The sequence below is a fragment of the Rhizobium bangladeshense genome (assembly GCF_001662075.1).
Lineage (GTDB): Bacteria > Pseudomonadota > Alphaproteobacteria > Rhizobiales > Rhizobiaceae > Rhizobium > Rhizobium bangladeshense_B.
In genome coordinates this window covers 1-55530 of sequence record NZ_LYPL01000009.1, presented here as the reverse complement: position 1 = coordinate 55530, position 55530 = coordinate 1, and the positions used below count along the sequence as shown (strand labels likewise).

59 protein-coding genes, 1 tRNA gene and 1 pseudogene are annotated in these 55530 nt (G+C 60.8%); 44 read left to right on the top strand and 17 right to left on the bottom strand.

Annotated elements, in window-relative coordinates; translation table 11 throughout:
• Positions 1 to 37 precede the first annotated feature (37 nt).
• Entirely contained in the window at positions 38 to 1075 is a 1038-nt protein-coding gene (gene tdh, locus A7X77_RS18410; RefSeq protein ID WP_064684474.1) for an L-threonine 3-dehydrogenase, read from the top strand.
• Between the two features lie 91 nt (positions 1076 to 1166).
• Here tdh and A7X77_RS18405 read toward each other — a convergent pair whose 3' ends face one another.
• On the bottom strand, positions 1167 to 2201 hold the full coding sequence (locus A7X77_RS18405; RefSeq protein WP_064684292.1) for a LacI family DNA-binding transcriptional regulator: 1035 nt from the start codon (positions 2199 to 2201) through the stop codon (positions 1167 to 1169).
• A 160-nt stretch (positions 2202 to 2361) separates the two neighbouring features.
• Between A7X77_RS18405 and A7X77_RS18400 the strand changes: the two genes are divergently transcribed.
• The 16 genes from A7X77_RS18400 to A7X77_RS18335 all read left to right on the top strand — a co-directional run bounded on the left by A7X77_RS18400 (position 2362) and on the right by A7X77_RS18335 (position 17420).
• Positions 2362 to 3933 carry a sugar ABC transporter ATP-binding protein gene (locus A7X77_RS18400; protein ID WP_064684291.1) on the top strand — a complete coding sequence of 524 codons (1572 nt, stop codon included), beginning with the start codon at positions 2362 to 2364 and terminating at the stop codon, positions 3931 to 3933.
• Positions 3933 to 4943, top strand: coding sequence for an ABC transporter permease (locus A7X77_RS18395; RefSeq protein WP_064684290.1), 1011 nt, complete (start codon positions 3933 to 3935; stop codon positions 4941 to 4943). Before A7X77_RS18400 ends, A7X77_RS18395 begins: the two co-directional genes overlap by 1 nt.
• 96 nt (positions 4944 to 5039) lie before the next feature.
• Complete coding sequence (locus A7X77_RS18390) at positions 5040 to 5963, top strand: sugar ABC transporter substrate-binding protein (RefSeq protein WP_064684289.1); 924 nt, start codon at positions 5040 to 5042, stop codon at positions 5961 to 5963.
• Between the two features lie 109 nt (positions 5964 to 6072).
• Positions 6073 to 7077 (top strand): Gfo/Idh/MocA family oxidoreductase, encoded by a 1005-nt coding sequence (locus A7X77_RS18385; RefSeq protein ID WP_064684288.1) that lies wholly within the window; start codon positions 6073 to 6075, stop codon positions 7075 to 7077.
• Positions 7074 to 8033 (top strand): sugar phosphate isomerase/epimerase family protein, encoded by a 960-nt coding sequence (locus A7X77_RS18380; RefSeq protein WP_064684287.1) that lies wholly within the window; start codon positions 7074 to 7076, stop codon positions 8031 to 8033. Before A7X77_RS18385 ends, A7X77_RS18380 begins: the two co-directional genes overlap by 4 nt.
• 114 nt (positions 8034 to 8147) lie before the next feature.
• Positions 8148 to 8447, top strand: a complete 300-nt coding sequence (locus tag A7X77_RS18375; protein ID WP_064684286.1) for a MurR/RpiR family transcriptional regulator — start codon at positions 8148 to 8150, stop codon at positions 8445 to 8447.
• Between the two features lie 231 nt (positions 8448 to 8678).
• Positions 8679 to 8885: a hypothetical protein gene (locus A7X77_RS33125; protein ID WP_156668129.1), complete on the top strand. Its 207-nt coding sequence runs from the start codon at positions 8679 to 8681 to the stop codon at positions 8883 to 8885.
• Between the two features lie 89 nt (positions 8886 to 8974).
• Positions 8975 to 11029: an RNA polymerase sigma factor RpoD gene (gene rpoD, locus A7X77_RS18370; RefSeq protein ID WP_064684285.1), complete on the top strand. Its 2055-nt coding sequence runs from the start codon at positions 8975 to 8977 to the stop codon at positions 11027 to 11029.
• A gap of 367 nt (positions 11030 to 11396) precedes the next feature.
• Complete coding sequence (locus A7X77_RS18365) at positions 11397 to 11690, top strand: GYD domain-containing protein (protein WP_064684284.1); 294 nt, start codon at positions 11397 to 11399, stop codon at positions 11688 to 11690.
• Positions 11691 to 11804: 114 nt separating this feature from the next.
• Positions 11805 to 12923 (top strand): DUF930 domain-containing protein, encoded by a 1119-nt coding sequence (locus A7X77_RS18360; protein WP_064684473.1) that lies wholly within the window; start codon positions 11805 to 11807, stop codon positions 12921 to 12923.
• A 103-nt stretch (positions 12924 to 13026) separates the two neighbouring features.
• Entirely contained in the window at positions 13027 to 13188 is a 162-nt protein-coding gene (locus A7X77_RS33550; RefSeq protein ID WP_197486857.1) for a hypothetical protein, read from the top strand.
• Positions 13185 to 13970 (top strand): APH(3')-II family aminoglycoside O-phosphotransferase, encoded by a 786-nt coding sequence (locus A7X77_RS18355; protein ID WP_064684283.1) that lies wholly within the window; start codon positions 13185 to 13187, stop codon positions 13968 to 13970. Before A7X77_RS33550 ends, A7X77_RS18355 begins: the two co-directional genes overlap by 4 nt.
• An 87-nt stretch (positions 13971 to 14057) precedes the next feature.
• On the top strand, positions 14058 to 14861 hold the full coding sequence (locus A7X77_RS18350; RefSeq protein WP_064684472.1) for an AraC family transcriptional regulator: 804 nt from the start codon (positions 14058 to 14060) through the stop codon (positions 14859 to 14861).
• Between the two features lie 469 nt (positions 14862 to 15330).
• Positions 15331 to 16230: a DMT family transporter gene (locus A7X77_RS18345; protein ID WP_064684282.1), complete on the top strand. Its 900-nt coding sequence runs from the start codon at positions 15331 to 15333 to the stop codon at positions 16228 to 16230.
• A gap of 3 nt (positions 16231 to 16233) precedes the next feature.
• Positions 16234 to 16926: a B3/B4 domain-containing protein gene (locus A7X77_RS18340; protein WP_064684281.1), complete on the top strand. Its 693-nt coding sequence runs from the start codon at positions 16234 to 16236 to the stop codon at positions 16924 to 16926.
• A gap of 95 nt (positions 16927 to 17021) precedes the next feature.
• Complete coding sequence (locus tag A7X77_RS18335) at positions 17022 to 17420, top strand: DUF427 domain-containing protein (RefSeq protein ID WP_064684280.1); 399 nt, start codon at positions 17022 to 17024, stop codon at positions 17418 to 17420.
• An 18-nt stretch (positions 17421 to 17438) separates the two neighbouring features.
• Here the strand turns inward: A7X77_RS18335 and A7X77_RS18330 are convergent, their stop codons facing one another.
• The gene (locus tag A7X77_RS18330; RefSeq protein ID WP_064684279.1) at positions 17439 to 17684 is read right to left on the bottom strand and encodes a DUF6894 family protein; all 246 of its coding nucleotides are present in this window, start codon (positions 17682 to 17684) and stop codon (positions 17439 to 17441) included.
• Positions 17685 to 17869: 185 nt separating this feature from the next.
• On the opposite strand from A7X77_RS18330, the gene A7X77_RS18325 reads away from it, so the two are divergent.
• The 5 genes from A7X77_RS18325 (at position 17870) to A7X77_RS18305 (ending at position 20599) form a co-directional block, all read left to right on the top strand.
• On the top strand, positions 17870 to 18472 hold the full coding sequence (locus tag A7X77_RS18325; protein WP_156668128.1) for a DUF922 domain-containing Zn-dependent protease: 603 nt from the start codon (positions 17870 to 17872) through the stop codon (positions 18470 to 18472).
• A 201-nt stretch (positions 18473 to 18673) separates the two neighbouring features.
• Complete coding sequence (locus A7X77_RS18320; protein WP_064684277.1) at positions 18674 to 19027, top strand: DUF1428 domain-containing protein; 354 nt, start codon at positions 18674 to 18676, stop codon at positions 19025 to 19027.
• Positions 19028 to 19120: 93 nt separating this feature from the next.
• Entirely contained in the window at positions 19121 to 19543 is a 423-nt protein-coding gene (locus A7X77_RS18315; protein ID WP_064684276.1) for a secondary thiamine-phosphate synthase enzyme YjbQ, read from the top strand.
• A 178-nt stretch (positions 19544 to 19721) separates the two neighbouring features.
• Positions 19722 to 20027: a hypothetical protein gene (locus tag A7X77_RS18310; RefSeq protein ID WP_038690266.1), complete on the top strand. Its 306-nt coding sequence runs from the start codon at positions 19722 to 19724 to the stop codon at positions 20025 to 20027.
• Between the two features lie 230 nt (positions 20028 to 20257).
• Positions 20258 to 20599: a hypothetical protein gene (locus A7X77_RS18305; RefSeq protein WP_064684471.1), complete on the top strand. Its 342-nt coding sequence runs from the start codon at positions 20258 to 20260 to the stop codon at positions 20597 to 20599.
• Between the two features lie 491 nt (positions 20600 to 21090).
• Here A7X77_RS18305 and A7X77_RS18300 read toward each other — a convergent pair whose 3' ends face one another.
• Positions 21091 to 21828, bottom strand: coding sequence for an SIMPL domain-containing protein (locus tag A7X77_RS18300; protein WP_064684275.1), 738 nt, complete (start codon positions 21826 to 21828; stop codon positions 21091 to 21093).
• A 901-nt stretch (positions 21829 to 22729) separates the two neighbouring features.
• The gene (locus tag A7X77_RS33545; protein WP_004677729.1) at positions 22730 to 22876 is read right to left on the bottom strand and encodes a hypothetical protein; all 147 of its coding nucleotides are present in this window, start codon (positions 22874 to 22876) and stop codon (positions 22730 to 22732) included.
• A 228-nt stretch (positions 22877 to 23104) separates the two neighbouring features.
• Here A7X77_RS33545 and A7X77_RS32460 point away from each other — a divergent pair, with 228 nt between their 5' ends.
• On the top strand, positions 23105 to 23299 hold the full coding sequence (locus tag A7X77_RS32460; RefSeq protein ID WP_082928833.1) for a hypothetical protein: 195 nt from the start codon (positions 23105 to 23107) through the stop codon (positions 23297 to 23299).
• Positions 23300 to 23429: 130 nt separating this feature from the next.
• The gene (locus A7X77_RS18295; RefSeq protein ID WP_064684274.1) at positions 23430 to 24056 is read left to right on the top strand and encodes an outer membrane protein; all 627 of its coding nucleotides are present in this window, start codon (positions 23430 to 23432) and stop codon (positions 24054 to 24056) included.
• Positions 24057 to 24684: 628 nt separating this feature from the next.
• Here the strand turns inward: A7X77_RS18295 and A7X77_RS18290 are convergent.
• A complete protein-coding gene (locus tag A7X77_RS18290) occupies positions 24685 to 25449 on the bottom strand; it encodes an SDR family oxidoreductase (protein ID WP_064684273.1) in 765 nt (254 codons plus the stop codon).
• A 221-nt stretch (positions 25450 to 25670) separates the two neighbouring features.
• Here A7X77_RS18290 and A7X77_RS18285 point away from each other — a divergent pair, with 221 nt between their 5' ends.
• Both A7X77_RS18285 and A7X77_RS34430 read left to right on the top strand, forming a co-directional pair.
• Entirely contained in the window at positions 25671 to 26057 is a 387-nt protein-coding gene (locus A7X77_RS18285; protein WP_082928839.1) for a winged helix-turn-helix transcriptional regulator, read from the top strand.
• A gap of 284 nt (positions 26058 to 26341) precedes the next feature.
• Positions 26342 to 26464 (top strand): annotated as a pseudogene (locus A7X77_RS34430) (helix-turn-helix domain-containing protein); the annotation flags it as partial.
• A 118-nt stretch (positions 26465 to 26582) separates the two neighbouring features.
• On the opposite strand, the gene A7X77_RS18275 reads toward A7X77_RS34430, so the two are convergent.
• Positions 26583 to 27467, bottom strand: coding sequence for an RNA polymerase sigma factor (locus A7X77_RS18275; protein WP_064684270.1), 885 nt, complete (start codon positions 27465 to 27467; stop codon positions 26583 to 26585).
• Positions 27460 to 28014 carry a dihydrofolate reductase family protein gene (locus A7X77_RS18270; RefSeq protein ID WP_064684269.1) on the bottom strand — a complete coding sequence of 185 codons (555 nt, stop codon included), beginning with the start codon at positions 28012 to 28014 and terminating at the stop codon, positions 27460 to 27462. The genes A7X77_RS18275 and A7X77_RS18270 overlap by 8 nt, the downstream gene beginning before the upstream one ends.
• 144 nt (positions 28015 to 28158) lie before the next feature.
• Here A7X77_RS18270 and A7X77_RS18265 point away from each other — a divergent pair, with 144 nt between their 5' ends.
• Positions 28159 to 29082, top strand: a complete 924-nt coding sequence (locus A7X77_RS18265; RefSeq protein WP_064684470.1) for an alpha/beta hydrolase — start codon at positions 28159 to 28161, stop codon at positions 29080 to 29082.
• A gap of 247 nt (positions 29083 to 29329) precedes the next feature.
• Positions 29330 to 29551 carry a hypothetical protein gene (locus tag A7X77_RS18260; protein WP_064684268.1) on the top strand — a complete coding sequence of 74 codons (222 nt, stop codon included), beginning with the start codon at positions 29330 to 29332 and terminating at the stop codon, positions 29549 to 29551.
• 813 nt (positions 29552 to 30364) lie between these two features.
• Here A7X77_RS18260 and A7X77_RS18255 read toward each other — a convergent pair.
• Positions 30365 to 30440: transfer RNA gene (locus tag A7X77_RS18255), tRNA-Ile, on the bottom strand.
• Positions 30441 to 30660: 220 nt separating this feature from the next.
• On the opposite strand from A7X77_RS18255, the gene A7X77_RS18250 reads away from it, so the two are divergent.
• Positions 30661 to 31029 (top strand): response regulator, encoded by a 369-nt coding sequence (locus A7X77_RS18250; RefSeq protein WP_064684469.1) that lies wholly within the window; start codon positions 30661 to 30663, stop codon positions 31027 to 31029.
• Positions 31030 to 31124: 95 nt separating this feature from the next.
• On the opposite strand, the gene A7X77_RS18245 is transcribed toward A7X77_RS18250, so the two are convergent.
• The 3 genes from A7X77_RS18245 to A7X77_RS18235 form a co-directional block, all read right to left on the bottom strand.
• Positions 31125 to 31316: a hypothetical protein gene (locus A7X77_RS18245; RefSeq protein WP_064684267.1), complete on the bottom strand. Its 192-nt coding sequence runs from the start codon at positions 31314 to 31316 to the stop codon at positions 31125 to 31127.
• Complete coding sequence (locus A7X77_RS18240; RefSeq protein WP_064684266.1) at positions 31313 to 31978, bottom strand: acyl-homoserine-lactone synthase; 666 nt, start codon at positions 31976 to 31978, stop codon at positions 31313 to 31315. The genes A7X77_RS18245 and A7X77_RS18240 overlap by 4 nt, the downstream gene beginning before the upstream one ends.
• A 317-nt stretch (positions 31979 to 32295) precedes the next feature.
• Positions 32296 to 33021, bottom strand: a complete 726-nt coding sequence (locus tag A7X77_RS18235; RefSeq protein ID WP_064684468.1) for a LuxR family transcriptional regulator — start codon at positions 33019 to 33021, stop codon at positions 32296 to 32298.
• Positions 33022 to 33142: 121 nt separating this feature from the next.
• Here A7X77_RS18235 and A7X77_RS18230 point away from each other — a divergent pair, with 121 nt between their 5' ends.
• On the top strand, positions 33143 to 33337 hold the full coding sequence (locus A7X77_RS18230) for a hypothetical protein (RefSeq protein WP_064684265.1): 195 nt from the start codon (positions 33143 to 33145) through the stop codon (positions 33335 to 33337).
• Between the two features lie 900 nt (positions 33338 to 34237).
• Here the strand turns inward: A7X77_RS18230 and A7X77_RS18225 are convergent.
• Positions 34238 to 34477, bottom strand: a complete 240-nt coding sequence (locus tag A7X77_RS18225; RefSeq protein WP_064684264.1) for a DUF2934 domain-containing protein — start codon at positions 34475 to 34477, stop codon at positions 34238 to 34240.
• A 25-nt stretch (positions 34478 to 34502) separates the two neighbouring features.
• Positions 34503 to 34709: a hypothetical protein gene (locus A7X77_RS18220; RefSeq protein ID WP_064684263.1), complete on the bottom strand. Its 207-nt coding sequence runs from the start codon at positions 34707 to 34709 to the stop codon at positions 34503 to 34505.
• 361 nt (positions 34710 to 35070) lie between these two features.
• On the opposite strand from A7X77_RS18220, the gene A7X77_RS18215 reads away from it, so the two are divergent.
• Both A7X77_RS18215 and A7X77_RS18210 read left to right on the top strand, forming a co-directional pair.
• Positions 35071 to 35454 carry a hypothetical protein gene (locus A7X77_RS18215; protein ID WP_038690240.1) on the top strand — a complete coding sequence of 128 codons (384 nt, stop codon included), beginning with the start codon at positions 35071 to 35073 and terminating at the stop codon, positions 35452 to 35454.
• Positions 35455 to 35871: 417 nt separating this feature from the next.
• Positions 35872 to 36285 carry a DUF4174 domain-containing protein gene (locus A7X77_RS18210; protein WP_064684262.1) on the top strand — a complete coding sequence of 138 codons (414 nt, stop codon included), beginning with the start codon at positions 35872 to 35874 and terminating at the stop codon, positions 36283 to 36285.
• Between the two features lie 43 nt (positions 36286 to 36328).
• Here the strand turns inward: A7X77_RS18210 and A7X77_RS18205 are convergent, their stop codons facing one another.
• The gene (locus A7X77_RS18205) at positions 36329 to 37039 is read right to left on the bottom strand and encodes a GntR family transcriptional regulator (protein ID WP_064684261.1); all 711 of its coding nucleotides are present in this window, start codon (positions 37037 to 37039) and stop codon (positions 36329 to 36331) included.
• A 269-nt stretch (positions 37040 to 37308) separates the two neighbouring features.
• Between A7X77_RS18205 and A7X77_RS18200 the strand changes: the two genes are divergently transcribed.
• From A7X77_RS18200 to A7X77_RS18170, 7 genes are all read left to right on the top strand, one after another.
• On the top strand, positions 37309 to 38397 hold the full coding sequence (locus A7X77_RS18200; RefSeq protein WP_064684260.1) for an ABC transporter ATP-binding protein: 1089 nt from the start codon (positions 37309 to 37311) through the stop codon (positions 38395 to 38397).
• Positions 38398 to 38442: 45 nt separating this feature from the next.
• Positions 38443 to 39741 (top strand): ABC transporter substrate-binding protein, encoded by a 1299-nt coding sequence (locus tag A7X77_RS18195; protein WP_064684259.1) that lies wholly within the window; start codon positions 38443 to 38445, stop codon positions 39739 to 39741.
• A gap of 273 nt (positions 39742 to 40014) precedes the next feature.
• Positions 40015 to 40929: an ABC transporter permease gene (locus A7X77_RS18190; protein ID WP_064684258.1), complete on the top strand. Its 915-nt coding sequence runs from the start codon at positions 40015 to 40017 to the stop codon at positions 40927 to 40929.
• Position 40930: 1 nt separating this feature from the next.
• Positions 40931 to 41752: an ABC transporter permease gene (locus A7X77_RS18185; RefSeq protein ID WP_064684257.1), complete on the top strand. Its 822-nt coding sequence runs from the start codon at positions 40931 to 40933 to the stop codon at positions 41750 to 41752.
• Between the two features lies 1 nt (position 41753).
• Positions 41754 to 42491, top strand: a complete 738-nt coding sequence (locus A7X77_RS18180) for an aspartate/glutamate racemase family protein (protein WP_064684256.1) — start codon at positions 41754 to 41756, stop codon at positions 42489 to 42491.
• 2 nt (positions 42492 to 42493) lie between these two features.
• A complete protein-coding gene (locus tag A7X77_RS18175) occupies positions 42494 to 43105 on the top strand; it encodes a flavin reductase family protein (protein ID WP_064684255.1) in 612 nt (203 codons plus the stop codon).
• A gap of 89 nt (positions 43106 to 43194) precedes the next feature.
• A complete protein-coding gene (locus A7X77_RS18170) occupies positions 43195 to 43689 on the top strand; it encodes a heme-degrading domain-containing protein (protein ID WP_064684467.1) in 495 nt (164 codons plus the stop codon).
• Positions 43690 to 43729: 40 nt separating this feature from the next.
• On the opposite strand, the gene A7X77_RS18165 is transcribed toward A7X77_RS18170, so the two are convergent.
• Entirely contained in the window at positions 43730 to 44989 is a 1260-nt protein-coding gene (locus A7X77_RS18165; RefSeq protein WP_064684254.1) for an AGE family epimerase/isomerase, read from the bottom strand.
• Between the two features lie 169 nt (positions 44990 to 45158).
• Here A7X77_RS18165 and metH point away from each other — a divergent pair, with 169 nt between their 5' ends.
• On the top strand, positions 45159 to 48956 hold the full coding sequence (metH, locus tag A7X77_RS18160) for a methionine synthase (RefSeq protein WP_064684253.1): 3798 nt from the start codon (positions 45159 to 45161) through the stop codon (positions 48954 to 48956).
• A 78-nt stretch (positions 48957 to 49034) separates the two neighbouring features.
• On the opposite strand, the gene A7X77_RS18155 is transcribed toward metH, so the two are convergent.
• Positions 49035 to 49799: a GntR family transcriptional regulator gene (locus A7X77_RS18155; RefSeq protein ID WP_064684252.1), complete on the bottom strand. Its 765-nt coding sequence runs from the start codon at positions 49797 to 49799 to the stop codon at positions 49035 to 49037.
• Complete coding sequence (locus A7X77_RS18150; protein WP_064684251.1) at positions 49796 to 50680, bottom strand: N-acetylglucosamine kinase; 885 nt, start codon at positions 50678 to 50680, stop codon at positions 49796 to 49798. The genes A7X77_RS18155 and A7X77_RS18150 overlap by 4 nt, the downstream gene beginning before the upstream one ends.
• Before the next feature lie 519 nt (positions 50681 to 51199).
• On the opposite strand from A7X77_RS18150, the gene A7X77_RS18145 reads away from it, so the two are divergent.
• The 4 genes from A7X77_RS18145 to A7X77_RS18130 all read left to right on the top strand — a co-directional run bounded on the left by A7X77_RS18145 (position 51200) and on the right by A7X77_RS18130 (position 55528).
• The gene (locus tag A7X77_RS18145; RefSeq protein ID WP_064684250.1) at positions 51200 to 52456 is read left to right on the top strand and encodes an ABC transporter substrate-binding protein; all 1257 of its coding nucleotides are present in this window, start codon (positions 51200 to 51202) and stop codon (positions 52454 to 52456) included.
• A 217-nt stretch (positions 52457 to 52673) separates the two neighbouring features.
• On the top strand, positions 52674 to 53621 hold the full coding sequence (locus tag A7X77_RS18140; RefSeq protein WP_064684249.1) for a carbohydrate ABC transporter permease: 948 nt from the start codon (positions 52674 to 52676) through the stop codon (positions 53619 to 53621).
• A 9-nt stretch (positions 53622 to 53630) separates the two neighbouring features.
• Positions 53631 to 54470 carry a carbohydrate ABC transporter permease gene (locus tag A7X77_RS18135; RefSeq protein WP_064684248.1) on the top strand — a complete coding sequence of 280 codons (840 nt, stop codon included), beginning with the start codon at positions 53631 to 53633 and terminating at the stop codon, positions 54468 to 54470.
• Positions 54467 to 55528 (top strand): Gfo/Idh/MocA family protein, encoded by a 1062-nt coding sequence (locus A7X77_RS18130; protein ID WP_064684247.1) that lies wholly within the window; start codon positions 54467 to 54469, stop codon positions 55526 to 55528. The genes A7X77_RS18135 and A7X77_RS18130 overlap by 4 nt, the downstream gene beginning before the upstream one ends.
• Positions 55529 to 55530 lie beyond the last annotated feature (2 nt).

The following is a 55530-nucleotide window of genomic DNA, read 5'->3' as shown; positions in this document are numbered from 1 at the left end:
GGAATAGCGAAGTTGGCGCCAAGCAAAGGTGGGATATATGTCGAACATGATGAAGGCGCTGGTCAAATCGAAGCCCGAGGTCGGGCTATGGATGGAGAATGTGCCGGTGCCGGAGGTCGGGCCGAACGATGTGCTGATCCGGGTGAAGAAATCGGCGATCTGCGGCACCGACGTCCATATCTGGAACTGGGACCAGTGGGCGCAGAAGACCATTCCGGTGCCGATGGTCGTCGGCCATGAATTTTGCGGCGAGATCGCCGAGATCGGTTCGGCGGTCACCCGCTATCATGTCGGCGAGCGGGTTTCCGGCGAAGGGCATATCGTCTGCGGCAAGTGCCGCAACTGCCGGGCGGGCAGGGGGCATCTCTGCCGCAACACGCTCGGCGTCGGCGTCAACCGGCCGGGTTCGTTCGGCGAGTTCGTCTGCATTCCCGAAAGCAATGTCGTGCCGATCCCGGACGATATTTTCGATGAGATCGCGGCGATCTTCGATCCGTTCGGCAATGCCGTGCACACCGCGCTCTCCTTCGATCTCGTCGGCGAGGACGTGCTCGTCACCGGCGCCGGGCCGATCGGCATCATGGGTGCGCTGGTCGCCAAGCGATCCGGCGCCCGCAAGGTCGTCATCACCGATATCAATCCGCATCGGCTGGATCTGGCGCGCAAGCTCGGCATCGACCACGTCGTCGACGCCTCAAAGGAAAATCTCGCCGACGTGATGAAGGCGATCGGCATGACCGAGGGCTTCGACGTCGGGCTCGAAATGTCGGGTGCTGCACCCGCCTTCCGCGACATGATCGACAAGATGAACAATGGCGGCAAGATCGCCATTCTCGGCATTGCGCCGGCGGGCTTCGAGATCGACTGGAACAAGGTGATCTTCAAGATGCTCAATCTGAAGGGCATTTACGGCCGTGAGATGTTCGAGACCTGGTACAAAATGATTGCATTCGTCCAGGGTGGCCTCGATCTTTCGCCGATCATCACCCATCGCATTAAGATCGACGAATTCCGTGACGGCTTCGAGGCGATGCGGTCGGGCAATTCGGGCAAGGTCGTGATGGATTGGGTGTGAGGAGCATGACATGCTCCCATGAAGCAAGTTGCCGTTGCGGCAAATCGCCTTCGCCTCTCGCCTTGGTGCCGCCGCCTGCTGCAGACCGGGTTCATATATTAGTCGCGGAGTAGAAGTCGAAGGGGACGATATGCTGTGAAACGGTTGCGGCCCGATCGACATCGAGCGCTTCCGCCATTGCCCGTACCAAGGTCTCTGCCAGCAATTTCGCAGGATGAGACAGCACCACCTTGATTATTCCCTCTGCGAGACCTGCCCTGGTTTCGTTCGTAAGCTCGTGAGCTATCACGACCAGTCGTTTTGCGACCGGTCCGCTATCCTCTCTAAGCGCCCGCATTACGCCCGTGATGCCTCCGCCGGCGACGTACAGTCCAACCCAGTCGGGTTCTGTCTGCAGGAGACGCCGCGTGGCTTCGTAGGCAATTTCCGGCTCTTCGAGAGTGGCGATTGTTTCCAACATTTGGAAGCCTGGAGCGCTTTCTCGAAAATACGATCGAAAGCCCATTTCGTTGAGTTCCTGGGCCAGATATCGGTGGCTTCCTACAAAGACGGACGCTTTGCCGCCGTTGGCGTTCAGCCCGGCGATGAACCAGGCGGCCGTACGGCCCTTCTTCACGCAGTCGTTTCCCACAAATCCCGCGCGAGCTGCGGTAGAGATGTCGGATATCATCGTGACCACCGGAATACCCTCCGCCGCGAGACCATCAACGGCGTGGTTCACCTGCGGATGGTCGGAAGTGATCATTCCGATGACGTCGGCCTCCCGACTGAGGGAGTATATCGCCTCCGCCGCCTTATCTGGCGCGAGGTCATCCATGAACCTGACTATCGACCGCCCATACGCGCCGGGATAGGCTTCAGTGGCGGCCTTCAGAACTTCCGCCCACATCCGGTAGAGCTTGCGGTGCGACTGTTTCAGGAGGAAGCCGAACTTGATGACGGGCTTGTCTGACTCCAGTCGCCGCTCAATGGCTGTCACACCGTGAAAGCCGATTTGTTTAGCAGCATTGAGGACCCGCTCGGCAGTTTGCGGGCGTACCGGGTCGCGGCCGTTAAGGACGCGATCGACCGTTGAAATGCTGACGCGAGCAGCTTTTGCAAGATCCGGAATAGTGGGGCGTGACATATAAATCTCTCATTTCATGAAAGTAATTATGAGAGGTTCTGGGAGTAAAATCTAGCTGTTAATTGACAATTTCTAGAAATTTGGCTGATTTCATGAGGCTATAAAGGCCAATCTGGCTAGAGGACTTGGGAGAGTCCTCTCATTTGGAGGACTCGCTTTCATGCCTGCGACCTTGAAGAAGGCGCCGCCTTCAAGCGGCGAAGGAATACGCACGTCCATCGACAAGGTGGATGGGTTCGTTCTGGAGATGCGCTCGATCACCAAGACCTTTCCCGGCGTGCTCGCTCTCGATGGCATGAACCTGAAGGTCCGAGCCGGCAGCGTGCATGTTCTCGTGGGCGAGAACGGGGCCGGCAAATCGACGCTCATGAAGATCCTGAGCGGCATCTACGCAATCGACGGCGGCGAAATCCTTTTTAAGGGCGAGAAGCTTGATCACCAGAACGCTGCGGCGGCGCTGGATCGCGGCATCTCGATGATCCATCAGGAGCTTAGCCCGGTGCTCGACCTGACGATTGCCGAAAACATCTTTCTCGGTCGTGAGCCCACGTATGGTCAGTCGGGGGTGCTGTCCCACTTCGTCGATTTTGCCCGCATGAACTCCGACACCAAGACGCTCCTCGATCGCATAGGCCTGAAGTACAGTCCCGAAACGAAGATGCGCGACCTTTCTATCGCGACGATGCAGCTCATCGAGATCGTCAAGGCGATTTCGCGAGAGGCTTCTCTCGTGATCATGGACGAGCCGACGTCAGCCATCAGCGACACGGAAGTGGCAATGCTCTTCCGGCAGATCGCAGATCTGAAGGCAGCCGGCGTCGCCATCATCTACATCACCCACAAGATGGACGAGATCTTCCAGATCGCCGACGACATTACGGTGATGCGGGATGGCCAGTTCATTGCCGCTGCTCCAGCAGCCGAATACCATCCGGCAAAGCTGATTTCTCAAATGGTCGGGCGTACCATTTCCAGCATTTTTCCGAAGGAAGAGGTTCCGATCGGCGACGTTGTGCTCTCGGTGGAGAGCCTATCTCGTTACGGGACTTTCGAGAAGGTGAGCTTCAATGTGCGAGCCGGTGAAATCGTCGGTTTTTCTGGCCTGATCGGTGCCGGGCGCACGGAAGTGGCGCGCGTCATTTTTGGCCTGGACGCCGCGGACGCAGGAGTCGTCCGTCTGAACGGAAAGCCCCTGAAGATCAATTCACCGAAGGAAGCGATCGCTAACGGAATCGCGATGGTCTCCGAAGATCGTAAGGCGGAAGGTCTCGTGCTCTGCCGGTCCGTGGGCGAGAACATATCGCTGGCGAACCTGAAGAAGTTCGCGTCCGGCCTCCTCATCAGCGAGCGGCGGCAGGAGGCGGCGGCCCAGCGGATGATCAAGATGCTGCAGATCAAGACGCCGGACACGGCGATGATGGCGGAGAACCTGAGCGGTGGCAATCAACAGAAAATCGTTCTCGCCAAGTGGCTGCTCGGCGATCTGAAGCTGCTCATTCTCGACGAGCCCACGCGCGGTATCGACGTGGGGTCCAAATCCGAGATCCACAGGCTGATGACCGAGTTCGCCCGCCAGGGGCTCGCGATCATCATGATCTCATCCGAGCTGCCCGAGATCCTGGGCATGAGTGATCGTGTCGTGGTGATGAGTGAGGGACGGGTCACGGGCGAACTAACAAGAGACGAGGCCACGCAGGAAAGCATCATGCGCCTCGCGACGGGAGGACATTGATGAGCATCGAACCTGCAGAAGCGACCGTGAAACGAGAAGGCCAGGCGATTTTGGGCCTTCGCAGCATGAGCTTCTCTGAGATCTACCGCAAATTCGGCACGGTCCTGATCTTCGTGGGAATCTGCATTCTCGCCTCGATCTTGAGCCCGACGTTTCTGACGGAAGCCAACCTGACCAACGTTCTGCGTCAGGTGGTCGTGGTCAGCCTTCTCGCCTGCGGCGTCACCTTTATCATCATCCTGGGGCACATCGACGTCTCGTTGGGGTCCGTCCTTGCGCTCTGTGGTGTCATGGCCGCCAGCGTGATGGCTGTGACTGGAAGCGTGATACTCGCCGTGGTCGCCGGCGTGGCCGTCGGCATTTTGACGGGTGCCATCAACGGCTTCGTTATCACCTTCTTCCGCATTCCATCATTCATCATGACTTTGGCAATGACGACGGTCGCACGCGGCGCCGTGCTCCTTTACACGGGCGGCTCGCCGGTGACGGGGCTCGGAGATTTCAGAGTGATCGGCCAGGGCTCGCTCGGCCCGGTGCCGATCTCAGTGCTCATCCTGGCAGTCGTCATCGTTATTTCCTGGATCCTGCTCAACAAGACAAAGTTCGGCCGATACGTCTATGCCGTTGGCGGCAACGAACGCGCCGCCCGTGCCTCCGGCATTAATCCGGACAGCATCGTCGTGAAGGCGTTCATCTTCAACGGCATTTTGTGTGCGGTCGCCGGCATCGTGCTCATGTCCCGCATCAATTCGGGTCAACCCGCCGGCGGTGTCGGCTACGAGTTCGACGCAATCACCGCTGTCGTCGTCGGTGGTACCAGCCTGATGGGTGGCACCGGAACCATCACGGGCACGATTATCGGATCGATGATCATCGGCGTGATCAACAACATGCTCAATCTCATGAATGTCAGCTCGTACTGGCAGCAGATCATCAAGGGTCTGATCATCGCGATCGCCGTGATCCTTGATGTCTGGACCAAGTCTGCCCGCAGCAAGAAGAAGGCATGATCGAAGTTCTAGGGCGGGAAACTTCCCTGGAAACACCTCTGTGTCGGCGTGGATTTCCCGCCTTTGGAATGAACCTGAACTCTATGGGAGGACCCTATGAAACTCATCGCTCAACTCGCTGTCGCATGCGCCGTATCCGTCGCTGCACTCTCTGCGGGCGCTGCAATCGCCGCCGACAAGTTCGTTGTCGGTTACGCCAATATGGCGGACACCGATGTCTTCGTGATGGCACGCAAGAACGCCTTCATCGAAGCATCGAAATCGGATCCGGCAGTCGAAGTGAATTTCTCCGACGCCAACAACGACGTCAGCAAACAGCTCGACCAGATCGACAATTTCATTGCGCAAAAAGTCAATGCCATCGTCGTCGTTCCGGTCGACTATCAGGGCATCGTACCGGGCGTCGAGAAGGCCAACCAGGCTGGCATTCCGGTCATCGCTCTCGGCATCCAATCTGCTGGCGGCAAGTACACCTTCGTTGGCTCGAAGAACATCGATGCCGGCCGCCTCCAGGGCGAGTACATGAAGCAGCATCTGCCGAAGGACGCAAAAATCCTCTACCTCGAAGGCACGCCTGGGCTCTCGCACACGCAGGAGCGCAAGAAGGGCTTTGAGGATGCGCTGGGCCGTTCGGACGTTGCCACCCTTGCCAGCCTCTCGGCCAACTATGACCGCGCGGAAGGCATGAAGGTCACGGAAGATTGGATTCAGAGCTTTCCGAAGTTCGAGGCAATCGTCGCGGCCAACGACCAGATGGCGCTCGGGGCGTTGGAAGCGCTTCAGGGTGCTGATCGGCTCAAGGGCGTGATGATCTCAGGTGTCGACGGGACGGCCGATGCGCTGAGCGCCATCAAAGCCGGCACGATGTCCCAGACCATCTTCCAGGACGCCGCAGGTCAGGCGAAGGCTGCTTTCGAAGTCGTCGAGGGGATCAAGAAGGGCGAGGAAGCTCCGGCCGAAAAGCTGGTGCCGTTTGCTTCGATCACCAAGGACAATGTCGATCAGTACGCTAAGAAATAAAACCCTCCCAAGGGCGCGTGCCGGGACTGTTTCCCGGCACCGCTATCTCTGGCGACCGTCAGGTTCGCCATGCCGAAACCACCGGTTCTTTAGCGACAGGAATATCGAAATGACAACAAGGATCGCCATTATCGGGGCGGGACTGATGGGAGCCGATCATGCAAGGATCGTGGCGGAAGACTTGCCAGGAGCGAGCCTCCAGTTGGTCTGCGATATGGATGCTAACCGTGCCCGGAACGTGGCCGATGCATATGGTGCTCACGATGCAGATGCCAACCCCAGCCGCGTCGCCGACCGCCCGGACGTTGATGCAGTCATCATCGCAAGCCCGGACTTCACTCACGCGCCATTGTCGTTGTCCTGCATAAGGGCGGGCAAGCGCGTTCTTTGTGAGAAACCCCTGTCGCAATCATCCAAAGAATGCGTAGAGATCATGCAGGCCGAAGAGGCCGCGGGCGCGAAATACATCATGCTCGGGTTCATGCGCCGCTTCGACCAGTCATACGTCGAGATGAAGCGGGCGCTGAAGGAAGGCGCGCTTGGACGCCCTTTGATGATGCACAATTTTCATCGCAACGTCGCGACGCCCGCCTCGGACTTCACCGGAGCGATGGCAATCACCAATTCCGCTCCCCATGAGTTCGACGTCGTCCGGCATGTGCTCGGTACCGAATACGCAACGATCTCTGCCTTCCAGCCCAAGCGCTCCGACAGTTTGGTCGCGCCGGTCTACATGGTGCTGGAGACGGTGGACGGTCAGCTCGTCAACATCGAGATCAACAACAACGCCGCCTACGGGTATGACGTTCGTGCGGAACTGGTGGGGGAGAAGGCGACCATCGCCATGAACCCTGTCAACCATACCCGTGTCGACAGCCAACTCGGCCAAAGCACAAGTTATGACGCGGATTGGCGGGGCAGATACGCGGAAGCCTACCGCCGTCAGAACCGCGCCTTCCTTCGTTTCGCCGAGACCGGTGCGTTCCCGGACATCGCGTCGAGCAGTTGGGATGGATACTGCGCGGCGATGGTCGCCGAAGCCGGCGTCAGAGCGTTGAACGAGGGCCGCAAGATGCCTGTCGATATGATCAGCAAACCGGAGTTTTACGCATGAGGCTGGGATTCGTATCGGACAGCCTCGGCGGACTGCCGTTTGAGGCAATGCTGGACCACGCTCAACGACTGGGCGTATCCGGCGTCGAGGTCAACACTTGCGGCTGGTCGACTGCGCCGCATTTTAATCTGCCGATGATCCTCCGGGACAGGATCGCGCAGAAGTCGTTCCTTGATGCCTTCGCCAAGCGCGGACTGGAAGTGATCAGTCTGAACGCCAACGGCAATCCTCTGCATCCGACCGATCCCGCGCAGGAACGGGGTCTCGAGGACACGATCCGCGTGGCTGGCGAATTGGGGATCAAGACCGTCTGCGCCATGTCCGGGCTTCCCGCCGGCAGCGCGACGGACACGATGCCGAACTGGGTCGTGTCATCGTGGCCGCCTGAAACACAGGCGATTCTCCGCTACCAGTGGGAAGAAAAGCTCCTGCCGTTCTGGACAAGGATCGTCGCGCTTGCCGAGAGCCATGGCGTCGAGCGCATCGCGCTGGAACTCCACGGCAACCAGTGCGTCTACAATGTGCCGTCGCTGCTGAAGCTGCGCCAAGCCGTGGGGCCGGTCGTCGGCGCGAACCTGGATCCGTCGCACCTCTTCTGGATGGGCGCAGATCCTCTTGTTGCCGCCGAAGCGCTTGGCGACGCTCTCTATCACGTTCATGCCAAGGACACCTTCCTCAATGGTCCCAAACAGGCCGTCACAAGTCTGCTCGAGAACGGGGGCTTGATGGATATTCCAGCGCGTAGCTGGTCCTACATCACGCTCGGTTTCGGCCACGGCGAAGAATGGTGGCGGCAGTTTTGCTACCGGCTGAAGATGGCCGGCTATGATGGCTGGCTATCGATCGAGCACGAAGACGTCCTTCTGAACAGCCTCGAAGGATTGGAGAAGTCCATTGCCCTGCTGCGGGGCGTGATGCCGGTAGCCCCAAGCGATTACAAGCCGCAGGCGATTTGAGCGAGTGCGTTGGGCGGGGGAGAGTAACCTCCCGCTAATGTGCGGGCCGTCAACGGTGGCAAGGCGTCGCCTCCCACGGCGGTGGATGAGCGATATCGGAGACAGGAGAAATCTATGGAAAGTTCTCTCAGTGCGAAAATACGGCCGACCAGTGTCAGCGAACTACGAAGCGCAATCGCGGGGACAGGCGGGGATTATCCCGCTGCGGTCAAACAAATCCTGGAGTTAGCCTTCCGGCATCCCGATCTGGTTGCTTTCGGAAGCGCGTCTTCCGTGGCGGTGACTTGCGCGGTTTCGCCGTCGACGGTCATGCGTGCGGCTCGCCATGTAGGCTTCGACACCTTTCGAGACTTCAGACAGCTGTTTCGGGACGAGGTCCGCGAGCGGGCAGGGCGGCAAACATCGCGCGTATGAAAAACCGCGACCAATTCGAACGTTAGTTCTTGGCCCGGCGACAGCCTCCGTCGGCCGGGCCGATATCCGCCCGGAAGGAGGGCATAATATCCCCGCCACACCTGCCCAAACGGCCGCAATAATAGTTGCAGCGGGCAAAATCTTTGCTGCCCTTGTCTTTTGTTCGCTGCTTCTTAAATAAGGTTCGCAATCGCAGCCGCGGTTCAAAGCCTGTGGATAAGGCTTTTTCCGATGATTCGTGAGCTTTTTTTCTGGAAAAGCTTGACGAGAACAAAAAATGTGGGAATCACCGTTCGACTTGTTGAAACGGTGAACTGGGTCAAGGCGGATCGCGCAACCATGGCCGGAAATCCAAAAGCAAAAAAGCTTTGCTGTCCGGTGCCGGCGATCGTGGTTAATCAGGCTTTAAATGTCATCCCGTTAGGTGGGCATAGGTGATTCTAGGGCGGCGCGCGCGACGCGTCCGGCCCTGAGGCGGCCCATTCACCGTAGCGAGATTGGATAGCGTCAGGAAGGCGACGATATAAATGGCAACCAAGGTCAAAGAGAACGAAGACGCGGAAGTCGAACGCGACGGCGCAAGCGACGGCCCTCTTCTCGATCTTTCCGACGACGCGGTCAAGAAGATGATCAAGGCCGCCAAGAAGCGCGGCTATGTGACGATGGATGAGCTCAACGCCGTTCTGCCGTCCGAGGAAGTGACGTCCGAGCAGATCGAAGACACGATGTCGATGCTTTCGGACATGGGCATCAACGTCATCGAGGACGAGGAAGCCGAAGAGGCCGGCGCCCAGGGCGGCGATGACGACGACGCTGGCGGCGATGACGACAGTGAAGGCGGTGAACTCGCGCCCTCCGGCGGCACCGCGCTTGCGACCGCCAAGAAGAAAGAACCGACCGACCGTACCGACGATCCGGTGCGTATGTATCTGCGCGAGATGGGCTCGGTGGAGCTTCTTTCCCGCGAAGGCGAAATCGCCATTGCCAAGCGCATCGAAGCCGGCCGCGAGACGATGATCGCAGGCCTCTGTGAGAGCCCGCTGACCTTCCAGGCGCTGATCATCTGGCGCGACGAACTCAACGAAGGCACGACGCTGTTGCGCGAGATCATCGATCTCGAAACCACCTATTCCGGCCCTGAAGCCAAGGCGGCGCCGCAGTTCCAGAGCCCCGAGAAGATCGAGGCCGACCGCAAGGCCGCCGAGGAGAAGGAAAAGACCCGCCGCGCCCGTTCCGGCGACGACGACATCACCGATGTCGGCGGCGAGGGACTGCCTCCCGAGGAGGAGGAAGAGGACGAGGACGAATCCAACCTCTCGCTGGCGGCGATGGAAGCCGAGCTTCGCCCGCAGGTGATGGAGACGCTGGATACGATCGCCGAGACCTATAAGAAGCTGCGCAAGCTGCAGGACCAGCAGGTCGAGCAGCGCCTGTCGGCGTCCGGCACGCTTTCTTCCGCCCAGGAGCGCCGCTACAAGGAGCTCAAGGACGAACTCATCAAGGCCGTCAAGTCGCTGTCGCTCAACCAGAACCGCATCGACGCGCTGGTCGAGCAACTTTACGACATCAACAAGCGCCTCGTCTCCAACGAAGGCCGCCTGCTGCGTCTGGCCGAATCCTACGGCGTCAAGCGCGACAGCTTCCTGGAACAGTATCAGGGCGCCGAGCTCGATCCGAACTGGATGAAGTCGATCGGCAATCTGGCCGCCCGCGGCTGGAAGGAATTCGCCAAGGGCGAGAACACGACGATCCGCGACATCCGTCAGGAGATCCAGAATCTGGCGACCGAGACCGGCATCTCGATCTCGGAATTCCGCCGCATCGTCCATATGGTGCAGAAGGGCGAGCGCGAAGCGCGCATTGCCAAGAAGGAAATGGTCGAAGCGAACCTTCGCCTCGTCATCTCCATCGCCAAGAAGTACACGAACCGCGGCCTGCAGTTCCTCGACCTCATTCAGGAAGGCAATATCGGCCTGATGAAGGCTGTCGACAAGTTCGAATATCGCCGCGGCTACAAGTTCTCCACCTATGCGACCTGGTGGATCCGTCAGGCGATCACCCGTTCGATCGCCGACCAGGCCCGCACGATCCGCATTCCGGTGCACATGATCGAGACGATCAACAAGATCGTTCGCACATCGCGCCAGATGCTGCACGAGATCGGCCGCGAGCCGACGCCGGAAGAGCTGGCCGAAAAGCTCGCCATGCCGCTCGAAAAGGTCCGCAAGGTCCTGAAGATTGCCAAGGAGCCGATCTCGCTCGAAACCCCTGTTGGTGACGAAGAGGATTCGCATCTCGGCGATTTCATCGAGGACAAGAACGCGCTGTTGCCGATCGATGCGGCCATCCAGGCGAACCTGCGCGAGACGACCACCCGCGTTCTCGCCTCGCTGACGCCACGCGAAGAACGCGTGCTGCGCATGCGCTTCGGCATCGGCATGAACACCGACCATACGCTCGAGGAAGTCGGCCAGCAGTTCTCGGTCACCCGCGAACGTATCCGCCAGATCGAGGCGAAGGCGCTGCGCAAGCTCAAGCATCCGAGCCGTTCGCGCAAGCTGCGCTCGTTCCTCGACAGCTAGGTTTCGATAACATCTTGATGGGAATGCCGGGCTTTATGCCCGGCTCAACCTGCTGACGAAGCGAGCCAACTCTTCTTTCGTCATGCTCGGGCTGTCCCGGGGCATCTGCCTCCGTTTCGCAGGGCAGCAGATCCTCGGCACAAAGCAGCACAAGGCCGAGGATGACGTCAGGCAGCGAGCTGGGTTTATCATTACTGAGCCGGGCCCTGTGCCCGGCTTTTGCTTTTGTGATTAACACCAATGATCCCGGTGGCTTTCTTGTCCCTGCCTGGTGACAGGCCTATAATCCCGCCACGGGGAAAGGATCGATCGCGACACACGCGAGATCGTATGCCTGCGTGAGCGATCCTCCGTCGGGAGGTGCGACATGACAACCTACATTCTTTTGATCGATTGGACGGACCAAGGCATCCGGACTGTCCGCGACTCGACAAAACGGCTGGACGCGGCGAAGAAAATGCTCGCCGGCGTCGGCGGCTCCATCAACCAGTTCTACCTGACGATGGGCGGACACGACATGGTCGCCGTCTGCGAGGCGCCCGATGATGCGGTGATGGCGCATTTTACGCTGTCGCTCGCCATGGCGGGCAATGTCCGCACCGAGACGCTGAAAGCGTTCCCGGAGGCTGCCTATCGGGATCTCATCGTCTCGCTCGGGTGACGACCGCGCAAACCAGTTCGGATACCAGGCACGGCTTTCCGGAGACCGCGTTGCGCTGAATGATGTCGGCCTGCCGTTCAATCGTTGCGGCAGCGATCACGCGGTTTTTTGTTTTTGTGGCTTGATGCTGCCGGCTTTAAAGGCCACATCGCTGCTGTGACAGAAGAAGACGTCGAACCGGCAGAAGCGCATGAAGTGGCAAAACAGCGGCCTGAAATCGGCTGGGGTGTCGGCGCGTCCGTGCTTCTGCACGTGCCCATCGTCGCCCTTCTCATTTTCGGCCTGCCGAAGATCGAACCAAAGCCGCCTGAAGACGAGAGCGTGAAGGTGGAACTCGTTCCGCCGCCGGAGGAGAAGAAGCCGGAAGAGAAAAAGCCCGAGGAAAAACCGCCGGAGCCGAAGCCGCCGGAACAGGCGAAGAAGCAACCGCCACCTCCACCACCTCCTCCGCCGCCGAAAGCTGCGAAGATGCCCGAAGCGCCCGTCGCTCCCCGGCCACCACGGGTAGCCCGTCCGGTTTTCGAATTTGCTGAGAAGGATTCGGCGCCGGAACAAAGCGAGCGGGGTATACCGCAGCAGGCCGAAGCACCTAAGCCGTCGGTGATTGAGGCAAAACCGGAAATATCGCCTGTCGAACCGCCGCAACCCAAAAAGCCGGAAGTTCACGAGACTATGCCTGCCGCGAATCCGCTGCCTCAGGATATTGAACTTCCCGAGGTAGAGACTACTGAGGTCAATCCGGAAAAGAACGGGCCTGCTACCACAGGACGCGACGAGGCAAAGACGAATTTCGAGCAGGCAAAGCCGTCAACGAATTCAACGGCAACAACCTCCTCAACGCCACCAGACGCGGCTAAGGAATCGAATAACCTCACGAAAGCGAAAACTCTGTTTACTGACGACTTTGTCTCAGACCGCAGGGTCAAGACGGCGATGAATAATTTGCCGCGCCAGATGCGCGGTGGTCAGCTTTGCTGGAGCGAGCTTAGAGAACAGCTGCTTCATTCATCCGCGGCATATGATCCCAATATCATTGAGGTGCCTCGATACAATCTGCCGAACGGCAATGTCCTCGCGCCTAAGCGAAGTGCATTCTATGACGGTAAGCAATTGCACCAGTTGGCGTTCAGTTGCGAAGTGAACGAAGATGCGACGAAAATCATTTCGTTTGAATTCGGGGTGGGGAATGTAATTCCCAGAAGTGAGTGGGCGATTTATGACTATCCAAGGTGAATGGCGGTCAGTATTGGCGAGCCGCTGGTACAAGCCACACGCAAGGAACCGCATCTAGCCTCTCCCTATGGCCGTGATGGTACGGTGAAGAAGGGACAATGATATGTCGAACGAGATCGAGCAGTTTTTGGAGCGCCAGGACGAAGCCGTCAGCGCGCTGTTCCTGGAAAACAAGGGTGACGAGCTGACCGATATTCTGGTGGCGGCGCTCGAAGAGGCCTTCGAGATCCTGCTCGAAGCCGCACCCGCCGAAACGCTGCATTGACATTTTCCAAGACATTGCCGGCAGCGTTTGCGGAGCGGCTGTCCGGCTACCGGTTCGAACGCGATGCGCTCGGCCGTTCCGCGACAAGCGTTTTCCGGCTGGAAGGCGAGGGCCTGCCGGCCCTCTATCTGAAGGTCGAGGCGGCGGGGCCGTTCGGCGAGCTTGCCGATGAAGCCGCCCGGCTCGGCTGGCTCAAGGCCGCCGGCCTGCCGTGTCCCGATGTGATCGCCCGGGAAAGCGACGGCGAGCGCAACTGGCTGCTGATCGGCGCACTGCCGGGAACCGATCTTGCCAGTGCATCGGCGCTGACGCCGCTTACGCGTGTCGAACTGCTGGCGGCCGCACTTGCCGATCTCCATCACCTGCCGATCGCCTCCTGCCCGTTCGATCATCGTCTGGAAAAGCGCCTGCCGACCGCAAGGGCGCGCATGCAGGCCGGGATCGTCGACGAGACCGATTTCGACGAGACGCGGCTCGGAAAGAGCGCCGAAACATTGTTTGCCGAACTCGAAGGCCGGCGGCCGGACCGTGAGGACCTCGTCGTCACCCATGGCGATGCCTGCCTGCCCAATTTCGTCGCCTCCGACGGGCAATTCTCCGGCTATATTGATTGCAGCCGCCTCGGCGTCGCCGACCGCTATCAGGATCTCGCGCTCGCCTGCCGCAGCATCGCCTATAATTTTGGCGCGGCGCTGGTGCAGCCCTTCCTCGATCGTTACGGGCTGACGGCGCCGGATCCGGCGCGCCTCGATTATTACCAGCTGCTCGACGAGTTCTTCTGACGCTTCAAAGACGCGCGGCGCTTGCCAAGCGTTGCGCCCACTCCATCCGGCTGGCAAGATGGCCGGCATCGGATCTGCGGACGGATGATGGCGAAAGATCAGTTCAGGATGCTGCGCTCGACGCTGGCCGGCGTCGAAGCGGTGGAAGCGGCAACGCATCACAGCTTCAGCAGGCACACGCATGAGCAGTTCGGCATCGGCCTCGTCTCATCAGGGGCGCAGAAGTCGCTCAGCGGGCGCGGCATGGTCGAGGCTGCAGCCGGCGATATCATCACCGTCAATCCGAACGAGGTGCATGACGGCGCGCCGATCGGCGCGGGCAGATCGTGGCGCATCCTCTATTTCGATCCCGAGATCGTCGCCGGCCTGTCGCGGGACATTTGCGAGGGCGGGGCAGGGCGACAGGAAATCCCCCATCCGGTCATCCGCAATGGCGCGATCGCCGCCCGCTTCGAGATGCTGTTTGGCGCGGTCACCGGTGGCGGATCCGACAGGCTGCTCTCAGAGCAACTGCTGCTGCAGCTCGTCGCCGATGTCATGCGGGAACGGGGTGATCGCGAGGAGCGGCCGCCGGTGCCGGCCTCCATCCGCGCGGCACGGGATCTGATCGACGACGATCCTCTTGCCGCCGTCTCGCTTGCCGATCTCGCCACCGAAAGCGGCCTCAGCCGATTCCAGGTGCTGCGCGGCTTTGCCAAGGCGACGGGGTTGACGCCGCATGCCTATCTCCTCCAGGCGCGCATCCATCACGCCCGCCGGCTGATCGCTCAGGGCACACCGCTTGCGGAAGCGGCCTTTGCCAGCGGTTTTGCCGACCAGAGCCACATGACGCGCGTCTTCGTGCGCAAATACGGCCTGTCGCCGCGCCTCTATGCCGGCGCCTTTCTCTGAGCGGTCACGTCGAGCTTCGCCACCCGGATGGCCCCGATCCGTGTCCGAGGCCGAGCCACCCGCCTCGTCCTTCGAGGCCCCTGCGGGGCACCTCAGGATGAGGCTCTCTTGAAGGTCGTGCATCCTCCTGCAGTCCACGGTTAAAGGCGCGGAACTCTCCAACGCCCCTCATCCTGAGGCGCGTAGCCCGTGAGGGCGAAGCCTCGAAGGGCACGCTCAATGCCGCTTCTTGCATTCATCGAACTTCAAGCGCCCGCTTCGTCCTTCGAGGTCCCTTGCAGGCACCTCAGGATCAGGGCTGATCGCAGGTGCCGCGGGCTGCGACCTCTCTCCAGCCTTATCCTGAGGCGCCCCGCAAGCGGCCTCGAAGGACGGGGCTGGCCGAGGCGCCGCCTCCGCCACTGCAATTTCGTTCAAGACCGCAAGCGGCCCCTGCTGTTTCCTCGGCGCATCCAACAGGAGATGCGGAATGTCGAGACAGGTTCAAGGTTATGTCTATCTGACGCTGGCCATGCTGACGGTCGGCAGCACGGTCATTGCGAGCAAGCTTATCGCCGCCGGACTGCCGCCGTTTACCGCCACTGCCGCGCGCTTCGCGCTCGCTTTCCCGGTCTTTCTCGTGCTGATACGGGCAACCGGCGTACGGCTGCCGAAGCTCTCCCGCCGGGACCGCCTGATCCTCGTCATCCAGGCCGGGGCCGGCAGCGTCGGCTATACGACGCTGCTGATCTCCGGCCTCAGCCTGACCTCGGCTGCCGATGCCGGCGTCATTATCGGCACGCTGCCGGTGGTCTCGGCGGCAATTTCCATTCTGCTGCTCGGCGAGCGGCCGCAGCCCGGCCTGCTTCTCGCCGTGGCGCTGGCGACTGCCGGGGTGTTTTCGATCGCCTTCACGCCGGATGCGGCCGGCGGGTCGCTCGCTGGCAATGCGCTGATCCTGCTGGCGGTCGTCTGCGAGGGGCTGTTCATCCTGCTGAACAAGCGGCTGACCGCCGATATTCCGCCGCTTGCCCAATCGACGCTGATGACCGGCATCGGCTTTGCCGTCGCGGTCATTCCGGCCGTCTTCGAGGCGCCTTCGGCCCAGGGCTTTTCCGCAAGCGCTGCGGCTGCCGTCGTCTATTATGCGCTGGTGCCGACCGTCGCCGGCTTCCTGCTCTGGTATGCGGGGGCCGAAAGGGTGAGCGGCACGGAAGCCTCGCTTTTTACCGCGCTCGCGCCGGTTTCCGCCGTCCTGCTCACCTTCGCCACCCTCGGCGAGTCGGTCGGCTTCAGCCAGCTTGCCGGTATTGCCTGCGTGCTTGCGGCGGTGCTCGGGCTCGGCCTGGCTGGAAATCGCACCGCAACCCAGCCGACCGAGGGGAGATAGGCCATGCGTTTCAACCATTCCTCCGCCCTGTGGCAGACCTTTCCCGAGCTTCGCGCCGGCGCGCTCCATGCCAGCGGCATCGATGCCGATGCCGATCTCGAGGCGGCGATCACAAGCTTCGGGGCGATTGCCGAGGCCCGGCTTGATGGCGCCCAGGAAAGCGAATTTCCGGAGATCCAGGCCTGGCGGCGCGGCTTTTCCCGCATGGGGCTGAAGCCGACGCAATATCGCTCGGCCTCCGAAGCGCTGCTGCGCCGCTTCCGCCAGGAGCACGCGTTGCCGCGCCTGCATCCGCTCGTCGATCTCTGCAATGCGGTCTCGCTCGCCTTCGCCATTCCCATTGCCGTCTTCGATGTCGAAAAGATCGCCGGCGATCTCGAGGTCCGGCCGGCGACGGGCGACGAGACCTATCTAACCTTCGGCGGCGACATCGAACATCCCGAGCCGAACGAGGTGATCTTCGCCGATGGCAAGGCGAGAGCCCATGCGCGGCGCTGGACGAACCGGCAGAGCGGGCTTTCGGCAGTGCGCCAGACGACGCGGTCGGTGCTGATCGTTGCCGAGGCGCTGCATGCCTCGGCCGAGGCGGATATCGGCAGGCTGGTGGCAACGCTCGCGGATCAGCTGGCGAAGGCTTGGCCGGCGGCGCCGAAAGGGGCGCTGCTCAGCGCAGCATCGCCGCGTTTCGAATTCTGAAGCGGATCGCGCCCGAACCAGAGCGCTCACACCCTTGGGCCGGCGGCCTGCCCGCCCTATCTTCCCGGGATCAATCGCTTCCGGAGACGAACCGCATGTCAGATAAATCGATCAAGATCCCCGGGCCGGATCACCCGATCACCGTCGAGCACAATCCCTGCCGCGTCGTCGTCACGCTCGGCGGCAGGACGATCGCCGACAGCCGCGACGCGTTGACGCTGCGCGAAGCCTCCTATCCGCCGGTGCAATATATTCCGCGCAAGGATGTCGACATGTCGCTGCTGCAGCGCACCGACCACCGCACGCATTGCCCCTATAAGGGTAACGCCGCCTATTACAGCATCATTCCCGGCGGCGAACGCGCCGAGAACGCCGTCTGGACCTACGAGGCGCCGAATGCCGCCGTCAGCAACATCAAGGGCCATCTCGCTTTCTATCCCGACCGCGTCGACAGCATCGAGGAAATGGCCTCTCCCGAAGCCGGCACCTTCTGAGGCGGCCGACGCCAGCCGTTATCGCAGGATGTCGAGCCATTCATTGCTGAAGACGAGGCTGGCAACCGTGACCGGTTCGCCGCTTTCGTCGCGGACGGTGACGGCGATCGTCATGCGATCACCCGCGGGCAGTTCGTCGCGGGCCACATCCAGCAGGATGCGGGTCACCTCTTTTGGAATGTCCTCACGAGATTTCAGCTCGGTGCCGTGCTCGTCGCGCGTTGGACCTTCCCCGTTGTGCAGATCGAAATAGTAGCGAGCCATGTTCTTTCCTGCGCGTCAGAGGGGAAATCACCGATGAAGACAATTGTTCCCGAGACTAGCCATTGATTCCTATGGAAAATACTGCGCCGGATCGACATGGTTTCGCCGCTGCCGATGCATGATGCGTTGAAAGCTTCGACCGCTCTCGTTAGGGTCGCGCCAAAACATTCTTCGGCGGGGCGTGCGTGAGGGCAAAATTCATATCTTGCATATTGGCGGCGGTTTTCGCCTCGCTGCCGGCCGCAGCACTGGCCGAGGGATGGCAGGCGGTGGAAGAGGTGCGGCCCTATGCGATCTCGGGTACGTCGGGTGCTGCGCTCTACGAATCGATCGGCGAGCACGGGCCGAAGGCCGGGGTTACCGGCCGGGTGATCGCGCATACGACCTTCAAGCTCACCTGGACGCGGAAATACGAGCCGCAGGGCAACGCCTGCGTTATCACGACCAACAAGCCGAAGCTCATCATTACCTATACGCTGCCCAAGCCCTCGGCCGCGCTGCCGCCGGCGGTCAAAACCAGCTGGGAAGGTTTCATATCTGGCGTTGCGGCGCATGAGCGGGTGCATGGCGAGACCATTAAGGAGATGGTCAGGGAAATCGAAGCGACGAGCATCGGCCTGACCGCTGCCGACGATCCCGACTGCAAGAAGATCAGGGTCGAACTGACGCGGCGCCTCGGCGAGATCTCCGCACGGCAACGCCAGCGCGGCCGCGACTTCGACAAGGTCGAAATGGGCGACGGCGGCAATATCCAGCAGCTCATCCTCAAGCTGGTGAACGGGCCGTGACTGCCTGATAAGCCGCCCGCCTGCCGCTGCATCCTTGGACCAGCCCCGCTAAGCTCCTATCTCTCCCGCTAATGCATGTCCCCCGGAAGTGTGCAGCGGTTTCGGGACAACGACATGCATCAAAACAAAGAGCTAAAGCGCGTCGCATGAATCAAATTTGATGCGACGCGCTTTAACGAGGATGGATCGAGGAGACGTGCAATGTCCTATGTCGATGGGTTCGTCGTGGCGGTGCCGAGGGAGAATATCGAGGCCTACAAGAAATTCTCGACCTTCGCCGGCTCGCTGTGGAGGGAATATGGCGCGCTCGAATATGTCGAATGCATCGGCGACGACGTGCCCTATGGCGAGCTGACCTCCTTTCCCCGCGCCGTGCAGGCCAAGGAGGACGAGGTGGTGGTTTTCTCCTGGATCACCTATCGATCCCGGCAGGAGCGCGACGATATCAATGCCAAGGTGATGGCCGATCCGCGGCTCAAGGGCGATCAATGGCAGATGCCGTTCGACGGCAAGCGGATGATCTATGGCGGTTTCGAGACGCTGCTGAAGCTCTGACGCCGGGCGCCGTAACCTGCCGAGCCTGCCATTGACTTGGCCGTCATGGCGCGCCAACTCGCGGGAGAAATCATAGCGAGACGGAGAGCACCCGTGCCCCAGACAGTCCTCACCTTGGCCACCCGCGGCCAGGGCCTTTACGAATTCACCGACCAGGCCGAAGCCTTCGTCGACGCCTCCGGGCGGGAGGAGGGGCTCCTCACTCTCTTCGTGCGCCACACCTCCTGCTCGCTGCTGATCCAGGAAAATGCCGATCCGGATGTGCGCAGCGACCTTCTTTCCTTCTTCCGCCGCCTCGTGCCGCCGGCCTCCGATCCGTCAATGGGCTGGGTCGTGCACAGGGCCGAAGGGCCTGACGATATGCCGGCCCATATCAAGGCGGCGCTGACGCAGGTGTCGATCGGCATTCCCGTCGCGCGCGGCCGGCTGCTGCTCGGCACCTGGCAGGGCATCTACCTCTTTGAACATCGCGACCGACCGCACCGGCGCGAGATCGTGCTGCATCTCGGTTCCTGAGAGAAAGCGGCGCCGGACGCCAATGATCGCTCGACCCCATCGGACGAAAAACGCTCATCTTCTTGTGAATGCAAACTGAATGGCCGGTTCGAACGCCATTCAGCTTGCAGCGTTTACTGTCGAGACAATCCCCTCAGGGAGAGGTTGAAAAACAAAGACCAATCGACGGAGACAGCTGATGACGCATTTTCTCACCAAGGCTTGCCTTGCCGCAGTGCTTGCTCTTTCCTCCATTCCGGCGACGATCTCCACGGCCGCTGCCGCCGGGCCGCAGACGAGTTTCATCGTCGAGGCGCAATATCATCGCCCGATCCGCGGCTGCTCGCCGATGCATGCGGTGCGCAAGGCGCGGGACTTCGGCCTGCGCAGAGCCCATATCACCCGGATGTCGCCGCGCGTCGTGGTCGTTGCCGGGCGTGACCGCCGCGGCTGGGACAGGATGGTCTTCGCCAATGTCCGCGGCTGCCCGCTGATCCGCCGCTGACGAACCGGTCCCAACCGGCCGCAGCGTCCTTTGTCTGTTTCAAAAAGACACGCGGGCATTGCGAACCCGGCCGGCAGGCGCGGATACGCAGCTTGCCGGCCATTTTGCCTTGACGGCGACACTTTCAGCCGTCTCTTCTCTGCTCTGTATAAGTGATTCCCGGAGATGCCTCAGGCGTGATGGGGGACGGCGGCTTGGCCGCACCGACTTTGAAAACGAAAGGTTTTTCGATGATGCAGTTTCTGGCAAAGGCGGGTCTTGCCGCCATGCTGATAACAGGCACCCTTGCCAGCACGGCCGCCCCGGCCGCTGCGCAGTTCAGTATCATTATCGGCGATCCGGAGCGGGAGCCGCCGCGCGATTACCGCCGTCCGCCTCCGAGCTTCGATCGCCGGCCGCGCGGCTGTGACCCCAGGCTCGCCGAAGATCTCGCCCGCGATTACGGCCTGCGCCGCCCCCGCGTCGTCGACATTACGCCGCGCCGCGTCATCGTCCAGGGCTGGACCCGCCGCGGTCCCGACGAAATGAGCTTCGCCAACGTCCGCGGCTGCCCGCCGCTGCGCCGCCGCTGATATTAGGCAGAATACCGCCTCGTCTCCGATGCGGCGGCTACTGCATAATTCCTTAGATCGGAATCGATCTAAGGATAAAATTATGCAGCAATTGAAAGTGTTGCAGCGTCCTTTGCACGTCTGAAAGACGAGCGGCGCTGCAAGAACCGCCTTTGCCAGTCTCCCCGATCGGCAAGGGCGGCTTTCTTTTTGTGGAATGCCTTTGCGCGCGGTAGACCCCTCCGTAACCCCTCCCCACAAGGGGGAGAGGCTAACTTGCTGCACCGCTTCGCATAATTTTCATCGGAGCAATTCGTGGAACGCTAACGGCCAGAAAGACGTCTCTTTTTGAGGGCCGCCGCGGGCCGCAGCTAGCCCCTCCCCCTTGTGGGGAGGGGATGGGGAGGGGTCTCTTGGCAGGCCACAAGCCCGAATACGTCGAAAGAGCAATTGGCCGACCCCATCAGCAGTCTGAATGCCGCGCGTCGGAAAGGACGCGCGGCGCCTTCATTTTAGTGCTCGATCGCAAACGTCACTGTGACGCTGACATTGTAGGTGGTCTCGCCGCCCTGGACGGGAACGGCCGCGTCGGCTTCCTTCATCATCGTGGCGCGATAGGCCGGCTGCGGCAGCGGGCGCGGGTCATTCTCGTTGATTTCGATGATGCGGCCGAGCTTGACGCCGGCCGCTTCGCTCAGCGTCTTCGCCTTCTTGACCGCCTCGGCGACGGCGTTCTTGCGCGCCTCTTCGATCGCGGCCTCCGGCTTGTCGTTGGTGAACTGGATCTCGCCGCCCTGATTGATGCCGAGCGTGACGGACTGGTCGATCACCTGGCCGAGCTTGGCAAGATCGCGCAGCCTGACCGTGATCGAATTGATGGTCTGGTAGCCGATCAGCTGCGGCTGCTGCTGCTGGCCGTCGACCGGCTGCGGATAGTTGTATTGCGGCTGGATGGAAAAGCCGGAGGTCTGCAGATCGCGCTCGGCGATGCCGCTGCTCTTCAGCGCGCCGAGCACGTCTTTCATCGCCTTGTTGTTCTCATCGAGCGCTTCGCGAGCGGTTTTCGCCTGCTTGACGACGGAAAGCGTAACGACGGCCATATCGGGTGCCATGGACGATTCGCCATCTCCAGTCACCGAGATCACCGCTTCGCGCGGCTTCGCCTCCTGCGCCGATACCGGCGCTGCGGCCGCCAGCGGCAAGGCCAGAAGGGCAGTCATCAGAACAGTCTTGGACAGGTTCGGCGCCATGTTTCATTCCCTAGTTGTCGTTTCACGGATGAACGTTCTGTCGGTTGATTGTGAAGCTATTGCGGCGGAAGGGAGGGGCAGGGACGCTTGGAGAGAAATAATGTGCGGGTGCGGAGTGGAGCTGGAATTGTGCGCGGCGGTGAGCAAAGGAGAAAGTGTGCTGCGCCGGCCCCCTATCTCCTGCCAGTCATCCCCCACCGGTGGGAGGATTGTTGGGAATACACTCACCTCAACCTCCCTCATTCCTATGCTTGTCACAGGAATCCAGTGCACCCAAGTCCTTGGCGTGAGAGACTCTTTAAAAGCAAGTGAGTCATTCACCGCGCAGACGCACGGAGGCTGGATTCCTGTGATGAGCACAGGAATGAGGGAGGCAGAGGGTGACGCTCCTACCAGAGGCCGGTAAAGGCGGTGCGTTTTGGCTGCGGTGCAGAGGGGAGCGGCCACGGCACAGCCTCTCCATTCCTGCGGGTTCGTCCAAGGCGCACCACCTTCCTAAATCTCCCAACCTGAGAGCAAATAGGGCGGGTTAAGAAACAGGGAAATTGCCGCCCTTTTTACCCGATTCTCGTCCAAAACAGCTGGCGCATTTTGCTGGAATTCCTCCGGGCGTCCCGCTTCCTGTCAATCGCGTCTCCCACCCTCCGTATCCATGCCGCACGCACCTTGCTCGAGTTACCGGGCTGCGATCGCCATTGTCGGTGCGAACGCCAAATCAGCGCTTGGGGCTATGGTTCCTCGGGTCAACACCGAGGACGACGGAGGGTGGGGAGCTTGTGTGGCTGGGACCGCAACTGCGTGGTGGGCGCATTCTTTCGGTTCTTTCTTCGCTATCCCTGGCGGAAAGCCTACATGATCCGGAACCGTATTTGCCGTGACCGCTGAAGGACGCAGCGCTGAATTAAGCGCCGAAATCATCCATGAAAGAGGGATGAATGGCAGGCTTGCGCTCTTCGCGGGCTTCGCGAAAACGCTGGGGAACCGCACCGAGACCGGTTACGAAACGGGACAGGAGATTGCGGTTGAAAAGTTTCTGTATGGCACTCATGGCATTTCACTCATTCTTTTTTTTGTTAGCCGGCAGCATATATTTTGCCCAAGCTGCCGTCGCAATGGGCAATTTTGCATGACAGTTATGTGACAGTGGATGATCACATTGGCGTTAGGAGGGGTCGCGGAAGCCGCGCTGCCGCCATAAATCCTCGCAGACACAGGGGGGCGCGTGGTAAATTGCCAGCTTGCGGCTAAAGCCCGCCCCTCCGAAGGAGAAGCTCAGATGAACCGCTTTTTCGCACTTGTGGTGACCGGAACGCTGATCAGCCTTGCCACTATCACTTCGGCCTGTACTTCGTCCCCTGACCTCGATCAGACATCGTCGATCAACGGCGGTTACTATCAGGAAAGTCGCACGCTTAATCCGGCTTGCACGGATGGGTTCAGGCCGAGCGATGGGCGTTCTTGCAGCTATTAGAACGCGCGATGCTCGCCTTGATTACTTCGGCCGATATGTCCAATCCGTACAGTCCTGCGGGTGTGTCTTTGGCGTTGCAGCTATTCGATGTATCATTTGGTTGTATTGCAGTGACATGGGGTAGACGGAAATGAAGATAACGATCGCCACCGCTTTACTAGCACTTGCCGCGACGACCGCGGTTGCGGCCGATGCAGTGCAGGACGTTCCGGCCGCACCTGTTGCGGCTGCACCTGTTTTCACCTGGTCGGGCCCGTATCTCGGCATCGATGGCGGCGCCAGTTGGCTAAACGGTGACTTCAGCGTCGGCGGCGCCAGCGATTCTCAGGACTTTAACGGCGGCGTTTTCGGTGCATTTGCGGGTTACAATTTCCAGTTCGACAACAACATGGTTGTCGGTATCGAGGGTAACCTCGAACACAACTGGAACGAAGAGGAAGCGCTGGGGGCCGACTTTGGCACCGATTGGGCCGGCGCTGTTCGCGGTCGTGTTGGCTACGCTTTTGACAGAGCGCTGATTTATGGCGCAGCTGGTTGGACCGCCTCGCGTGGATACGTGGACCTGCCGGGACTAGACAAGGAAACGGAGACCTTCAACGGTTACACCGTCGGCGCCGGCATCGACTTTGCCATTACCAACAATATCTTCGCCCGGGGCGAGTATCGCTATAACGACTTCGGCGAGAAAGAAATCCTCGGTATTGATGTCGACGCTGACCAGCACGAACTGAAGTTTGGGATTGGCGTGAAGTTCTAGGAACTGTCTGTTGGATCAGCGATCACAAGCCTCGCCAAGATAGCGGGACTTTGACGTTTCATTCGCTCATGAACAGCTCATCGCTGATCGCTAGGCTGAGACAGAACCCCGGAAAATTCTAGTACCGCTAGCCGAAAATCGGGGAGCACGTCACAGTCATGCGTGCTACGCAGACCGTCATTTAATACCAGCGTCCCCGACCGTACCAGCCGCCACCTAACAAAAGAAGTATTACAACGATGATGAGAAGGGTTGTGAGATCCATGTGCGTTCTCCTCGGAGTACCATCACCATCTCGTTTGCGCCTAACGGGCGTTGCTCATGGTGGAACTCCACGATTATAACGTCGATGACGAGGGTTCGTTCCTCCCGACACTGGCCGGCTTGCGCTGCCAGTCTCGATCAGCGCACCGCCTTCCAGAGGGATGTGCCGCACCTGCTCGAGCTGGCAAAGCATCACTAAGCCTGGAACGGGAAAGGGGATTGGCTATTGATTAAATATCGGCAATCCCTCGAAGTAAATGGTGAGCCCGGAGGACGTGTTGACGGAGTCATTTTATCTCGTACCCGCCTAGGCGGGCACGAGATAGGCTCTTGATGGCGATGACAAACAGTTTGGCACTGCGGCTCACCCCATCGATTCGGTCAGCCCTTGTCCCAAGCCGCCGTCTACCTTGATGCGCTCACCTGTGGTGAAGGTAGCGTCGAAGGCAAGAAACAAAACTGCGCGCGCCACCTCATCCGGGGTACCGTGGCGCTTCATCGGCGTCACCGCATCACCGATCCTCATGAATGCCGCGCGTTCTTCCGCCGATGCACCGGCAACGCCCATAGTCGGCGTGTCGATGAAACCTGGACTGACCATGTTGACCCTGATGCCGCGCGGTAAGAGCTCCGCCGCCAGCACCTTGCCGAAGGCCTGCAGCGCAGCCTTGGTGGCGGAGTACACCGCCATGCCCGGGATTCCGGAATCCTCAGCGATCGAAGTGGTGAAAACAATCGCTCCGCCTCTTTTAATGAACGGAATCAGGCGCTGAGTGGTGAAAAAGGCGCCCTTGGCGTTGATGTTGAACTGGCGATCGTAGGATGCTTCGGTCACCCGGCCGAACGGTTCCAGTTCCGACACGCCGGCGTTTACATGCAAGAAATCGATGTCGCCGAACTTCTGCCCTATCTCAGCGCCGAGCACGACGATATCGTCCATGCTGGCGATGTCGCACCGGACCGCATGCACGTTGCCGCCGAGCACCTGGCGGGCATCCGCAAGGTTGCTTTCATTGCGCCCGGTGATCAGGACTTCGGCGCTTCCGGCGATCAGTGCCTGCGCCACCGCTAGTCCCATCCCATGTGTGCCACCTATGATAGCGGCCTTCTTGCCCTGAAATCTGCTCATGCTTCTTCCTTTCCCAGCGCGAGTGCGCTGTGATCCGTGGTTTAGAAAATCTCTGGAACAGCCGCTTTGCGGTGCGAAAACTCTCCCGGTGGAAGCTTTGCCTCTGGTGCTTTTTGCCGCGCCGCTTCGCCACCACGACAAAACTAGGCGTGCACTTATAATTGCGCAAGTACAGACAAAAATGTATGGTACTTACCAGAATGCCGGAATTGGAGATATCATTGGCAAGAAAACAAAGAAATCTGCCCGACAGTTGTGGATTGGGTCCGGCGTTTGCAGTGATCGGCGGCAAGTGGAAGGCGCTGCTGCTCTGGCAGATCCATCAGGCCCAGCCCTGCCGTTTCGGCGAGCTGAAACGGCTTGTCCCGGAAATCAGTGAAAAGATGCTGATCCAACACCTGCGAGAGATGGAAGCCGACGAAGTGATTCACCGGGAGGTATTTCATCAAGTACCACCCCGCGTCGAATATTCGCTCACAGAGACCGGCGCCGACCTCGACTACGCGCTCGCTCCGCTGGCGGAATGGGGCAAGAAGCACCAGGCCCGTACTGAGAGGGATCAAGGCGAACGCAAGCACGGAGATAAGCATTCAGTCTTGGCTGACTGAGAGTATCCGCATGCGGGCAGGTGAGCTGGTGGTCACGGACGCGTTCCTTCGGTTTGGGTAGACCATGGGCGGCGACCGGCGGCCAAGTCGGCCCAGCCGGTTCAGACCCAGTCGGTGCAGGATCAGGCCTGCCGTCGAATGGGCTACGCCAAGCACGCGAGAGATCAAGGACCCGTCTCCCACTGTAGATGTTCAATGGCGGCGATCTGCTCGGCCCAAGTTGGTGTGGGCGCATCTACCGAGCTGCGATCGTGGAGCTGCCGATCCTCGGAGCGATACCGTCCCAGGTTGGCTATGACTCGCAGGCATCCTTCAGCCGCGCATTCAAGCGCGTCATCGGCGAACCGCCCAGCCATTTCCGTGACGACGCCCAGGGTAAGGGACTGTTCTCGTCTCCTCTTTCCTGAGGAGGAGATAGCCGCGTCACACCCATGAGGGCTTAAACAAGCGGCGATCGCATTGCTTGCCGTGATCGAACGCCCCGGGTGTAGTCGACACAGATGGATGAATGCGCTTGATCCCTGGTCAATTGACCAAACCCTCCATCAGCCAGGGACACGCATAGTAATCCGAGATGCTCAGGCCTCCATCGACGCCGATCTGGATGCGCACCGGATAGGTCGGACGCCAAGAGTGGTCGATCCAGTTGGACACCATCATGACCAGCTCGCCGTCCAATCGAGCGAGATCAAGGTGCCAGGGGGTCTTGGATTTCTCGAACTCGGAGAAATACGGCGCCTTGCCGATTTCGCCGTCATAGCAATCCGCGACGTGCAGGTGTGCGTCGGCACTCGTCAACTCGACAACGCCAGCCCAGTTCCGCTGGTTGAACAAGGCGACATACCGCTCCAGAAGCGCGAGGAGTGCCGGATCGTCCGAAGCGGGCCTGGCGGACACTTCGGACTGCGCCGCTAGTCGCGCCCGGCCGCGATGCAGGGCAGACTTCACGCCGCCCACGCTGTTGCCGACGACACCTGCCGCCTCTTCGAGAGAGAGGTCGAGCACGTCCTTTAAAAGCACGCAGGCGCGTTCCATCGGCGGGAGCGTTCTCACGAGCCGATCGATCGCGTTGGTGGTGCCGAATGCCGGTATTTCGGGGGGCAAAACGGCTGGCGCGTTCGCTTCGTCCAGTTCAACGAAATTCCAGGAACGCTTCGCGCGGATATGGTCGAGGCATCGATTGTGGGCGATGCGAAACAACCACGCCTTCATTGCCCTTGGTTCCTTGAGCAAATCCAGCTTGCGATAGGCCTCCAGCAGGACATCCTGCATCACGTCTTCGCCGTCGAGCACCGAGCCGCACATGCGCGCGCAATAGCGATGCAAGATGGCGCGATGGCTCCTTACCGTTTCCAGAAACGCTGCGTAGCGAAGGTCGAAGAGGCCCTTGGGAAGCTGGTTCTCAGGCATTGCCTTGCCCGGATTTGGGAACGTACGTCATCACCACGACCCCGTTGCGAAACGAGCGCAGCCCGGCAAGATCGAAGTCGACCAGCTCCGGCGGCACATCCTCGAACGCCCGTTTGCCCGCGCCGACGCGCGTTGGAATTATCGAGAGCTCATAGGCATCGACCAGTCCATTCTCGAGCAGCGTGCGGTCAAGCTCACTGATGCCATACTTCAACAGGTTGCCGCCTTCCTGCGATTTGAGCGCGCGAAGCTTGCCGACGATGTCGCCGCTCAGGATCGATGCGTTCCATCGAGCGTCGACTAACGTATTGGATACGACAAGCTTTTTAAGGCCGTTCATCCGATCCATGTACTTTCCCGTCAGCGCCGGCCACCTGGCGGCGAACATTTCGTAGGTCTTACGCCCGAGGAGGAAGTAGTCGGCCTCGCCGGCCTTCTGATAGGCATCCTCGACCGCCTCGTCGCTAAAGAAGGGACTGGCCCAGGCCATTGGGCTCTCGATGATGCCATCGAGCGAAACAAAACTTCCGACAATTAACTTGCGCATATGTTTACTCCAATCGAACTCCGCGTGAGAAGGCCACATCCAAGGACGTTCGGCAGCGACAGAAAGATACTTCACCCTCGACGTATCCTTGGCGTCGGCAAGCTCGTCTCTGTTTTCGTCACAGGTTCAAAACAGGAGGCGAAAGTGGCAAGCAAAGCCAGCGCGGCCAATCGGCGGCACTACGAAGCCCTCGCGGCATCACCCCAGGCGGGTGACGACGAGCTGACGAACGAGCAAATCCAGCACCGCGCCGACCTCCACTGGTCGAGCCTCACCGCGGAGCCTGGCAGCGTGGACTATAGCGAAGTCTCGGTTGCCGGCCGCCGAGCTCTTTGGATAGTGCCCGAGGGATCGAGGGCCGATCAGGTGCTGTTCTATGTCCACGGTGGCGGATTCGTCGGCGGCTCGATCTACTCCCACCGCAAGCTCGTCGGCCATCTGGCGAGCGCAGCCGGCACGAAGGGCCTGCTGGTCTCGTACCCAATGTCGCAAACAGCGAAGTTTCCAGCCCAACAGCAGCACGTGAGAAACGCCTACACGTGGCTGCTGAAGACGGGATGTCCGGCCGAGGGCATCGTTGTGGGAGGAGATTCCGCCGGCGTCGGCACTCTTTTTGGTGGCCTGCTTCTCGCCAGGCAGAGTGCCCTTCCCATGCCGGCCGCGGCGCTGTCGATTTCCGGCTGGGTCGATTTCACCCAGTCGGGGAGATCGTATCAGACAAACCGGGAGCGGGATGCGTTCTTCCAGAAGCCGACGGTCGATTTCCTCGCCTCATTGGCGCTCGGCGGCCTGGACGCCCGGGAAGCCAGCCCAGTTTTCGCAGACCTCACCGGCATGCCTCCGACGTACCTGCAGGTGGGGGAATACGAGGCCTTGCTGGACGACAGCGTCAGGTTCGCCGAGGCGCTAAAGGCGGCCGGCGTGGAAACTCGCATCGACATCTTTCCTGAGATGCTGCACTCGTTCCAGATGATGGCCGGCTTTGCCCCTGAGGCGGACGATGCGATAACGCGCTTTGCCGGCTGGGTCAGGCCACGCCTTGCTCGAAGGGTGCCGCCAGAGCGCTAATGGTACCTGCCTCTGGAGATGTCGGCTTTCACGCGACAGGGCCGCAATTCTGGCGAACCGGCGACGACGAAGCCGAAATGATCCGCTGCTGGCCTCGGCTAAGAAGACCTTTGTGGCTACCTGAGATGCGGTACATTTGAACGCGGGCCAAGCAGTGCCGGCGTCTTGAGGGGCTTCATGCCAGGCGAAGGTTTTGACCTATGCCGCTTTGCCATCTAACGTCTAGCTGAGGACGAGGGCAGTCAGCATGTTTCGAACATTGCTCGAGCGGGATCAGCTGGCTCTAACTGGTCCACCGGTTGTCGGTGATATCTACGTCTTCGTGATGGAGGCAGTAGTGCGGCTGAATGGCGAGGGAAGTTTGCTGCAGTTCGTCACTCTGACAAACGGTTCAACCCGCACCTTTCCGGGCGCACAAACTGGTTGCGACGGACGCTCGGCCGGCAATGAGCCGGGCGACACTATCTGAGGGTATCGCGAGTTCGACGGGACAGAATCGATCCCACAGTGGGTAGAACAGCAGACATTTAAGTCACTGCCCATTCTCCCATATATCACGCTGCGCCGGTCGGGTTCTTTATCCGGCGTAGCGGCGTGCTCCTGCATTGATGGATGGTGCGGTGGAGCCGCCGCACTTCTTACTCAACGGAAGCCGAAGAAGCTCAGGATAGCGAGCACGATGACTACGGCGCCGACGAGCCAGATTATGTTATTCATGTGAAATCTCCTTCAAAATGGTACGAGTCAGGCTGCAAGCACATAATGTCTAGCGGCAGCTCAGGTTCCAATTCTCATTACCTGACAAGCCTCATCTCGCGACAGGTAGTCCTGCGCCGATTCATCTTGATCCCGCCGTAGAGCTCGATCGGGTAGGAGAACCGGGACAAGGAACAGGCGGCTCGTGGTCTTGCTCAGATCATTGCCTTCTCCGTACAATGCGGCTACTCAATCGACCAATCACAATTAGAAAGATACTTTTCGCAGGCTGGCTTATCAGACCCAGCAACCCTCGGGTTTATTCATTCTCAGATCGTGTCCAGTCCAGACATACAGGGTCTATTCGGCCGTCTGCCGAAAGCGGTCTGAGACAATTCAAATCGCCGTGTCGGGGTCGACCTGGGACGGCGCTAAGCGAACACACAGTACCAAATGAGCTTCGAACTCTCTTCTGGGAGCTTCAAAATTCCAGAACTTGGTGTCAAAATTCCAGTTTTTGGCGTCCTGCTACACCGGCTACACTGAGGTCAAGATCGGCAGTAAAAACAGTAGCTTAGAAAAGTAATGGTGGGCCCGGAGGGACTCGAACCCCCAACCAAGCGGTTATGAGCCGCCGGCTCTAACCATTGAGCTACAGGCCCTCGGCGCTGGATAGGCGCCTTGGTGCCGGAGGCCGGCACCGTGATGCCGGGGCAATGGTTCCCGCAGCATCGGTTCGCTCTAGCCCAAATTGCAGGTAGCTACAAGCGGGCAGGGCAACATCTGTGGATGATGGGTCTTTCATCGGCAAAAGCACTGGAACCTTGCCGCGCGGGAGACCCTTATTCGAATCAGATTCCGCATGAAAAGGGCGTTTTGCAGATGGTGGCTTCGAACAGTGCCGTGGTGCTCATCGTGGAGGATGAGCCGCTGATCCGGTTCAATATCCTCGATGTGCTGGAGGATGTCGGGCACGTGGCGCTGGAGGCGGCGAATGCGGATGAGGCGATGGTGGTGCTGAAGGGCCGGCAGGATGTCGATATCCTGTTCACCGACGTCAATATGGCCGGTTCGATGGACGGCATCCAGCTTGCCAAGCGGGTGAGGGCAATGCGGCCGAATATCGGCATCATCATCACCTCGGGCATGGTGCGGCTCGATCCGATGGCGCTGCCCGCCAACGCAGCCTTCCTGCCGAAACCCTATATGCACGATACGCTGATTACGACGATCGATTCCTTGATGACGTGATTCGCGCAGCCGCAAAACGGGGACAGGTTTTGCGGCTGCGCGCGAGGCGCCGGGAGCCATGCTCCTCTTCAGGCGGGGCGGAGGGAACCGCACCCTCAGCTGAAGCTGCTCTTCAGCGCCTCGTTCTCGTGATGGGCCTTCTTCTCGTAGATCGTAAACAGCGCCATCGAGAGCAGATAGGAGAGGAAGGGATCTCCTATCTGCGTAGCGATGTCGCGGGATGCGAGCACGTGGCGCTCCAAGGCGCTGATATCTTTCTGCATTGCGGTTTCAGCGAGGCGATTCATGCTGCCATCTCCAGGAATTGCGTCACGACCGAGCGGGCCGGAACATGTCTGACATAAAGGGGGAGGGTCAGGCCGAGGGCGGCGCGCATTCTGCGCAGCACGCGATCCGACACTTCGAAGGCGCCGCAGCAGACGGGGTACTTGCCGTAGCCGTCTGCGCGGCCGAGTTCTTCCACTTCGGCGCCTGCGCGTTTGTAGACGCGCTTGAGATAGGGTTCGTAGTTGGAAATCATCGTATGGATGCCGTGGTCGAGCGCGCATTCGCAAAGCGCGAGCAGCATCATCGAAAAGGCGCGGCCAGCATCGATATTCGGGAAATCCTTGGCGATCGCCTCTTCATCGATGCACATGCGCGTGCCCTCCCAGATGCCGGGGGCGACGAGATCGGCGGCCGCGGGAAAGGTCTCGCGGAAGACATCGTAGAGCAGGGTCGGGCCGGTCGTCGGCATCAGGCGCATGCCGCCATAGAGGCGCGTGCGGATGTCGTTGCACCAGACGAGATAGGCCGGGGCGAGCGCATCATAGCTGTCGCGTTCGTAAGGTCCGATGACGGGAACGTCCCAGCCGAGCGTGTCGGCGAAAACCTTCTTGCGCAGACGGAACATCTGGTCGAGTACTGCAGCGTATTTCTGATACTCATGTGCCTGAATGATAACGAACATTTTGCCCTCCAGCGTTTGCAGTTCGTGGAAGGCACAATGGTTCAGGCGGGCCGCATCGGAAATTCCCTCAGATGGGCCCCCCCAGATGGGGGGATTAGCCCAAAAGTATGAGGATTGGGGTTAGGCCCTGCGCAAGCAAGGCGCTGGAGCGCGGCAACGCTTCAGCGCCTTGAATTTAGCTTGCGAAACAGGGTCGTGGATCGAGGAAAACGGAATGCGCTAATGCATGTCGCCCGGAAGTGAGTTCCGGGGTAACGACATGCATCAAAACAAAGGGCTAAAACGCGTCGCATGAATCAAATTCGATGCGACGCGCTTTAGGGATTGATGATGCGCAGCTGCACCGCCCGCGAGGCGGCCGCCGAAATCGTCGCACAGCCGAGCTTGAAGCGGGCGGTCTTCAGGTAGTCGCGGGTGGTGTGCTCTGAAATGCCCAATATCACCGAGATATCCTTGTAATCCTTGCCGAGTGCGGTCCAGTGCAGGCACTCGATCTCGCGTGGCGACAACGTCGGCACGGGGTCGTTCTCGCCATGCAGCTCATAGACGGCCTTGCGGTGGATCAAATGGGCGATCTCGATCCATTCGTTACGGTAGCGGCGCACGAGCTCGGCCCATTCCTCGGCCGGAATGCGGGCGTTCATTGACAGCAGCGCGCGGCGCTGCGCCTTGTCGGCGACGGGGATGGAATAGCCGTTGCCGCCGATGCCGTGCTTCTGGGCGTCGACCAGCATCGCATAGGCCTCCGGCGTCGGCTCGACTTCGCTCCAGTCGAAGGGCAGCTGGCGTTCGAAGCCCTGCTTGACGATCGGATCGACCTTCACATAGCTGTTCAGGAGGTAGCGGGAGACCCAGGCATCCGGATAGGTTGTGCGCACGAAGGGGGAATCGATCTTGCTCGCAATGGTCTGGGCGAGATGGTAGGTGACGAAATCGAGGCCGTAGTCCGCCTGGAGAATACGGATGGCGGCATCCACATTGAGCGCAGCCTTGATCTGTTCGAAAGCGGGTTCGAACTTGTCGCTGTAAGTATTCTCGATCATTTCCATCGTCCCAATTGCTTCAATCTTACCGTGAGGACCGTCTAAAATACAAGGCATCCCCACATATGCGGGAGTGACAATCCGGGCACCACCTGCTAGCGCCTTCATAAGGAGGCCTCATATGCACAGCACGAGACCATTCGAGATTGCCGAATGCCAACAGGCCGCCAAAGGTCTGAAATCCAGCTGGCAGGACATGGCAGGTTCCGAAGCCTTGATCCGCGCCCTCGTTGCCGAACGCAACGGGGACAGTTCGCTGGCGCTGTTCTGGACCGAGGTCCATCGGGCGCTTTGCCAGGAACACAAGGCTTTCTGACAAGTTTTCCCGGCGGACGATTTCAGTCTTTTCCCCGATATGAACAGCGTCGCCTGGCATCGAAACCGGCCCCCCGGCGAGATGAAACCCGCGCTCTGCCATGAGTCGGTTTTCATTCCTACCCGTTTCCGATTTTGCAAAGAGGGTGTCGAGCGGCAATGTCGCCGGTGGGGAGGGGGATAGCGCTTATCCCCCGTCTTTGTGCCAATATGCTTGACGAAACGTTTCGAGCGGGAACAGTTGGCGTTCCCGCAAGCGGCTGCACTGTGCCATTACTGACACTTCCTGGCTAAAGAGCGAGATTTCCATCGGTCGGCTCGGAAAGCATTACTCCGCGAGAGCGGCACTCGTTAAGCTCTCCCCACCCGCCGGTGAGAAAAAGTTTTGGCCCCTGTCTCCACCCTCTGGTTGCACGGGCCGCAGCCTCTCTCCGCCCTCATCCTGCGGTGCCCCGCTGGGGCCTCGATGGACGAGGGTCGGCCACCATGTCTGCTCCGGCAATGGATAAGCTTAAAGCGCTGAGCCTCCCGCCCCCGTCCTTCGAGGCTCCGGCCTTCGGCCTACGCACCTCAGGATGATGGCTGATCGTGGTGCCGTGTGGCTGGTGGGCTGATCGGGTGAGGTGTTATGGCAAGGGCTCTGGCCTGCCGCTCCGCCTCCCGTTGAGGCTGGCCGCTCTCTCTCCGCCCTTCGGTGACACACGCCACAGCCTCTCGCCGCCCTTCGGTGGGGCAGGTCAGGCCCTCTCTCCGCCCTCATCCTGAGGTGCCCCGCAGGGGCCTCGAAGGACGAGGGTCGGCCACCGGTGCTCCGGCAATGGACACGGCTTAAAGCGCCGAGCCACCCGCTGGTTGTGGTGCCGTGGGGCTGATGGACTGATCGTTCGGCCGTGTGGCCCCCTCAACCGACCTTTGTCGAAGGATTGATCCAATCCTGGCGCGGCAGTTCCGGTCGTGGCGGCTTCGGGCGGAATTTCACCAGCACCTCGCGGCCGTCGATCGAGGCCTGCGTGCGTTCCAGCGCGGCGCGCTCGGCAACCGCCTGGCGCCAGTGTTCGTCGTCCCGGCCGTCAGGGCGGCCCTGTTCTTCCCAGATCGCGTAGGCCCGCTTGCTGATCCATTCGTGGCGTCTGTCGCTCATCTGTCGGTTCCGTTCGTAAAAGGTGTTATTGCGCAATTCTGTCCGGCACAACAGGCGCGCGGCGCTTGGCTGCCATCAGCAAATCGAGTTCGATCGAGGAAGGTCCGAAACGGGTGAACAGGCTTTCGGCCTGCTCCCTGCGCAGGCCATATTTGGAGGCGAATTCGTCAAGACTATAGGGGCGGCCGCGCAGGACCCTGGCCCGCCGCTCCGGTTCACGGATTTGCGTCATTGGTGGTAACCCCATCTGCTTTTGCGAAGTGCGAGAACAAAACAGATTACAGCCGCAAAAGTTCCGTGATTTTTCTCGGTTTTTTCGGCCTTTTGCACCATTCCGGAACGCTCGGGCGCAGCTGGCATGGATTTTCAATAATGCCGAGTGTTGAGAAAATTTCGCCTAAAACATGCAGGAATTTCATACCGTTAAGCAAATGGCTTCCGTTTCGGCGGAGAAATGGGCTTTATCCCTAGCGCGTTACTCTATAGAATCAATCGTGTTATTCGGTCTGCGAGGGGCAAAAAGCTGCGTTCCCCGCGTCGAAGCCGACCGATCCAGGAGGACTTTGGCTTCAATCCATCAAGAGGAGACAGACATGATGAATGCCCTGCCGCCACTTCACAACGGCCACGCGCCGTTTACCCTCCAGCAGCTGTTCCGCGAAGCACTTTACGCGTTCGAGGAATGGGACAGTGAATTGACCGAACCGATCGTGACCCACGAAGGACGGGTCATCCCGATCAGCTTCGTTTTCGAAGCCATGCGCGAATGCACCGACATTGTGCCGATGAATATCGTTGGCGCCGTCACCGAGCGGCTGACCAAGCCGTGGGAAGGCGAAGGTCCGCTCGACCAGATGACCTTCTCGACGGCGGCACGGGTCATGCGCGTGCTGGTGCGCAAACGCCTTCTCGCCAACGGCACGGCGGATCTCGTTGCCGTTTCGGCGCATGCGGCCGAAGACCAAAGCCGCGACTGACAGGAAAAGGATCGCCGCACACGCATGTCGCGAAAAACTATGCGACGGCTTTGCGATTACGACAGGCTGGAATCAAGGACCTAAAGCGTGGCAAGCGAATCTGAAAGATCGCGACACGCTTTAGAGCATGTCGCGCAAAAGTGTGCAGCGGTTTTGCGATTGCGACATGCTGGAATCAAGGACCTAAAGCGTGGCAAGCGAATCTGAAAAATCGCGACACGCTTTAGGGCTGCGCTCCTTTTCTGTTTCGGCGGAACCTCCCTTATTCCCAGCCGTTTATTTCCATGATCCCAATTCGCATCGGATTGGGAATTATTCAGTCATTCAGCGCGTTAAAGCGTTCTCTGCGCCTCTTCGCGCAGCGCTGGAATGCGACAGACACAGCCCGTAGCAAGATGACGGGCGAGGAATAGCACCATGCTGAAATCCATCGTTCAAGAAATCATCGGCACACCGCGGCGTGAGCCGGAACTTCCGCAATCGCTCGAACAGTTTCGCGACAACAAGCGGGTGCTGATCATCTTCGCCGATGCGCAGGACGATCGCGCGGTGATCCAAGACGAATGGTTGCGCAATGCCCATATGCGTCTCATCGAGGAAGATGTCGAAGTGTTCATCATTGCCGGCGGCGGCGCCTTCTCGCTGTTCGACAATGCCTGGGAGCTTGATGCCGACGATGTAAGAGAGCGGCTGCAGGGACCGCCGTCGGGCGAGTTCGGGCTGATCCTGATCGGGCGCGACGGAACGGTGAAACTGCGCTCAAGCGAGCCGCGCACGGCCGAGGAGATTTTCGAGGCTCTGGACGGCCTGCCGAAGACGACGCCCTGGTGACTGCCGCGCGGCGTGGCTGAAAGCAGCCGCGCGGGCGCTTCCGTCAGAGTTCGAAGGCCTCCTTGAGGCCAAGGCTTTTGCGCGCGCGCAGGTCGAGATCGGCCTCGATATGGGCGATGTGATGCAGCATCAGCTGGCAGGCGCGGTCGAGATCGTCGTTTTCGATCGCCGCGATGATGTCGCCATGTTCGGAATGGCCGCAGCTTGAGGCCGTCGACTGGCCGTAAAGCGCGATCACCAGCGACGAGCGGGCGACAAGCTCCTCCATGAAGCGCTGCATGATCGCGTTGCCGGAGATTTCCGCCAGCATCAGATGAAAATCGCCTGACGCCTTGATCTCGGCGCGCCGCGCCGTCTGGCCGCGCTCGCTCATCAGCCGGCCTTCCTCCAGCAGAAGCTCTCTTAACTGGCTGATGTCGCCGGGCGTGATCCGCGCTGCCGCCTCGCGCAATATGCCCGGCTCGACCAGGCGGCGGGCGGCAAAGATCTGGCGGGCCTCGTCGGGGGAGGGATAGGCAACGAAGGCGCCGCGGTTCTTCTCGACGCTGACGAGACCCTCGTAGGAGAGCGCCTGGAGGGCGGCGCGGGCAAGTGTGCGGCTGACGTTGAAGAGATTGCCGACATCGCTTTCGGAAAGTTTTGTGCCGGGGGATAGCCTGCGCTCGACGATCGCTTCGCGAATGGCGTCGCGGATCTGCTGCGCGCCGGTTTCGGCGGAGTCTTCGGCCTGTTGAGCCTTGACGGCGGATTTCATGAAATTCTGTTCCCTGATGACTGGCAAACCATACCCGGCTTCGCGGCAAAAGTTAAACGGAATTTGTAACCGAAGTGGCAGCGAAATCGTATACAACTTTTTGCGTAAATTGCGGACAATAGCCTAAATGATGTGCAGACGATGCCATGCTCATTAATTGCTCTTGCCGGGGCATTTTCGATAAGATTGTTTCTTTACAATAGGTTGATGTGCTGAAGTCGGATTGGCACGGCAGATGCATCGTCTTCTCCCAAATAGGGGAAGGCATGATGTCGAAAGCGGCAGAGATCGATATAGTATCCGTTTCGAAGGTCTATGGGGCGACGACTGCCGTCCATGGGATCAGCCTGAAGATTCCGGCCGGCTCCTATTGCTGTTTCCTCGGCCCATCGGGCTGCGGCAAGACTTCGACTCTGCGCATGATCGCCGGCCATGAAAGCATTTCGTCGGGCGATATCCGGCTCGGCAATACTGTTGTCACCGACTTTCCGCCGGCCAAACGCGGCACGGCGATGATGTTCCAGTCCTATGCGCTGTTCCCGCATCTCGACCTGATCGACAATGTCGCCTTCAGCTTGAAGATGAAGGGTGTCGATAAGGCACAACGGCGGGCCAAGGCGCTCGAAATGCTGAAGCTGATGCAGATGGAGGCCTATGCCTCCAGGCGTCCGGCCCAGCTTTCCGGCGGCCAGCAGCAGCGTGTGGCGCTGGCACGCGCACTGATTACCGATCCGGAAGCGCTGCTGCTCGACGAGCCGCTGTCGGCGCTCGATCCGTTCCTGAAGATCCGCATGCGCGCCGAACTCAAGAAACTGCAGAAGTCGCTCGGCATCACCTTCGTGCACGTCACCCACAGCCAGGAAGAGGCGATGGCGCTTGCCGATATCATGGTCATCATGAATGACGGCCGGATTGAGCAGGCGGCGGCCCCGCGCGAGGTGTTCGAGCGCCCGGCGACCGCCTTCGTCGCCCGCTTCATGGGCGATCACAATGTGCTCACCGGCCGGGTGACATCAAGCGCGGACGGCGTGCTCGTCATGACCGTGCCGGAGGGGCAGAGCTTTTCCGTACGCGGGGCGGGCAGGGAGGTCGGCGCATCAGTCGATATCGGCATCCGCACCGACCGCGTGCGCTTGCAGGTGGCGAGCGAATGGACGCTCGGCTTCAACGGCGTCGTCTCCAACGTCGAATATCGCGGCTCTTCGGTGAAGATCACCGTTGTCGGCGCCGGCAGCGACGACTTCACCGTCATTGCTGACGATAGCGATTATTTCGCCCGGCCTGTCGCCGTCGGCGAGGCCGTCGCGCTCAGCTGGGAACTCGATGACGCCGTGCTTCTCGGCCGCTCTTCTGCATGAACCATCATCAACCAACCTTCCGCGTCAACAAAAAGGGGAACTGACATGACGACTGAAACGACATCGACGAAGGCTGCGAAGGGCCTGTCCCGCCGCACGCTGCTGAAGACGGGAGCCGCCGCCGTCGGCGCCATCGCGGGCTCCGGTGCCATCACCGGCTTTCCCACCATCTGGGCGAAGACGAACATCACGCTTCGCCAGTTCGGCACCGGCGTTTCGAACATCAATGCCATCGCCGAGAAGTGCAAAGCCGATCTCGGCATCACGCTGGAGATGACGGCGACCGATTCCGACGCCGCCGCCCAGCGCGCCGTTACCCAGCCCGACAGCTACGACATCGCCGACATCGAATACTGGATTGCCAAGAAGGTGTTTCCATCAGGCGTGCTGCAGCCGATGGATGTCAAGAAGCTCAAATATTACGACAAGATCGTGCCGCTGTTCATCAACGGCAAGATGAAGCCGGACAGCGTCATCGCCCAGGGCACGGCGCCGCACACGGTCGGCTTCGTCGAGGCGCAGGGCTCCAAGAAATTCGCCAAGGAGCCGACCCAGTGGATGACGATGGTTCCGACCATCTACAACGCCGATACGCTCGGCATCCGCCCGGATCTCGTCGGCCGCGACATCACCAGTTGGGCCGACATCATGGATCCGAAGTTCAAGGGCAAGACTTCGATCCTCAACATCCCGTCGATCGGCATCATGGATGCGGCGATGATCATGGAAGCCATGGGCAACATCAAATATGCCGACAAGGGCAACATGACCAAGGAAGAGATCGACAAGACGGTCGACTTCCTGATCAAGGCCAAGGGCGACGGCCAGTTCCGCGCCTTCTGGAAGAGCTTCGACGAGTCGGTCAACCTGATGGCTTCGGGCGAAGTCGTCATCCAGTCCATGTGGTCGCCGGCAGTGGCCGCCGTCCGCTCCAAGGGCATTGCCTGCAAGTATCAGCCGCTGAAAGAAGGCTACCGCGCCTGGGGCGGCGGCCTCGGCCTTGCCTCGCACCTCAAGGGCGCCGAGCTCGACGCGGCCTATGAATATATCAACTGGTACACATCGGGCTGGGTCGGCGGCTACCTCAACCGCCAGGGCTACTATTCCGCCTGCATGGAGACCGCCAAGAACTTCATGACGGCAGACGAATGGGGCTACTGGATCGAGGGCAAGCCGGCTCAGGGCGATATCCTGTCTCCCGAAGGCAAGGTGATGGAGAAGGCCGGAGCCGTGCGCGACGGCGGCGCCTTCGAAGCCCGCATGGGTGCTGTGGCCTGCTGGAACTCCGTCATGGACGAAGACCGCTACATGGTCCGCCGCTGGAACGAGTTCATCGCGGCGTAAGGCAACGTCGGCGATTGCCGCTTTCCCCTCCCCAACCCTCACCACAAGGGGGAGGGAGCTCGGAGGCGGTGCGGCAAAGAAACTCCCTCCCCCTTGTGGGGAGGGTTGGGGAGGGGTCTTTTTTGAGTCCTCCCCAACCGACGCAAGGTTTGCGGTGGCCGAGACGCCGCCGCGATTCCTCTTCTCCCCAGCGGGGAGAAGGTGCCGGCAGGCGGATGAGGGGGCGACACGCGCCTTCATTCAACCTGCCGTAATCAGAACGGAGAACGGGATATGGCAACCATCGCAGCAGAAACGGAAGAGGGCAGCCACGGCGCCCGCCGCAGGCGTTCTTTCCGTCTCTCCCCCTCTGCCATCTCCTATCTCCAGGCGACGCCGCTGATCGCCATTCTCGGTTTCTTCTTCCTGCTGCCGATCGCGATGATCGCGGTCGTCAGCTTCTGGGATTATGATTTCGCCGGCCTCTATCCCGATTTCCTCACGATGAACTACACCGATACGCTCGGTTCGTGGGTGACGTGGAAGACCTATCTCAACACGCTGAAATTCACCGCCATCGTCTGGGCGCTGACGCTCGTCATCGGTTTCTGGGTCGCTTATTTCCTGGCCTTCCACATCCGCAAGACCTCGACGCAGATGATCCTCTTCCTCGTCTGCACCGTGCCGTTCATGACCTCGAACATCATCCGTATGATCTCGTGGATCCCCGTGCTCGGGCGCAACGGCCTCGTCAATTCGACGCTGATCGAAATGGGCGTTATCCCGCAGCCGATCGAATGGCTGCTCTATTCCGATTTCGCCGTCGTGCTCGCCATGGTGCACCTCTACACGCTGTTCATGGTGACGCCGATCTTCAATACGCTGATGCGCATCGACCGCTCGCTGTTCGAGGCGGCGCGCGATGCCGGCGCCTCCGGCTGGCAGGTGCTGTGGAATGTCGTCATTCCGCTCGCCAAGCCCGGCATGGCGATCGGCACGATCTTCGTCGTCACGCTCGTCATGGCCGATTTCTCGACCGTGCAGGTGATGTCCGGCGGCCAGAGCGCCTCGGTGGCGCTGATGATGAAGAACCAGATGTCGCTGCTGCAATATCCGGCCGCCGCCGCCAATGCTGTCGTGCTGCTTGCCGTCGTTTTGCTGATGGTCGCGGCGATCCTGCGGGTCGTCGATATCCGCAAGGAGCTTTGAGATGAACCACGAGAAACGCGGCCTCGAATTCTATCTGCTGGCGATCTTCTTCGCCGTCTTCGTGCTGTTCCTCTACGGCCCGCTCTCGGCGATCCTGATCCTCTCCTTCCAGGGACCGGACGGCGGTCTGACGTTCCCGATGAACGGCGTTTCCACGGACTGGTTCTTCAACCTGTTCGAAAAGCAGGCGGTCGGCGATTTCGGCGCCTCCTTCCGACGCTCCTTCTCGCTAGGGCTGATGGTCATGGCGGTGACGGTCGTCGTGTCGTTGCTCGCCGGCCTTGCCTTCCGCCGCCGTTTCCGCGGTTCGACCGTGCTGTTTTACGCCACTGTCGCCAGCCTCGTCGTGCCGTCGATCATCGTCTCGCTCGGCATTGGCGTCGTCTTCCAGGAGGGAGGGCTGAAGCCCGCCTGGTATTCCTCGGCCTTCGGCGCGCATCTGACCTGGACACTACCCTTCGGCGTGCTGATCATGTTCGCCGTCTTCAATCGCTTCTCGCCGGCCTATGAGGAGGCGGCGCGCGATCTCGGCGCCACTTCCTGGCAGACCTTCCGCCATGTCGTCCTGCCGATGATCGCGCCGAGCCTGATCGGCGTCGGCCTGTTCGGCTTCACGCTGTCCTATGACGAGTTCGCCCGGACGTTGATGACGTCGGGCACTTACAATACGCTGCCGCTCGAAATCTACGGCATGACGACCAATGTCACGACGCCGGTGCTCTATGCGCTCGGCACGGTGACGACGCTGTTTTCCTTCACCATCATTCTCATCGCGCTCGGCATCATGACCATGCTCAGCCGGCGGCAGGCAAAGATCCACTGACATGCGCATCCTCATCGTCAATCCGAACACCACCGCCTCCATGACCGAGAAGGCGGCGACCGCCGCCCGCGCGGTCGCCGCATCCGGCACGGAAATCATCGCCGCCACCGCGCGCATGGGGCCGGTTTCCATCGAGGGCCATTATGACGGGGCGCTGGCGATCCCCGGCCTGCTTGTCGAACTGAAGGAGGCGGCCGGCTACGACGCGGCTGTCGTCGCCTGCTTCGACGATACCGGGCTCGACGCGGCACGGAGCTTCGCCGATGTGCCGATCCTCGGGCTCTGCGAATCCGCAGTCGCAATGGCCGGTTTCCTGGCGCAGCGTTTTACCGTCGTGACGACGCTCGAACGGTCACGGGTGCTGATCGACAATCTGGTGCGCCGTTACGGCATGGGCGAGCGCGCCAAGGTGCGGGCTTCCGACATTCCGGTGCTGGAGTTGGAGAACGCCGCCTCGGGCGCGATCGGCAAGCTCAGGGCCGAGATCGAGCGGGCGCTCGCCGAAGACGGCGCCGAGGCGATCGTGCTCGGCTGCGCCGGCATGACGGATCTCGCAAGGGAATTGCAGGAAATCTACGGCGTGCCCGTCGTCGACGGTGTCTCGGCCGCCGTCAAGCAGGCCGAGGCGCTGGTCTCGCTTGGGCTTTCCACCAGCAAGCGCGGCTCCTACGCCTCGCCGCTGCCGAAACCTTTCATGGGGGCGATGAGCGCCTTCTCGCCGATCCGCTCGGACGGTTGATCATGCCGGTTTCCTTCGACTTCAATGAACTCAGCGCGCGCGAGCGTTACAAGCTGATGATCGGCACGATCATTCCGCGGCCGATCGCGCTGGTGACGACCGTCGATGAGCACGGCCGGATCAATGCCGCGCCCTTCAGCTTCTTCAATTGCCTGTCGGCCGATCCGCCGATCCTGGCGATCGGGGTCGAGAACAATGCCGACATGTCGTTCAAGGACACCGGCCACAATATCCGCATGACCGAGGTCTTCACGGTCAATATCGTCTCCTTCGCCATTGCCGAGGCGATGCATGTCTGCGGTGCTAGGTATCCGCGCGGCGTCAATGAACTGAAAGAAGCAGGCTTGACGGCGATGCCGGGCGTGAAGGTGGCATCATCCTATATCGCCGAGGCGCCGGCCGCCTTCGAGTGCCGGCGGCATGTGACGCTGGAGCTCGGCCGCTCGCGGCAGATCGTCATGGGTGAGATCGTCTACGCACATTACCGCGACGGCATCGTCGATCCGGAACGGCTGCATGTTGATCCGGCCGCGATCGACGCCATTGCGCGCCTCGGCGGCGATACTTGCGCGACAACACGCGACCGTTTCGAGATGCTGACGCCGAAGCTCTGACGCCGGGGCTGGTTCAAGTTTTGCTTTACTTTTCCGCCTCCGGCGAGAATGGTCTGCAGCGGATCATTGCGGCAGAGGAGCGCCTTATCATGACACTCGACGACGATCTCAACCGGATCGCGGAGCAGGAAAAAGCGCTGAGCTTCGACGCCTTCGACCTGACGACGGCATGGCAGCTCGGCAAACTGCTGCAGGAACTCGCCACCGAGCGCGGCCTCGGTGTAGCGATCGACGTGACCCTGCATTCGATGCCGGCCTTCTATGCGGCGCTGCCTGGCGTGACGCCCGACAACGTCAACTGGGTGCGCCGCAAGCGCAATATGGTGCTGCGCTATTTCCGCAGCAGCTATGCCTCCGGCTTGAAGTTGAGAAAGGACGGCAAGACAGTCGAGGACAACGGCCTTTCCGGCGACGACTTCGCGCCGCATGGCGGCAGCTTCCCGATCAACGTCAAGGGCACCGGCTGCATCGGCGCCGTCACCGTCTCCGGCCTGCCGCAGCGCGACGACCATAATCTCGTCGTCGAGGCCCTGGCGCTGATGCTGGCGAAGGATCTGGATACGCTGCGGCTCGCCCCGCTCTGAGCGGGGCGTTGGCTGCGCCGGCGGTTGCCGGCAGTGGACCTCAGAGCCTGCCGCCGGCCTCGGCGATGCCTTTCGTCAGGCTGCCGGTTGCCGGGAAGAGCGGGATGAGGCAGGCCTGCAGGGCGTGGTAGATGTCGCCCTTGCCGGGAAAGAGCGAATGCGAGGGAACGAGATCTTCGGTCAGTTCCTCGTGCCAGCCGCCGTTCTTGTGGTCGATGAAGGCGCGTTCGATCACATTCCAGATCTTGCGATAGCATTCCTCGTGGTAGTCGCTCGGCAGGTGCTCGTTGAGGAAGTGGGCGGCGGCGGCGCCCTCGCAGGCCGGCCACCAGAGCTTATTGCGCTTGGCGGGCGTGTCGTTCCAATCGAGCGTATAGAAGAAGCCGCCCTTGTCGCTGTCCCAGCCAAGTGCCATCGACTGCTCGAAGAGCGCCTTGGCCGCATCCGGCATCCATTCGATGCGTTTGCCGCCGAGCACCCAGAGCTGTAGGATGAGGCGGGCCCATTCCAGCCAGTGGCCGGGCGTCGTGCCGGCCGGGCGGAACATTTCGTTCGGATGATAATATTGCTTGTCGAGCTTCCACTCGGCGTCGAAATGTTCGGCGACGCGCCAGTCGACCGAGCCGGCCGCCCGGCGGATGACGAGATCGGCGATGCTTTCGGCCTTGGCGAGGTACTGCTTGTCGCCGGTCGCTTCGAAGGCGGCCATCAGCGCTTCGGTCAGGTGCATGTTGGAGTTCTGGCCGCGATAGGCGCCGCCGTCGAGCGGCTGCCAGTCGGCGGTGAATTCCTCGGCGATCGCGCCGTGGCGCGGTTCCCAGAACTTGGTGTTGAGGATTTGGGTAATGTCGGCGAGCATGCCGTCGGCGAGCGGATGGCCGATCGTCTTGGCGGAGGAGGCGGCGAGCAGCACGAAGGCGTGGCCGTAGCCTTGCTTGTTGCTGTCGACCGGACCATTATTGTCGAGCGACCAGAAATAGCCGCCATTCTCTAGGTCGCGGTGATGGTTCCAGAGATAGTCCATGCCATGGTCGACGAGGTCGGCAGCACCCGGACGGCCGAGCAGCGCGCCGATGGTAAAACAATGCACGGCGCGCGCGGCGATATGGATGCTGCGGATCTGACCCTCGGCATCGAGCGGCTTGCCGGTGTCGTCGAGGTCGTAGAAGCCGCCCTTGGGATTGACCGAATTGTGCTGGAAGAAATCGAAGAGGCCGTTTGCCCGGTCGAGCAGCCAGGCGCGGTGATAGGCGCGGCTCGTCCAGTTTCCAAGCGCGGCGCTGCCGGTTACGGGTGCCATGATACTCCTCCGATCTGGTGGGCAATGCGTATCAATTGCCTATATAGAGGCCGTTCAAGCCTGTCATCTGGCGAGGCTTGCAAAGCACGAAATCGACAGGCATATATTGACATAAAGATATCTTTATGTGATTTGGACTGTCTGGTCTTACGACGTCAAGGAGCCTCCCGTGTTTGACAACCTCTTTGGTCCGGAAACGGGCAAGCGTGACGGCAATGAAGTTTTCGCAGCGCTGCGCAAAGCCGCGAGCGAACGCATCCTCGTCCTCGACGGCGCCATGGGCACGCAGATCCAGGGGCTCGGCTATGACGAAGACCAGTTCCGCGGCACCCGATTCATCGGCTGCGCCTGCCATCAGAAAGGCAATAACGACCTTCTGATCCTGACCCAGCCGGATGCGATCGAAGAGATCCATTACCGCTACGCCAAGGCCGGCGCCGATATTCTCGAGACCAACACCTTCTCCTCGACCCGCATCGCGCAAGCCGATTACGAGATGGAAAATGCGGTCTACGACCTCAACAAGGAGGGCGCCGAGATCGTCCGCCGCGCGGCACTGCGCGCCGAGCGCGAGGACGGCCGCCGCCGCTTCGTCGCCGGCGCCATCGGCCCGACCAACCGCACCGCCTCGATCTCGCCAGACGTCAACAATCCCGGATTCCGCGCCGTCACCTTCGACGATCTGCGTTCCGCCTATGGCGAGCAGATCGACGGTCTGATCGACGGCGGCGCCGACATCATCCTGATCGAGACGATCTTCGACACGCTGAACGCCAAGGCGGCGATCTTCGCCTGCGAGGAGCGCTTCGAGGCCAAGGGCGTGCGCCTGCCGGTGATGATCTCCGGCACGATCACCGACCTTTCCGGCCGCACGCTGTCCGGCCAGACGCCGACCGCCTTCTGGAACTCGGTGCGCCACGCCAATCCCTTCACGATCGGGCTGAACTGCGCGCTCGGCGCCAATGCGATGCGCCCGCATCTGCAGGAGCTTTCCGGCGTCGCCGACACCTTCATCTGCGCCTATCCGAACGCCGGCCTGCCGAACGAGTTCGGCCAGTATGACGAAACGCCGGAGCTGATGGCGGCGCAGATCGATAGCTTCGCCCGCGAGGGCCTCGTCAATATCGTCGGCGGCTGCTGCGGCTCGACGCCTGAGCATATCAGAGCGATTGCCGAGACTGTCGCCAAGTATAAACCGCGGCCGATTCCCGAGCATCGTCCCTTCATGTCGCTGTCGGGCCTCGAACCCTTCGAGCTCACCAAGGACATTCCCTTCGTCAATGTCGGCGAGCGCACCAACGTCACCGGCTCGGCGAAGTTCCGCAAGCTGATCACCAATGCCGATTACACGGCAGCGCTCGATGTCGCCCGCGATCAGGTCGAAAACGGCGCGCAGGTGATCGACATCAACATGGACGAGGGCCTGATCGATTCGGAAAAGGCGATGGTCGAATTCTTGAACCTGATCGCCGCCGAGCCCGATATCGCCCGCGTGCCCGTGATGATCGACAGCTCGAAATTCTCGATCATCGAAGCCGGCCTGAAGCGCGTGCAGGGCAAGGCGATCGTCAACTCGATCTCGCTGAAGGAAGGCGAGGAGAATTTCCTCGCCCAGGCGCGGCTGCTGCACAATTACGGCGCTGCCGTCGTCGTCATGGCCTTCGACGAGACCGGGCAGGCGGATAATTACGACCGCAAGGTGGAAATCTGCACGCGCGCCTATAAGCTTTTGACCGAAAAGATCGGTTTCCCGCCCGAGGACATCATCTTCGACCCGAACATCTTTGCGGTGGCGACCGGCATCGAAGAGCACAATAATTACGGCGTCGACTTCATCGAGGCGACGCGGACGATCCGTCAGCGCATGCCGCTCGTCCATATCTCCGGCGGCGTGTCGAACCTATCCTTCTCGTTCCGCGGCAACGAGCCGGTACGCGAGGCGATGCACGCCGTGTTTCTCTACCACGCCATCCAGGCGGGCATGGACATGGGCATCGTCAATGCCGGCCAGCTGGCGGTTTACGACAATATCGACCCCGAACTCCGCGAGGCCTGCGAGGACGTGGTGCTGAACCGCCGGCCCGACGGCACCGAGCGGCTGCTTGAAGTGGCCGAGCGGTTCCGTGGCGCCGGTGCAAGGGAAGGCCGCGTTCAGGACCTCTCCTGGCGCGAATGGAGCGTCGAGAAGCGCCTCGAACACGCGCTGGTCAACGGCATCACCGAATTTATCGAAGCCGATACCGAGGAGGCCCGCCAGCAGGCCGCCCGGCCGCTGCATGTTATCGAAGGCCCCCTGATGGCCGGCATGAACGTCGTCGGCGATCTCTTCGGCTCGGGCAAGATGTTCCTGCCGCAGGTGGTCAAGTCGGCACGCGTGATGAAGCAGGCGGTCGCCGTGCTGCTGCCCTATATGGAAGAGGAGAAGCGCCTCAACGGCGGCGAAGAGCGGCAGTCGGCCGGCAAGATCCTGATGGCGACGGTCAAGGGCGACGTGCACGATATCGGCAAGAACATCGTCGGCGTCGTGCTCGCCTGCAATAATTACGAGATCGTCGACCTCGGCGTCATGGTGCCGGCGACGAAGATCCTGGAAACGGCGATCGCCGAGAAGGTCGATGTCATCGGCCTTTCCGGCCTGATCACGCCGTCGCTCGATGAGATGGTGCATGTCGCGGCGGAAATGGAACGGCAGGGCTTTGAAATCCCGCTGCTGATCGGCGGAGCGACGACCAGCCGCGTGCATACGGCGGTGAAGATTCATCCAGGCTACAACAAAGGCCAGGCAATCTACGTCACCGATGCGAGCCGCGCTGTCGGCGTCGTCTCGGCGCTGCTGTCGCCGGAGACGCGCCAGGGGTATGTCGACGATACAAGAGCCGAATATGCCAAGGTGGCGGCCGCCCATGCGCGCAGCGAAGCCGAGAAGGTGCGGCTGCCATTGCCGCGGGCGCGTGAGAATTCCCATAAGATCGACTGGTCGGCCTACCAGCCGACGAAGCCGCAGTTCTTCGGCACCCGGGTGTTTGAGGATTACGATCTGGCGGAGCTTGCGCGGTATATCGACTGGACGCCGTTCTTCCAGACCTGGGAGCTGCGCGGCCGCTTCCCCGCCATTCTGGAAGACGAGAAACAGGGCGAAGCGGCGCGTGCGCTGTGGGCCGATGCGCAGGCGATGCTGAAGAAGATCATCGACGAGAAGTGGTTCCGTCCGCGCGCCGTCATAGGCTTCTGGCCGGCCGGTGCCGTCGGCGACGATATCCGCCTGTTTACCGACGAGAACCGCAGCCAGGAGCTTGCCACCTTCTACACCTTGCGCCAGCAGCTTTCGAAGCGGGACGGGCGGGCGAATGTGGCGCTCTCCGATTTCGTCGCCCCGGTCGCAAGCGGCGTGCAGGATTATGTCGGCGGCTTCGTGGTGACATCAGGCATCGAGGAGATCGCCATCGCCGAACGGTTCGAACGGGCGAACGACGACTATTCCTCGATCCTCGTCAAGGCGCTGGCCGACCGTTTCGCCGAAGCCTTTGCCGAGCGCATGCATGAGCAGGTGCGTCGCGAATATTGGGGTTATGCGAGGGATGAGCACCTCAGCAACGAGGACCTCATCGGCGAAGCCTATGCCGGCATCCGTCCGGCGCCAGGCTATCCCGCTCAGCCCGATCACACCGAGAAAAAGACGCTCTTCAAGCTGCTCGATGCGGAACATGCCGCAGGCGTGAAGCTGACGGAGAGCTATGCGATGTGGCCCGGTTCGTCCGTATCCGGCCTCTATATCGGCCACCCCGACTCCTATTATTTCGGGGTCGCCAAGGTGGAGCGCGATCAGGTGGAAGACTATGCCAAACGCAAGGGCATGGAAGTTTCCGAAGTCGAGCGTTGGCTCGGACCGGTGCTCAATTATGTGCCGCGCAAGACGGACGAGGAGATCGAGGACGCCGCGGAGTTTCCGTCGTTCTTAATGCAATGAATCAAGAGACATTGAAGCCGGAAAGTGATTCACTTTCCGGCTTCATATTTTTGATATTGCGCGATTATATGCGCCGGCCTACGCCGCTCCGATCGTCAGTTCCGCGACGAAATCATAAGCGTCACCGCGATAAAGCGAGCGGGTGAATTCGACGGCGCGGCCGGAGCCGAGATAGGAGATGCGCTCGATCGACAGGCCGGCGGCGCCGATGGGGACGCCGAGAAGCTGGGCGTCGGCTTCTTTCATGTTGGTTGCTGAAATGCGCTGCACTGCGCGCACCGGACGGACGTTGAGGCGTTCGAGTTCGGCGTAGAGCGAATTGGTGACGACCGACGGATCGGGCAGGAATTCGCCGGAGACGCTGGCATTCTCGATCGCCAGCGGCTGGTCGTCGGCAATGCGCAGGCGCGAAAGGCGCGAAACCTTCACGTCGGTGCCGAGGCCGAGGATCATCATCTCATCCGGCGAGGGGGTATGGACGCCCTTGTGCAGCCATTCGGAGCGGGAGGACATGCCGCGGCGCGCCATGTCCTCGGTGAAGGAGGTGAGCTGTGACAGGCGTTGCTCGACTTTGGAGACCGGCTTGGCAACGAAGGTGCCCGAGCCATGGCGGCGCACCAGCAGGCCGTCGGCAACGAGCTCGTCGATCGCCTTGCGCACGGTGACGCGGCTGACGGCAGCAAATTCGGCGATGTCGCGCTCTGGCGGCAGCGCATCGCCGTGGCCGAGCGTGCCGGTGCGCACGGCTTCTTCGAGCGTGCGGCGCAGCTTCACATAGAGGGGGCCTGTGCCGGCCGCCTGCAGGCGCTGCAGGGACAGGAGGGTGGCGAGGTCGTCGGTCATGCCGCACCTCTCTGCCGATCATTCAGGAGCTTCACCGCAAGTTCCACCGCGCCCTGCAACGCGTCGTTCTTCGGCTTGGCGAGAAGCGGCTTGTAGCGTTCCGAAAGCCAAGGCTCATAGGCTTCCGCAAGGCCGCCGAGCAGGCAGATGGACGGGCATTCCGGCCAGAGCAGTGCATCGAGGCTTTCGCCGATCGCCGTTGCGGCATCCCTGACGATGTCGACCGCAACGGCATCGCCCTCGGCCGCATGTCTGAAGACCATAGGCGCGTAACGGGCGAAATCCGTCGGTCGTGCCGTATGGGCGAAATTGACGATCCGCTCCGGATCGTCCCCATATTCGGCCATGACCGCTTCTGTGACCGGCGATGCCGGGCGCACTCTGTCATGGGCGAGCAGCGACCGCTCCATGAGGTCGCGGCCCAGGCGGGCGCCGCTTGCCTGGTCGCCGACGATGAAGCCCCAGCCGCCGATGCCATTCATCCGGCCGCCCCTACGCGCATTGTAAACCGAGCCAGTGCCGAAGGCGCCAACGATGCCGTCGGCATCGCCGAGCGCTCCTTGCAGGGAGATCAAGGCATCGGTGACGACACGGCCTTCGGCAAAGGGCAGAGCTTTTTCGATTCGTTGGCCGTAGTCCGTGACATTGGCGCCCGCGACGCCGACGACCGATACAACGGAGGTAACGACTTCGGCGTCGAGACCCGCGTCGCCGAGCGCTTGCTGGGCGGATTCGACGATGTTGAGAAGAGAGTTTTCCAGGTCGGACAGGATGTTGGCAGGACCTGCCTTGCCGCGGCCGAGAATGTTGCCGTCTTTATCCGCGACCGCTGCCCGGCAGCTCGTTCCGCCGCCGTCTATGCCGATTGCAAGCTCCGTCATCGGCCCTCCGATACGCCGTTCCCCTTGGTTTTTCCTACAATACCAAAAAAATACCATTTACCAAGTGGGGATGGTCGCAAAAGTCGATCTTTTTATCTATTTGATTTTGTTCGGTAAAATTTTAAAATGAATTTTCGGAAGCTAAAAAGTTAAAATTCGGCTGGACAATTGGTATTTTTTTGGACTTAATTCGGTAAAGGGAACAGCAGTTCGAAGCCCGCGAAAACCGGCAGTAAAGTTAAGCCGGGCCGCTTCGAGGATGATCAGAGAATGGCCCGTCGGCTTGCTAAGCCGATGGCGAATTCAGGGGTCTATCGGCTTTCCCACTTCATTCGCCGCGCCCGGCCATCATGCCAGGGCGCAGTCCGACCGCAGGCAATCCCGCTTTCGGTCCGTCGAGCTTTCGGGGCCGCCAGTCGCTGGCGGCCCTCCAAGGGGCATTGGGTGTTTCCTCAGACGCGCCAATTGCTTGTTTCAGATCAAAACGGCGCCTTCGGGTGCTAAAAACAGGAGAGGGAAATGAAAAACACTGCTCTGAAAAGTCTGCTGCTTGCCTCAAGCCTGCTGAGCTCAGCAGGTCTCGTCCAGGCCGCCGACGTCACGCTGACGATCGAAAGCTGGCGTAACGACGACTTGCAGATCTGGCAGGAGAAGATCATCCCGGCGTTCGAAGCCAAAAATCCCGGCATCAAGGTCGTCTTCTCGCCGACCGCGCCGACCGAATACAATGCTTCACTGAACGCCAAGCTCGATGCCGGCTCCGCGGGCGACATTATCACCTGCCGCCCGTTCACCTCGCTCGAACTCTACAACAAGAAGCAGCTCGTCGACATCACCAGCCTGCCGGGCATGGAGAATTTCTCGCCGGTCGCCAAGGCCGCCTGGACGACCGACGACGGCAAGTCGACCTTCTGCGTGCCGATGGCTTCAGTCATTCACGGTTTCATCTACAACAAGGATGCCTTCGACAAACTCGGCATCTCCGTGCCGAAGACGCAGGACGAGTTCTACGCAGCGCTCGACAAGATCAAGGCGGATGGCACCTATATTCCGCTCGCCATGGGCACGAAGGATCTCTGGGAAGCCGCGACCATGGGCTACCAGAACATCGGCCCGAACTACTGGAAGGGTGAAGAGGGCCGCGAAGCGCTCATCGCAGGCAAGCAGAAGCTGACCGATCCCGAATGGGTCAAGCCCTTCGAAGAGCTTGCCAAGTGGAAACCCTATCTCGGCGACGGTTTCGAAGCCCAGACCTATGCGGACAGCCAGAATCTCTTCACGCTCGGCCGCGCCGCGATCTATCCGGCCGGTTCGTGGGAAATCGCGCTCTTCAACACGCAGGCGCAGTTCAAGATGGGCGCCTTCCCGCCGCCGGTTCCGAAGGCCGGCGATCAAGGCTACATCTCCGACCATCCGGATATCGGTGTCGCTCTGAATGCGAAGAGCACGCACCCCGAGGAAGTCAAGAAGTTCCTTAGCTGGGTCGCTTCGCCTGAATTCGCCGATACCTATGCCAATGCGCTGCCGGGCTTCTTCAGCCTGAACTCCACTCCGGTGAAGATGTCCGATCCGCTCGCTCAGGAGTTCGTCTCCTGGCGCGGCCCGTACAAGTCGACCGTGCGTTCGACCTACCAGATCCTGTCGCGCGGCACGCCGAACCTCGAAAACGAGACCTGGGTCGAATCGGCCAATGTGATCAACGGCACGGATACGCCGCAGGTTGCTGCCGAGAAGCTGCAGAAGGGCCTCGACAGCTGGTACAAGCCGGCAAAGTGATGTGGTGAGGGGCGGCGTTTGCAGCCCCTTATCTGGCCTGCCGGCCACCTTCTCCCCGCTTGCGGGGAGAAGGAGACTCGCAGCGACCTCCCACCCCGATAGAGCATCTCAGCAGGGCGTTCCCTCTCTTCCCAGGCGGCAGAGAGATGGGGTGAGGCGCAACGTTTTCCATCTGCGCCCGCAAGATTGCGGCCAGTGACAAGAACAGGCAAAAGCCATGAGCGAAACCGACAACGCGGCCGATATCGTCCCGATCAAGCGCCCGGTGCGCTGGCACATCTTCGTCTTCATGCTGCCTGCGGTGATCGTCTATTCCGCCGTCATGGTGCTGCCGCTCATCGAAACGCTGAGGCTTTCGCTCTACAATACGGTCGACGGGCAGCCTGCCTTCGTCGGCCTGGCGAATTTCAAGGTGCTGTTCGGCGATCCGCGCTGGGCGCATGATTTCTGGAACGCGCTCGTCAACAACCTGATCTTCTTCGTCATCCACATGTGCGTGCAGAATCCGATCGGCATTGCGCTTGCTGCCCTGCTTTCAGTGCCGAAGCTGCGTGGTGTCGCCTTCTACCGCACGGCGATATTCCTGCCGACGCTGCTCTCCTTCGTCATTGTCGGCTTCATCTGGAAGCTGATCCTGTCGCCGATCTGGGGTGTCGCACCCTGGATGCTCGATCTCATCGGCCTGAAATTCCTGTTCGCGCCGTGGCTCGGCAAGCCGGGCTCGGCGCTAATTGCCGTGTCGCTGATCTCCAACTGGCAATATATCGGAATTCCGATGATGCTGATCTATGCCGCGCTGCTCAGCATTCCCGAAGAGGTGATCGAGGCGGCCGAATGTGATGGCATCACCGGCTGGGCGCAGTTCTGGAAGATCAAGCTGCCGCTCATCCTGCCGGCGATCGGCATCATCTCGATCCTGACCTTCGTCGGCAATTTCAACGCCTTCGACCTGATCTACACCGTGCAGGGGGCGCTTGCCGGGCCTGACATGTCGACCGACATTCTCGGCACGCTGCTCTACCGCACCTTCTTCGGTTTCCAGCTTCAGCTCGGCGACCGCTCGATGGGCGCGACGATCGCGACCGTGATGTTCCTCATCATCCTCGCCGGCGTCTCGCTTTATCTCTTCGTCATCCAGCGGCGCATGCGTCGCTACCAGTTCTGAGGAGCGCGCATGTCCAAGGCACGCACATCTCCCATCCGCACCGGCCTCGTGCATCTGGCGCTCGGCGCCTATACGCTGGTCGCGCTGTTTCCGGTGTTCCTGACCATCGTCAACTCGTTCAAGGATCGCGCCTCGATCTTCCGCGAGCCGCTGATGATCCCGACGCCGTCGACCTTCAGCCTCGTCGGCTACCAGACGGTGCTGGGGCAGGGCGATTTCGCCACCTATTTCCAGAACAGCTTCATCGTGACGATCGTCTCGATCCTGCTGGTGTTGCTCTTCGGCGCCATGGCAGCCTTCGCGCTGTCGGAATACCGCTTCCGCGGCAATGCGCTGCTTGGGCTCTATATGGCGATCGGCATCATGATTCCGATCCGCCTCGGCACGGTGGCGATCCTGCAGGGCATGGTAGCGGCCGGTCTGGTCAATACGCTGACGGCGCTGATCCTCGTCTATACCGCACAGGGCATTCCGCTCGCCATCTTCATTCTGTCGGAATTCATGCGCACGGTTTCTGACGATCTGAAGAATGCCGGGCGCATCGATGGGCTCTCCGAATATGCGATCTTCTTCCGCCTGGTGCTGCCGCTGGTGCGCCCGGCCATGGCGACGGTCGCCGTCTTCACCATGATCCCGATCTGGAACGACCTCTGGTTCCCGCTGATCCTGGCGCCTGCGGAAAGCACCAAGACCGTGACACTCGGCTCGCAGATCTTCATCGGCCAATTCGTCACCAATTGGAATGCGGTGCTGGCCGCCCTGTCGCTCGCAATCCTACCGATCCTGATCCTTTACGTCATTTTCTCGCGCCAGCTGATCCGTGGCATCACGTCGGGAGCTGTCAAATGAACCAAGAGAAGCCAATCCGTGTCCTCGTAGCCGGCCTCGGCAATATGGGCCGCAGCCATGCGCTTGCCTACCATAATAATCCTGGTTTCGAGATTGTCGGTCTCGTCAACCGCTCAACGCCCGCGCTGGAGCCCGAACTGCAGGGCTATACTGTTCATCCCGACTTCATGACGGCGCTTACCGAGCTGAAACCGGACCTCTGCTCGATCAACACCTATTCCGACAGCCATGCCGATTATGCCGTCGCCGCGTTCGAGGCAGGCTGTCATGCCTTCGTGGAAAAGCCGCTGGCGACCACCGTCGCCGACGCCGAGCGTGTCGTGGCGGCGGCGAAGAGGGCGGGGCGCAAGCTTGTGATCGGCTATATCCTTCGCCATCACCCATCCTGGACGAAGCTGATCGAGGAAGCGCGCAAGCTTGGCCCGCCTTACGTCTTCCGCATGAACCTTAACCAGCAGTCCAGCGGCCCGACCTGGGCGACGCACAAGTCGCTGATGCAGACGACCTCGCCGATCGTCGATTGCGGCGTGCATTATATCGACGTCATGTGCCAGATCACCGATGCCAGGGCGGTCGAGGTGCGCGGCATGGGGCTGCGCCTCTCCGATGAGATCGCTGCGGAGATGTACAATTACGGTCAGCTGCAGGTGCTCTTCGAGGACGGTTCGGTCGGCTGGTACGAGGCCGGCTGGGGGCCGATGATTTCTGAAACCGCCTTCTTCGTGAAGGACGTAATGTCGCCGAAGGGGGCGGTGTCGATCGTCATGGATCCGAATGCCAAGTCCGACGACATCGACACGCACACCAAGACCTCCGTGATCCGTCTGCATACGGCCGAAACCGGCCCGGACGGCAAGTTCATCCGGCCAGACCAGGATATGAGGATGACGGGCGAGCCCGGTCATCAGGCGCTTTGCGACCTGGAACAGGCTTTCATGCTGAGGGCGATCCGCGAGGATCTGAACCTCGACCGCCATATGGCGGATGCGGTGGCGTCGCTGCGCATCTGCCTTGCCGCCGACGAGAGCGTGCGCACCGGCCAGCCGGTCAGATTGTAAGG

Coding starts and splice junctions, on each gene's coding strand:
- A7X77_RS18195 (WP_064684259.1), top strand. CDS start 38,443: ATGACGACTGAAACGACATCGACGAAGGCTGCGAAGGGCCTGTCCCGC.
- A7X77_RS18375 (WP_064684286.1), top strand. CDS start 8,148: ATGGAAAGTTCTCTCAGTGCGAAAATACGGCCGACCAGTGTCAGCGAA.
- A7X77_RS18330 (WP_064684279.1), bottom strand. CDS start 17,684: ATGGCTCGCTACTATTTCGATCTGCACAACGGGGAAGGTCCAACGCGC.
- A7X77_RS18310 (WP_038690266.1), top strand. CDS start 19,722: ATGACGCATTTTCTCACCAAGGCTTGCCTTGCCGCAGTGCTTGCTCTT.
- rpoD (WP_064684285.1), top strand. CDS start 8,975: ATGGCAACCAAGGTCAAAGAGAACGAAGACGCGGAAGTCGAACGCGAC.
- A7X77_RS18200 (WP_064684260.1), top strand. CDS start 37,309: ATGTCGAAAGCGGCAGAGATCGATATAGTATCCGTTTCGAAGGTCTAT.
- A7X77_RS18350 (WP_064684472.1), top strand. CDS start 14,058: ATGGCGAAAGATCAGTTCAGGATGCTGCGCTCGACGCTGGCCGGCGTC.
- A7X77_RS18365 (WP_064684284.1), top strand. CDS start 11,397: ATGACAACCTACATTCTTTTGATCGATTGGACGGACCAAGGCATCCGG.
- A7X77_RS18245 (WP_064684267.1), bottom strand. CDS start 31,316: ATGAATCGCCTCGCTGAAACCGCAATGCAGAAAGATATCAGCGCCTTG.
- A7X77_RS33545 (WP_004677729.1), bottom strand. CDS start 22,876: ATGAGTGCCATACAGAAACTTTTCAACCGCAATCTCCTGTCCCGTTTC.
- A7X77_RS18205 (WP_064684261.1), bottom strand. CDS start 37,039: ATGAAATCCGCCGTCAAGGCTCAACAGGCCGAAGACTCCGCCGAAACC.
- A7X77_RS18175 (WP_064684255.1), top strand. CDS start 42,494: ATGCCGGTTTCCTTCGACTTCAATGAACTCAGCGCGCGCGAGCGTTAC.
- A7X77_RS18340 (WP_064684281.1), top strand. CDS start 16,234: ATGCGTTTCAACCATTCCTCCGCCCTGTGGCAGACCTTTCCCGAGCTT.
- A7X77_RS18390 (WP_064684289.1), top strand. CDS start 5,040: ATGAAACTCATCGCTCAACTCGCTGTCGCATGCGCCGTATCCGTCGCT.
- A7X77_RS18270 (WP_064684269.1), bottom strand. CDS start 28,014: ATGCGCAAGTTAATTGTCGGAAGTTTTGTTTCGCTCGATGGCATCATC.
- A7X77_RS18250 (WP_064684469.1), top strand. CDS start 30,661: ATGGTGGCTTCGAACAGTGCCGTGGTGCTCATCGTGGAGGATGAGCCG.
- A7X77_RS18180 (WP_064684256.1), top strand. CDS start 41,754: ATGCGCATCCTCATCGTCAATCCGAACACCACCGCCTCCATGACCGAG.
- A7X77_RS18320 (WP_064684277.1), top strand. CDS start 18,674: ATGTCCTATGTCGATGGGTTCGTCGTGGCGGTGCCGAGGGAGAATATC.
- A7X77_RS18395 (WP_064684290.1), top strand. CDS start 3,933: ATGAGCATCGAACCTGCAGAAGCGACCGTGAAACGAGAAGGCCAGGCG.
- A7X77_RS18305 (WP_064684471.1), top strand. CDS start 20,258: ATGATGCAGTTTCTGGCAAAGGCGGGTCTTGCCGCCATGCTGATAACA.
- A7X77_RS18405 (WP_064684292.1), bottom strand. CDS start 2,201: ATGTCACGCCCCACTATTCCGGATCTTGCAAAAGCTGCTCGCGTCAGC.
- A7X77_RS18300 (WP_064684275.1), bottom strand. CDS start 21,828: ATGGCGCCGAACCTGTCCAAGACTGTTCTGATGACTGCCCTTCTGGCC.
- A7X77_RS18275 (WP_064684270.1), bottom strand. CDS start 27,467: ATGCCTGAGAACCAGCTTCCCAAGGGCCTCTTCGACCTTCGCTACGCA.
- A7X77_RS33125 (WP_156668129.1), top strand. CDS start 8,679: ATGATTCGTGAGCTTTTTTTCTGGAAAAGCTTGACGAGAACAAAAAAT.
- A7X77_RS18225 (WP_064684264.1), bottom strand. CDS start 34,477: ATGAGCGACAGACGCCACGAATGGATCAGCAAGCGGGCCTACGCGATC.
- A7X77_RS18400 (WP_064684291.1), top strand. CDS start 2,362: ATGCCTGCGACCTTGAAGAAGGCGCCGCCTTCAAGCGGCGAAGGAATA.
- A7X77_RS18135 (WP_064684248.1), top strand. CDS start 53,631: ATGTCCAAGGCACGCACATCTCCCATCCGCACCGGCCTCGTGCATCTG.
- A7X77_RS33550 (WP_197486857.1), top strand. CDS start 13,027: ATGTCGAACGAGATCGAGCAGTTTTTGGAGCGCCAGGACGAAGCCGTC.
- A7X77_RS18170 (WP_064684467.1), top strand. CDS start 43,195: ATGACACTCGACGACGATCTCAACCGGATCGCGGAGCAGGAAAAAGCG.
- A7X77_RS18215 (WP_038690240.1), top strand. CDS start 35,071: ATGATGAATGCCCTGCCGCCACTTCACAACGGCCACGCGCCGTTTACC.
- tdh (WP_064684474.1), top strand. CDS start 38: ATGTCGAACATGATGAAGGCGCTGGTCAAATCGAAGCCCGAGGTCGGG.
- A7X77_RS18210 (WP_064684262.1), top strand. CDS start 35,872: ATGCTGAAATCCATCGTTCAAGAAATCATCGGCACACCGCGGCGTGAG.
- A7X77_RS18130 (WP_064684247.1), top strand. CDS start 54,467: ATGAACCAAGAGAAGCCAATCCGTGTCCTCGTAGCCGGCCTCGGCAAT.
- A7X77_RS18380 (WP_064684287.1), top strand. CDS start 7,074: ATGAGGCTGGGATTCGTATCGGACAGCCTCGGCGGACTGCCGTTTGAG.
- A7X77_RS18240 (WP_064684266.1), bottom strand. CDS start 31,978: ATGTTCGTTATCATTCAGGCACATGAGTATCAGAAATACGCTGCAGTA.
- A7X77_RS18155 (WP_064684252.1), bottom strand. CDS start 49,799: ATGACCGACGACCTCGCCACCCTCCTGTCCCTGCAGCGCCTGCAGGCG.
- A7X77_RS18165 (WP_064684254.1), bottom strand. CDS start 44,989: ATGGCACCCGTAACCGGCAGCGCCGCGCTTGGAAACTGGACGAGCCGC.
- A7X77_RS18345 (WP_064684282.1), top strand. CDS start 15,331: ATGTCGAGACAGGTTCAAGGTTATGTCTATCTGACGCTGGCCATGCTG.
- A7X77_RS18335 (WP_064684280.1), top strand. CDS start 17,022: ATGTCAGATAAATCGATCAAGATCCCCGGGCCGGATCACCCGATCACC.
- A7X77_RS18230 (WP_064684265.1), top strand. CDS start 33,143: ATGCACAGCACGAGACCATTCGAGATTGCCGAATGCCAACAGGCCGCC.
- A7X77_RS18295 (WP_064684274.1), top strand. CDS start 23,430: ATGAAGATAACGATCGCCACCGCTTTACTAGCACTTGCCGCGACGACC.
- A7X77_RS18290 (WP_064684273.1), bottom strand. CDS start 25,449: ATGAGCAGATTTCAGGGCAAGAAGGCCGCTATCATAGGTGGCACACAT.
- A7X77_RS18150 (WP_064684251.1), bottom strand. CDS start 50,680: ATGACGGAGCTTGCAATCGGCATAGACGGCGGCGGAACGAGCTGCCGG.
- A7X77_RS32460 (WP_082928833.1), top strand. CDS start 23,105: ATGAACCGCTTTTTCGCACTTGTGGTGACCGGAACGCTGATCAGCCTT.
- A7X77_RS18260 (WP_064684268.1), top strand. CDS start 29,330: ATGTTTCGAACATTGCTCGAGCGGGATCAGCTGGCTCTAACTGGTCCA.
- A7X77_RS18140 (WP_064684249.1), top strand. CDS start 52,674: ATGAGCGAAACCGACAACGCGGCCGATATCGTCCCGATCAAGCGCCCG.
- A7X77_RS18385 (WP_064684288.1), top strand. CDS start 6,073: ATGACAACAAGGATCGCCATTATCGGGGCGGGACTGATGGGAGCCGAT.
- A7X77_RS18185 (WP_064684257.1), top strand. CDS start 40,931: ATGAACCACGAGAAACGCGGCCTCGAATTCTATCTGCTGGCGATCTTC.
- A7X77_RS18145 (WP_064684250.1), top strand. CDS start 51,200: ATGAAAAACACTGCTCTGAAAAGTCTGCTGCTTGCCTCAAGCCTGCTG.
- A7X77_RS18220 (WP_064684263.1), bottom strand. CDS start 34,709: ATGACGCAAATCCGTGAACCGGAGCGGCGGGCCAGGGTCCTGCGCGGC.
- A7X77_RS18190 (WP_064684258.1), top strand. CDS start 40,015: ATGGCAACCATCGCAGCAGAAACGGAAGAGGGCAGCCACGGCGCCCGC.
- A7X77_RS18235 (WP_064684468.1), bottom strand. CDS start 33,021: ATGATCGAGAATACTTACAGCGACAAGTTCGAACCCGCTTTCGAACAG.